This window comes from Paraburkholderia sp. J11-2 (genome assembly GCF_905220185.1).
Taxonomy (GTDB): Bacteria; Pseudomonadota; Gammaproteobacteria; order Burkholderiales; family Burkholderiaceae; genus Paraburkholderia.
The window spans coordinates 1-57476 of record NZ_CAJMYY010000018.1 but is presented as its reverse complement, the minus strand read 5'-3'; the positions used below and the strand labels follow the sequence as shown (position 1 = coordinate 57476).

Genomic DNA, 57476 nt, shown 5'->3' with positions numbered 1-57476 from the left:
CGATGCCCGAGAGCGAGAACAGCAGGAAAAAACTGCTGCCGACCAGCCCGAATTCGCGCGGGCTGAGATTCAGGTCGCGCATCATCGGTACGGCCGCCAGGCCAAACACCGCTTTGTCGGCGAAATTGATCACCATGAACAGGAACAGCATGGCGACGATCAGCCACGCGCGTATCGATCCGCCTGATGCCTTTGCATTCATTGTCGTCTCCGTGTCATCGTTTTATATGAGCACCATGGCTTCAATCGGCCATCGCCGCTTCTAGCGCCGCAAGCGCCGCGTTGGCATCCGCGATCAGCGTGGCCATTTGCGCGGCGACCGTTGTGGGCGCATCGATTGCAAAGACGCTTTGTCCCGTCGCCTCGTAGATCAGGTCCGCGCGGTCGTACTCGTGCATCGCGCTGAAGTCGCCGCCCGTGAGCGCCTGCTGCTGCGGCATGGGCAGCGGCGCGGGCGCGTCGCTCGCCTGCCACGCGTCGATCCAGGCGCTGCGCACGACGCGGCACGGCTTGCCGCTGTGCGCGCGCGTGACGAGCGTGTCGTCGCTCCTCGCTTCGATGAGACGTTGCAGCAGCGCGGGCGGCGTGTGGTTCTCTCGCGCGGCGAGCCATAGCGTGCCGAGCCACGCCCCTTGCGCGCCCATTGCGAGCGAGGCGGCCACCTGCGCGCCGGTGCCGATGCCGCCTGCCGCGAGCACGGGCCGCCCCGCCGCCACGGCGACGATTTGCGGCACGAGCGAGAAGGTGCCGATCGGGCCGGTGTGACCGCCCGCGTCCGCGCCCTGCGCGACGAGCGCATCCACACCGAGCGCGAGCGCCTTCTGCGCATGGCGCGGCGAGCCGACGAGCGAGATCGTATACTTGCCCGCGGCTTTCGCGCGCGAGATCAGGTCGGGCCGGATGCCGATCGCCGTCGCCACGGCGCACGCCTTCGAAGCGAGCACGGCTTCGATCTGCGCGTTGAAAAGCGCCTCGCTGCGCACCTGCGTCGTGAAGAAGCTCGGCCGTGTGGGAGCGTCGAGCCCGAAGCGCTCGCGCAATGCCGCGACGAATTCGATGTGCGCAGGTGGCAGCGCAGCGCGCACGTTGCCGATATCGGCATGTTCAGGCACACCGGCGGGCAGCATCAGGTCGATGCCGTACGGCTTGCCTGCGAGTCTTCTCTCGACCTGGGCGATGATCGGCGCAATGTCGTCCGGCATCTCGCGCGCGAGACCCAGCACGCCAAAGCCGCCGGCTTCGGCGAGCGCGACGATCACATCGGGCGAATGCGAGAAACCGAAGACCGGATAGCGCGCGCCGAGTGCGCGGCAAATGGCAGTGGGACCGAGTCGAACCATGAGGCGTCTCCCGTGGGGCTCGTTGCGCCGCGCTTATTCGGCGCTCTGATGCAGCTGGTGATGGCGTACGTCGTGCAACGGCGCGCGCAGCGTCTGCTTCGCAATGTTGATCTCGTGGATTTGCGACGTGCCCTCGTAGAGCCGGAACAGGCGCACATCGCGGTAGAGCCGCTCGACGGGGTTATCGGCGATATAACCCGCGCCACCATAAACCTGCACCGCGCGATCGGCCACGCGTCCGCACATTTCCGATGCAAACAGCTTGCACATGGAAGCCGCCATCGTCACGTCCTCGCCACGGTCCCGTGCGCGGGCCGTCTGAAGCACGAGTGCGCGCGCCGCGTGAATATCGGTGTTGCTTTGCGCGATGAGCTGCTGCACGAGCTGAAATTCGGCGATCGGCTTGCCGAACTGTTCGCGCGCCTTCGCATGCGCAAGCATCTCGTCGAGCAGGCGGATCGCCGGCCCCACGCACAGCCCCGCCAGATTGATGCGCTGCTTGTTGAGCGCCTTCATTGCGCTCTTGAAGCCGCGCCCGGGCTCGCCGCCAAGCACGGCCGACGCGCTCACGCGGCAGTTCTGCAAATGCACTTCGCCCACGGGAGAACCCCGCTGCCCCATCATGCGATAGCCCTCGGAGGTCGTCAGTCCCGGTGTACCGCGTTCGATCAGGAATGCAGATAAGCCGCCTGCGCCGGGATCGTCCGCATTCGTGCGTGCGAACACGGTGAACAGATCGGCGATCGGCGCATTCGTGATGTAGCGCTTGCTGCCATCGAGTACGTAGTCGTTGCCGTCGCGGCGCGCCGTGGTGGTGAGCGCGGTGGCGTCGGAGCCCGCGTCGGGCTCGGTCAGCGCGAAACAGCCCGTGATTTCCCCGCTCGCGAGGCGCGGCAGGTAGCGCCGCTTCTGCTCTACGGTGCCGTCCGCGATGAGCGCCTCAGAACCAATGCCGGTATTGCCGCCGAAGCGCGCGCGGAAGGTGGGCGCGGCCTGGGAAACCACCATGTTCACGCACGCGAGTTCTTCCGTCGTGAGGCCCGCGCCGCCATACGCTTCAGGAATGCTATGGCCAAAAAGACCCAGTTCGCGCATGCGCGCGACGAGCGCTTCGGGCAGTACGTCGGTACGGTCGATCTGCGCCTCGAGCGGAATGCACTCTTCCTGCACGAAGCCATAAAGCTGCGTGAGCAGGCGGTTCAGGCGTGCGGCGTCGCGAATCATCGTGTCTCCATCCAGTTTGAGTTGAGTTCGTTTCCGGTGCGGTATCAGGGCGGGCCCGCCGCCGCGCTCGCATCCGTCACCCCGCATGCGCGCTCGATGCGCAGCGCCGCTTCGAGCAAGAGCGGCGCGACCGTGCGCTCGATCCAGTCGTCGGCGAGACGGCGGCTCACGATCGTGCAATTGAGCGCGATGCGTTCGTCGTCGGGCGGTTGGCGCACCGGCACAGCGATCGCGTGGATATCGCGAATCCAGTCGCCGCGGCTCAGCGTGTAGCCGCGCGACGCGAAGGCAGCCTGGTCGGCTTCCCACTGCGGCTGGTCGGCCGCATAGCGTTCGGGGTCGTCGAGGCGCAGGCGGTTCAGCACAGCCTGGCGCTCCTTCGCGCTTTCGGCGATGAGGAGCGCGCGCCCGATCGAGGTGGCCAGGAGCGGCCGCGTGCTGCCGATGTCGGGTTGCGCGCTGTTGTCGCGGCCCGGGCGGCAGCTATCGACATACACCACGCTGAGGCGGTCGCGCATGCCGAGGTTCACAGAGCAGCGCGTTTCGCGCGCGAGCTTTTCCATGTAAGGCCGCGCGATCTGCCGAATCTGCATGGCAGCGAGCATCGGATAGCCCAGTGTCAGCACGCCAGCGCCGAGCCGATAGCGCTGGTATTTTTCGCTGCGGTTCAAGTAGCCGAGCAGCGTCAGCGTGTAAGTGAGCCGCGAGATGGTGGCCTTGGGCAGCCCTGTGCGGTCGGCCAGTTCGCGGTTGCCGAGCATCGGCTCGGCCGGCGTGAACGCGCGCAGCACTTGCAGGCCGCGCGCGAGGTTGATCGCGAACTGGCGATCGGTCGATTCGGCGTCGGGCGGCGCGGGTAAAAGCGGCTCGCCGGCGTGTGACATTTGCGCGCCGCCCTCGCCACGCATGTGAGCGGCGTCGAGCCGGCTCGCGCGGCGCCGCGCGCTGCTGGAGGGCGCGGCGCGGCTTTCGGTAACGGATGGCGTAGGCGATTGCATCTGCGGAGTCTGGCGGCGAGACGGTTTGGAATGTGACGAACTCATGGTCGATAAACGCCTTCCGGGGGTCAAGAAATTCAGCATAGTGTTTCGCTCTGCGGTACGCCAGTTGAACGGAACCGGCGCTCTCGCCTAGTGTTGCGGGCAGACCATTCCCACTCGGCACGAGGAGACACGATGCTCGCGAACAGCACTCTCGCCACCGCCACTGGCGCACCGGAAGGCACGCCACAAGGCCAACAGGGCCCTCTCGCCGGCGTGCGCATTCTCGACCTCTCAACCGTCGTGGCCGGTCCGTTCGGCGCCACGCTGTGCGCCGATCTCGGCGCCGATGTCACGAAAATCGAACTGCCCGACGGCAGCGACGCGCTGCGCAAGCTACAGCCCGTCAAGGACGATATTTCGCTCTACTGGAAAGTGACGAACCGCGGCAAGCGCGGCATCACGCTCGATGTGCGCAAGGCCGAGGGGCGCGCGCTGCTGCTGCGGCTCGCGGCACAGGCGGATGTGCTCGTCGAGAACTTCCGCGCGGGCAAACTGGAGGAATGGGGCCTCGACTTCGAGACGCTGCACGCGGCCAATCCGCGCCTGGTCGTGCTGCGCCTGACCGGCTTCGGCCAGACCGGGCCGTACCGTCAACGCGGCGGCTTCGCGCGCATCTTCGAAGCCATGAGCGGCCTCACGCAACTGACCGGCGAAACGAACGGCGCGCCGCTGCACATGAATTTCCCGATGGGCGACACGGTCGCGGGCCTCTTCGCCGCCTTTTCGATTGCCGCGGAGATGGTGCGCATGCGCTCGGACCCGGCGGCGCGCGGCGTGGAAATCGATCTCTCGGCCACTGAGGCGCTCTTTCGCATGCTGGAGCCGCTCGCCGTGGAGCGTGAACAGCTTGGCCTCGTGCGCGGCCACCATGGCAACCGCGCGACCTATACCGCGCCCTCGAACATGTATCGCAGCGCCGACGGTGAGAGGTTCTCGCTCGTGGCGTCGTCGCAACCGATCTTCCGGCGACTGTGCGCGGCGCTAGAGCTTCACGACGTGCCCGACGATGCGCGCTTCGTCGACAACGTGAACCGCGTCGCGCATGCGGCGGAACTCGACGCGCGTCTCGAGAAGGCATTCGCGGCACTTCCCTTCGCACTGCTCACCGACCGCCTGACCGAAGCAGGCGTGCCGCACACGAAGATCTACACCATCGACGACATCGCCGCTGACCCGCATTTCATCGCGCGCGAGACGATCATCCGCCTGCCTGACGCGGATCTCGGTTCGGTGCCGGCGCCGTGCGTGGTGCCGCGCGTGAAGGGTCGGCCTGCCGGCGTGCCGCGCAGCGGCCCGGCGCTCGGCGAGCACAACGAGGCGGTGTATGGCGCATTGGGGCTGAGCGCCGAAGCGCTCGCGCAACTGCGGCGCGCCAAGGTGATTTGAGTTGGCCTGAGCGGCGCCGGCGTTCAGCCGCGGCCGCCGGCCGTGGGAATCTGCGGCGGCGCGCCCTCGGGGCCCGCGGTCGGCGGCGGCGCGGGCCGCGGCTCGTGCGAAGCGTCGCGCGCCACGCCGCCGGCCGCGCGCGCGCCAGGCGCATGCGGATGATCGTGCGCCGCGTCGTGCGGCTCAACACGCGGCTCCTCGACATCGCCGCTGCGCGAGGACATGTGCACCTGCATCTGCGGCACCGGCATCTCGATGCCCGCTTCGTCCATGTGGCGCTTCAGGCGCGCATTGAACGCACGCGCCACGCTCCACTGCTGCAGCGGGCGCGTCTTGATCTGGCCTTTCACGACCATCCAGTTCGGGTCGAAGCGGTCGAGGCCCCACACCTCTACCGGCCCGAGAATCTCGCGGCGATAGCGGAAGTCGGCCACGAGTTCGGCGCCTGTCTCGCGAATCATGCGCGTGACCGTATCGAGATCGACCGAGAACGGCACCCGCACTTCGAATACCGCAAACGCGAAATCGCGCGAGAGGTTCTTCACGATCTTGATCTGCGAGAACGGAATGGCGTGGATCGCGCCCTGCCCGTCGCGCAGCCGCACGGTGCGGATCGACAGATGCTCGACCGTGCCCGCATGACCGTTGTCGATGTCGATCCAGTCGCCCACCGAGATCGTCTCCTCGATGATGATGAAGAGACCCGTGATGAGATCGGCCACGAGCGACTGCGCGCCGAAGCCGATGGCAAGCCCGATCACGCCCGCACCGGCGAGCAGCGGCGTCACGTTGATGCCGAGATTGGCCGCGGTCACGATGCCGGTGATGGTGAGAATCGTCACGAGCACGGCGTTGCGCACGAGCGGCAGCATGGTGCGCGCGCGCGTGCTGGGCGCGCGGCCCTTGGTGCGCGGGCCGGTCGGGTTGAGCGCTTCGAGAATCGCGGTATCGACCGTGATCCAGACGAGCCACGAGAGAAACACCGTCGACACGATCGCGAAAATGGCATGCGCGATGCCGCGCGCGGCCACGCTCGCCTCGATGATGGCGGCAAGCGAGATGTCCCAGAGGCGCGCGCACGACTCGAAATACGCGAACCAGATGAACACGACGAGCAGCGTGCCGGCGAAGCGCAGCAGGCGGCGCAGATACGGCGAGCGCCGCCGCACGCGCGCCGGGTTCGGGCGCGTAATGCGCAGCACGACGGCCGAGAGGAAGAAGGCGAGCACGAGCAGGAGCGCGGAGACCACGGAGATCTGCAGCACGTCGTCGCGGCTGCCGATGCCGCCGAACGTGGCGACGATCGAGGCGCCCGCGAGCAGCAGCATCGGCAGTTGCCAGAGCGAGGCGAGCACGTCCAGGACTTCGGTGAGCGCCTTGTGTCCGTGGCGCAGCGTATAGCTGCGGTTGCGGATCAGATGCGCGACCGGGCGCCGGAATGCGATAGCGAATACGACCGTCAGCGCCGCGGCCGCCATGTTCGCCGCGGTGCTCACGAGCGCGGCCAGGTTCACGCCCAACTGGCGCGCGACCTCGAAATTGGTCGCGGCGTCGCCGAGTGCGGCCAGCACGCCGATTGCGAAGAGCAGCCGCCGCGAGCGCGCGATCAGAACGCGCACGGCCGCGCGCCGGTGCCCCGAGCCAAACAGCGAAAACATGATCAGGCAGATCGACGAGAACACCGCGCCCGCGACGATCGCGTAGGCGATCACGAGGGCGAGCGTGCGCCCGAGCGCATCCGGCATCGAGCGCTCGACCACGAGCGCGCCGACGAACGCCACGATCCACGGCGCCGCGCGATGCACGACGAAAATCAGCAGATCGATGGTGCGCGGATCGGGCCGCAGGCCGGTATCCACATCGAAACGCCTAAGCAGGCGCCGCTCGATCCAGCGCAGCACGGCCGCGCATGCGCCCCATCCGGCGAGCATGGCGAACAGATCGAACACGACGCGGCCGAGGCTTTGCCCCGCTCCGCCCGAAGCGATGTCATACAGCTCGATGCCTGCTGCCCTGAAGCGCCCTGCCCAGTAGTGAAACGGACTGCGGCCGCGGCGCGCGTCCGCCTCCACCGAGGCCAGACCCGAGGCGATCGCGCCTAGCAGCCCCGAGGTCGCCGCCGCGCCCGAAGCAGGCGCGGGCGCCACGTTTTCCGACGCGCTGCGCAGTTTCTTGAGCTGGTTGAGGAGCGCGGTGCGCTGGCGCTCGTTGTCGAGCGTGGCGATGACGCTGTCGAGCGAGCGTGTGAACTCGGCCTGGCTTGCCGGTGAAGGCGCCGAAGCCGCTTCGGCTGCCGACGCGCCCGAAGCAGCGGCCGGCGCGCCGGTGATGATGCTCTTGAGCACGGGCAGCACAGGCGCCGCAGCCGCCTGGGCGGCGGCCCGCATCGGCATGGCCAGGCACGCCGCGAGGCACACGAGGAGCATCAGCGCGCGAAGGCAACCGCGCACGGATGGGCGCGGCGACGCGGTGCGCGAAAGTAGTGCACGATCCGCCGCACCGAAGCGCACGCGCGACGGCCCGGCGCCCGCGCCATCGCGTCCGATGCAGGGATTCATGGCGGAGGGTCAAAAACAGGACGTTCCAGTTTAGCCGCACTCCGCCTGACCGCGCCTCGCGCGTGCGTAACAGTTTGTCAGCGAGTTTGCCGGCGCGAAGGTCGCGCCGCTTCGCGCCTCAGTAGGCCACCGTTGCGATCTGACGAATGAAGCGGCCCTGCTCCAGCTCGTCGACGAAGGCGATTGCGTAATCCTCAGCCGAGATCCGGCTTTCACCCTTCGCATCGGCGATCAGCGTGCTGGCGCCCGTGCGGAACGCGCCCGTGCGCTCGCCGGGGGCGATGATGGCGGCCGGCGCGAAGAACGTCCAGTCGATGTCGCTCACCGTGCGGTAGTAGTCAAACGCCTCGCGGTGGGCGAGCGCGATCGCCTTGTAGGCGTCCGGGAAGCCTTCGGTATCGACAAGCTGCTTGCCCGGCGCCACTTCCAGCGAACCGGCGCCGCCCACCACCACGAGACGCTTGAGCCCCGCCGCGCGCACGCCGTCGACGAGAGCCCGGCTCGCGAGCAGCAGATCGCCGAGCTGCTCTTTGGGCGGCGCGTAGGCGCTTGCGACCACGTCATGGCCGCGCACGGCCGCGGCAACGCTCGCCGCGTCGAGCAGATCGGCCTTCGCAGCGTGAACGTTCGGCGCGGCTGCCACACGCTCGGGCTGACGCACCAGCGCGCTCACCTGGTGGCCGCGGCGCGCCGCTTCGGCGGCGATGCGCGAACCGACCATGCCCGTTGCGCCAAAGAGGGCGATTTTCAGCGTCTTGCTCATGAACTGACTCCTGTTTTCCGTATTTATGTAACTAACAAAGTTACATTTAAGGGGTGAAAAAACGGGGCAATGCCCCGCTGGTGAATCTGGCAGCGCGCCACGCGCTAAAGCCCGCTCATGCCCGCCGTGCTCGCGCGCGTTCGAGCTTGCGCTCGTTGCGCGTCATATCGTCGACGACGTCCGCCAGCGTGCGGGTGGCGAGCGACGCCTCCATGGCCCGCTGTGCGTCGTCGATCACGCCGCGCAGCGTCTGCTGGATATGGCGCCCGACAAGGCAAGCCGGGTTCGGCTCCTCGCGGTGCATGGCGAACAACTGCGCGTCGTCGACCGCATGGTAGACGTCGAGCAGCGTGATCGCCTGCGGCTCGCGTGCGAGCAGCGCGCCACCGCCCGCGCCCAGTTGCGACGCCGTGAGGCCCGCGCTGGCCAGCATCGACAGCAGCCTGCGAATGAGCGCGGGATTCGTGTTCACGCTGCCCGCGATGATTTCCGACGACAACGGCACGCCCTCTTGCTGCGCAAGCAGCGCGAGCACATGCACGGCGAAGGCGAAACGGCTACTCGTATTCACGGCGAACCTGCCACTGCTGAGCGGCGCGCGAACGCATTAAAGCCCGGTAGCGGACCGCGCGCACCAAAAAGTGTAACCATCATAATTACATTAATCCGTAGCGTCAACCGGACAGCCGCAGCGTGCACGGCTGCGGCCTTACTTCGCGGCATCCGATGCCTGCCCCGGCGCCGATGCGGCCTCGGCGGCGTTGCTCGCCCAGCGTTGCAACGAGTGCCCCGCATTCGTCAAGCCGGTGCCGGTGGTCGCGGCGGCCTGCCCGAGCAAGGCTTGCGCCGTGCTAGCCGCGCCGCGCAACTGGCCCTGTGCCGCGGAAGCCAGCTCGGCCGTGGATGCGCTCGCCTGCTGACCTTGCGACGCCGCCGAATCGAGCTTCTGCTGCGCCGCACCGAGTTGCTGGTTCACGTAGCTCGCGGCCTTGCCGAGCGCTTGCGCCGCCTGCTGCGCAGCCTGGTTCGCGGCGTCCTGCGCGGCCTGCTTCGCGGCGTCGGCGGACTGCTTGCTCAGATCGGGCGTGGAAGCGTCCTGCTTGTTACAGCCTGCAGCGAGCGCCGCGCACACGAGTAGGGAGGCAAGCGTCAGCCTTTGCGTCGAAACCTTCGAAAACATGGTCATCCTGAAAAATTCGCCGCATGAAGCGGCTTGCATAGATGAAAACGCGGCAATGATACGCCGTCGCGCCACACCGATTCTGACGAAATCAACGAAAAACCTGCGCGCTCGAAAACAGGCCGCGACACCGCGCTCGCGTCGGCGCTCAACACCGTCGAGCGCGCCTCGCGCGCGAGTGCCTCGAGCCGCGCCAGCAACGCCGTCGCGAGCCCGCGGCGCGACCACGCCGGCGCGACGTAGAGCATCTCGATATGATCGAGCGGAAAGAGCTGCCCGAACGCAACAGCCGCTCCGTCACACTGCGCCACCAGCGTTACGCCGCGCGCGAGGCGCGCGTCGAAGTCTGCAAGGTCGTCCGCCGTCGCGGCCCACGCCACGCGCTGCGCCGCGTCGTAGCGCGTGGCCGCAAGCGTGGTCACGGACGCGCGAAACAACGCGGCGAGCGCGGGCGCGTCGCGGCCCGGCGCGTAGCGCCGCCAGTCGATGGATGGCTGAAGGTGCCGCGCTTCGCCATGCTTTGCGAAATCGTCAAACATGATGGAGTAGACTGCCCTCGCGCACGATCTGTTCCACCGTCCACCTCTGGAGACAAACGATGGCCGTCAAGAAGATCCTGTTCCTCACCGGCGATTTTGCCGAAGACTATGAAACGATGGTGCCATTTCAGGCGCTGCAAGCGGTCGGGCACCGCGTCGACGCCGTGTGCCCCGGCAAGAAGGCCGGCGAGCGCATCAAGACCGCGATCCACGATTTCGAGGGTGACCAGACCTATACCGAAAAGCCGGGGCACCAGTTCGCGCTCAACGCGACCTTCGACGAAATCGACGCCGCCAGCTACGACGCCCTCGCCATCGCTGGGGGGCGTGCGCCCGAATACCTGCGCCTCGACCCGAAGGTGATCGAGATGGTGCGTCACTTCGCCCACTCGAACAAGCCGATCGCGGCGATCTGCCATGCGGCCCAGCTGCTCGCCGCGGCCGAGGTGATCCGCGGCAAGCGCATTTCCGCTTACCCGGCCTGCGCGCCCGAGGTGCGGCTCGCGGGCGGCGAGTATGCCGAGATCGCCATCGACAGCGCGGTGACGGACGCCCCCTTCGTCACCGCGCCGGCTTGGCCAGCCCATCCCGAATGGCTGCGCCAGTTCCTCGCGCTCCTCGGTACGCGCATCGAGCCTTGATCGAGCTTTGACCGAGCGCTGATCCGCTCGCGCGTCGCGCCCGCCTTTCACGAGGCGCGGCGCGCGCCGACCACCAATTCAGACTGGTCTGATTTCACCGCACCGTGCCGCTGGCCAGAATAACCGCCAGTTATTCTGGAGTACGGAGTGCGTGTCGTGGATCTGACGGACTGGCTAGTGATACTCGCGATCGCCCTGGCGGCGATCCTCTTTTTTTGCAGGCATGGCGGCCGCAAAGGCAGCCTGACCGACCGGGCGCGCCACGTGCACGGCACGCGTCTGCTCCTGCAAGGGGCGTTTGCGCTGTGGGCCGCGCTGCTCATGCTCGACCGCAGCTTCGTCTTGCCGCTCAGCGTGCCGTTCGGCATCGTCACGAATCCTCACACGATGCTGGCCACGGCGCTGGCGCTCGCGGGCGTGGGCGTCCTCTGGTCGTTTCGCGCGAGCCGCCTGCTCAAGCCACGCCGCATCTTCGGCACGTGCTGAGCGCATAGCGAGCGTCTACGGTGCCTAAGCGCCTGCCGGTGGTCGCTACGCCGCTCCGGGCGCCGTGCGCAATTCGTTTCGAATGCCGCCTTTCGCGTTAGCGCCACCCGCGTTATCGCTCGCGCCATAGCCTCCAACGCCACCCAGCGCCCCTTCCGAACGCTCGGCGCGTTCGAGTGCGCTGATGATCTGTTCGGCGTCGCCGGGCAAAGGCGGCGCGACGGCAAGCGCGTCGGGCAGCGTCAGATAAAACGTCGTACCCTCGCCTTCCGTCGACTCCACCCACACGCGCCCGCCATGCCGCTCCACCACGCGGCGCACGAGCGCGAGCCCAATGCCCTCGCCCGGCGCAACATTGCCGTGCATGCGCTGGAACGCCTGAAAGAGCCGCGGCAAGCCCACCTCGGGAATACCGAGCCCGTTGTCGCGCACATAAAAAATCTGCAGTGACTCGACGCCCGGCGGCGCATGCGCGGTGCCGATCTCGACGCGCCCGTCGCGCGCCGGATCGAGATAGTTGAGCGCATTGCCGATCAGGTTTGCGAACACCTGCTCCAGCGCCGTAGGGTCACCCCAGACATCGGGCAGTGTCTGCACGCTCACCTGCGCGCCGCGCGCGCGGATCGAGGCGTGCATCGCATCGACCACGCGCTGCACCAGCTCTTGCACGCTCACGCGCTGCCGGCGGTATTCCACGCGTCCCACGCGGGCGAGCCGCAGCAGCGCGTCGATGATGTGCGACGCGCGCAGCACGGCCGTTTGCAGATAGCGCAACGCCTCGCCGATGTCCTCGTCGATGGTCCGCTCGATGCGCGCGCGTGCCTGCGGTGCGAGCGACGACTTCGCGATGCGCTTGCGCAGGTCGTCGCACGCATGAATGAGCTCGCGCGAGAAGCCCTGCAGGTTCACGAGCGGCGCGCGCAGATCGTGCGACACGCCGTGGATGAACATCTCGTTTTCCTGAGTTTGCTGGCGCAGGTTTTCGTTGATGCGCGCAAGCTGGTCCGCGCGCCGCGCAAGGTCGGCCTGAAAGCCGAGGCGCAGCCGCTCGGCTTCGATCAGGCGCTGGCTGATCTGGTGCAGCGTGAGGTCGAGCTCGGCGATTTCGTCGCTGCCCGCCGTGAGCGGCGCAAGCGGCTCGTTCGCGGCCAGCCGGTTCGCGTTGTCGGAAAGCGCATCGAGCCGCCCGCGCACCCCGCGCGTAAAAACCCACACCGCAATTGCGACCAGCACGATCGAGCCGAGCACGGCCGTCAACACGAGCGTCTGCTGCTGGGCGCGTGCCGCTTCGGCGGCGGAAACGCGAAACACGTCGAGGCGGCGCTCCTCGGTCTGGAACGAGACGATCTGCGTGCGCACGCGGTCGAGCACGTCGGCGGCCATGAGCGCGCGAAAGCGCTCCGCGAGGTCGGCACGGCGGCCCGAGCGCAGGAGGTCCTGTACGCGGTCCGACCATTGGCGATAGTTCTGCACGGCGTGGCGAATCTGCACGGCGCGCTCGACCTGTGTGGGATTGTCGGAGGCGAGATCGACGAGCCGGTCGATGCGGCGATCCACCTCCATCCACATCGAAACGGGTGTCGCGTAATTCGTGTCGTTGGCCGCCACGGCGCCGCGCAGCTTCACCGACTCGACCAGGACCGGTTCGAGCACACGCGAAGCCTGCGCCAGCACGGCCTGGCTGTGCTGCCCCCAGCGCTCTGCCGCGGCGGCGTCGGCCTCGGCCTTCACGATGGCCGACAGCAAGCTCAGCTCGAATACGGCGGGAATCGCGATCAGCAGAAGCCCTTTGGTCGTAAGGCGCATTGCGTGGCGGGTACCGGGCGACCGGACGTGCGAGAGGTGGCAATCCGGCCATTATGTCGGCGTTTGCGCCCTATGTGCGTCCCAAGTGAGTCCCAAGAGCGTCGAAGTTTGCCCGGCCACGAAAACGTCAGATTATTTCGATTTGCCGACAATTCATTGATATAGAAAGGAAAATCGAATCAATCGCCCTATTCTGGCGCGCGCTTTCCCCACCTTTGCGCGCAGGCCCTGAGATTGTGCGAAACAAGCTGTATGTGCCCTGGATTCCAGCACCCAGTTCAATGCCCCCGGCGTGCATATTTTTCCCGCATCGGTGCACAGTCGCACCGGCTTGACGCCCATTACGACCGCGAATTCACCAGTTTGGCGCTGAAGCTGGCCCACATCTTGCTGTGTATGCGCCCATTTTGGGCAAACTGGGTACGTCAGATGGACAATCTCAAGACCGGCACCGACACGCTATTTCTGCTGCTAGGCGCCGCCATGGTGCTCGCCATGCACGCAGGGTTCGCGTTTCTCGAACTCGGCACCGTGCGCAAGAAGAATCAGGTCAATGCGCTCGTCAAAATCCTCGTCGATTTCTCGATTTCGACGATCGCCTACTTCTTCATCGGCTATACGCTCGCCTACGGCGTGCAGTTCTTCTCGCACGCCGACGTGCTCGCCGAGCACAACGGCTATGCGCTCGTGCGCTTCTTCTTCCTGCTCACCTTCGCGGCGGCGATTCCGGCGATCGTGTCGGGGGGCATCGCGGAGCGCTCGAAGTTCAATCCGCAACTGTTCGCGACCTTCGTGATCGTCGGCTTCCTCTACCCGTTTTTCGAGGGCATGGTGTGGAACAACCGCCTCGGTTTCGAAGATGCGATGACGCACGTGTTCGGCGTGCCGTTCCATGACTTCGCGGGCTCCGTGGTCGTCCACGCGTTCGGCGGCTGGATCGCGCTGCCGGCCGTGCTGCTGCTCGGGCCGCGCCACGGCCGCTATACGCGCGACGGCCGCATCGCCGCGCACCCGCCCTCGAACATTCCGTTTCTCGCGCTCGGCGCGTGGGTGCTCGCGGTGGGCTGGTTCGGCTTTAACGTGATGAGCGCGCAGACCATCGACAAGATCAGCGGTCTCGTCGCCGTCAACTCGCTCATGGCGATGGTGGGCGGCACGCTCGCCGCCTGGTTCGCGGGCCGCAACGATCCGGGCTTCACCTACAACGGGCCGCTCGCGGGGCTCGTGGCCGTGTGTGCGGGCTCGGACGTCATGCATCCGCTCGGCGCGCTCGTGACGGGCGCGGTGGCGGGCGCCCTGTTCGTCTATATGTTCACCTGCGTGCAGAACCGCTGGCGCATCGACGACGTGCTCGGCGTGTGGCCGCTGCACGGCCTGTGCGGCGCGTGGGGCGGCATCGCCGCGGGTATTTTCGGCCAGCGCTGGCTGGGCGGGCTCGGCGGCGTCTCGCTCGGCGCGCAGATCGTCGGCACGATTGCGGGCATCGTGATCGCCTTCCTCGGCGGCCTCGTGGTGTACGGGCTGCTTCGCAAGCTCGTTGGGCTGCGCATCGATCGCGAAGAGGAATTCAACGGCACCGACCTGTCGATCCACAAGATCACGGCCACGCCGGAGCGCGAAACGGTTTCCTGAACGCCGCGCGACACACCAACGCGAGCCTCGCGCGGGCGGCGCCCCGCCGCCCGCACGCCGTACGCCACACTCAAGCGAGTGTCAAAGCTGGCCCATGCCACCGGCGACGATCACTTCGGTGCCGATCATGAAGGCCGATTCGGCGGCGCTCAAATGCAGCACGGTCGAGGCAATCTCCTCCACGGTCGCGAAGCGCTTGAGCGGCACCAGCGCGCGGATCGATTCCTCAGCCGCCGCGAGCGCGGCGGCGTCCATGCCGAACTTGTTGTAGAGCGGCGTCTTCACGGGCCCGGGGCTCACCACGTTCACGCGAATGCCGCGCGGCAGCAGTTCGGCCGAGAGCGTCTTCGCAAACGAGATCAGCGCAGCCTTGCTCGCCGCATACACCGACGAGGTGGGCATGCCGATATGCGCGTTGATCGAACCGTTGAGCACGATGGCCGCGCCGTCGTTGAGCACCGGCAAGAGCGCCTGGATCTGGAAGTACGCGCCCTTCACGTTGGTGTCGAAGGTGACATCCCACAGCGCTTCGTCCACTTGCTCGAACGGCGCGAGCTTCGCCACGCCCGCATTGATGAACACCGCGTCGAGGCGCAGGCCCGCGTCGCGCACGGCGGCAGCCAGTTCGCGTGCGCCGGTGAGTGAGGCCGCGTCGTTGCGCCAGGCGTGGGCGTTCGGGCCGAGTGCGAGGCGCGCGGCTTCGAGCCCGGCTTCATCGCGGCCGGTGACGATGACATGCGCGCCTTCGGCGGCATAGGCAAGCGCTGCAGCGAGCCCGATGCCGCTGGTTCCGCCGGTGACGAGGACAGTTTTGTTGGCAAAGCGGTTCATGACGTTCTCCTTGAGAGGGATAGTCCCGATCTGAGACTGTGATGTCATCTTGCCGGCCGGCGCGGCGCCTGCCGTACGACAGTCCTGGCGCAAACGTTCGAAGGCATCGAACGTTCGCACCGGACGTGCGGCCGAACCTGCAGACGGCCGGCTTCAACCCGTGACCGCAACGCCCTCCACGAGGCGCTTTGCAAGACGCGGCTCGCGCAGCCGGTCGATCCACCATTGCAGCGCGCGCCCCACGTGTTCGCCGCGCCACGCCACGTACAGCACGTTCGGCTCGCGCGGGTTCGCCGTGGCCTTCTCGACGAGTTCGCCACGCTCGATCAGCTTCGCCGCGCGCTGCCGCGGCACCCAGCCCACGCCCAGGCCCTCGCGCTGCGCGAGGATCTTGGCGCGCATCGACGGCACCGCCAGCACCTCCTGCGCGCCGAACAGCCCGTAGCCGCGACCGGGCGCGTGCCGCGCCGAATCGCCGACCGCCACGCCGCGCTCGGCCAGCATACGCTCGCGCGTGAGCGGCCCCTTCTCGCGCGCGAGCCGGTGGCGCGGCGCCACCGCGAACACCCACTCCATCACACCCAGCTCGAACCAGTGCAGGCCGTCGATGGAGGGCGGCTCGTTGGTTGCGCCGACGACCAGATCGGCACGGCCGTCGCGCAGGGCCTCCCAGGTGCCGGAGAGCACTTCATGCGTGAACCGCAGCTTGACGCCGGACTGCAGCGCGTCGAAGTCGCGCACCACCGGCATCAACAGTTCGAATTCGAGAATCTCGTCGGTGACGATCCACAGGCGGTCCTCCCAGCCGTTTGCAACCTGCCTCACGCGCTGCGTCATGCGCGCGACGTCCTGCATCAGGCGGCTCGCCTCCTCGGCAAGCAGATGCCCGGCCGGCGTAAGCTGCAGGCGGTAGCGCCGGCGGTCGAAGAGCAGCGCGTCGAAGCGCGCTTCGAGTTGGCGCGCGGCGTGCGAAATCGTGGATGGCGCCTTGTTCAAACGCGCTGCCGCACGCGACAGGCTGCCGGTTTCGCGGATGGCGTCGAGCAACGCCAGTTCCTCTTCGGAGAGCATGTGCGGCTCCATCGAACGGGTGATCAGGCGATGGTACGGCAGAAACGGGGCGGGAGTGAGGTTGCGTGACGCCGTCCTGCGGGCAGACTGTCAAAGTCGCCTTGACGGTCTAAATTTGTCATTGTTTAGCGTCTTTGCCGGGCAGAGAATCGAACGCGCGTTCACAAACTATCGATCGTAGCCGCGCCACTCCGAAGGGAAACCAGTAGGCAAGCAAGCTGGATCATTCCATCGCGAGCACATCTTTCCAGTGAGGTATGAGGCCATGTCCGTGAAGTCTCCGTCACCCGAAACGCCGTTCGTCGATCTGACCGCCATGATTCGCCAACGGGCGGAGGAACGTGGTGAGCATGCGGCAATCGTCTGCGACGATGCAACGGTCACGTTCGCCGCACTCCAGGCACTGATCGAGCGCTGCGCCGCCGCGCTGCAGCGTGACGGACTGTCCCCCGAAGACGTCGTTGCCATTTGCGCATCGAGCTCCATCCCGTACGCCGCGGTATTCTTCGGCGCACTCAGAGCGGGACTCGCGGTCGCGCCGCTGTCTCCCTCCACGCATCCGGACAGCCTCGTCGCCATGCTGGAGAACTCGCGCGCGCAAATCCTCTTCGCCGACGACGCAGTTTGCCAGCAGTTGTCGAGCGTCGCGTTGCCGCCCGCGCTGCGCGTCGTCAAGATCGGCGCGGCCGGGCAATACGACGCCTGGCTGGCGCCCGTGGGGGCCATTCCCGCACACGTGGAGATTCAGCCGGAGTGGGCATTCAACATCATTTACTCCTCCGGCACGACAGGAGCGCCCAAGGGCATCGTCCAGTCGCACGCCATGCGCTACGCCTACACGCAGCGAAGCGTCGAGCGCGGATACGGCCCGGACGCGGTCACCTTGATTGCAACGCCCCTCTATTCGAACACCACGCTAGTGAGCTTCTTCCCGACGCTGGCGCTCGGCGGGACGGTCGTCCTCATGCCCAAATTCGACGCGCGGCAATATCTGGAGCTTGCCCAGCGCGAACAGGTCACGCACACCATGCTCGTGCCCGTGCAATACCAGCGCATCCTCGCCCATCCCGACTTCGATCGCTACGACCTATCGCGTTTCCGCGCGAAGTTCTGCACGAGTGCGCCGTTCCCGGCCGGGCTCAAGGCGGACGCCCTGCGCAGGTGGCCCGGCAAGCTCACCGAGTTCTATGGCATGACCGAAGGCGGCGCGTCATGCGAGCTGTGTGCGGACGAATTTCCCGACAAGCTGCACACGGTTGGCCGCCCGCTGAACGGTCATGAAATGCGCTTGATCGATGCCGACGGGCGCGAGGTCGCCGCCGGAGAAACGGGCGAAATCGTCGGGCGCTCTCCCGCGATGATGACCGGTTACTACCGGCAACCCGAAAAGACGGCGCAAGCCGAGTGGTACGACAGCGATGGCCGGCGCTTCATCCGCACCGGAGACGTCGGCCGTTTCGACGAAGACGGCTTCCTCGTTTTGATGGACCGCAAGAAGGACATGATCATCTCCGGCGGATTCAACCTCTATCCAAGCGATCTGGAACAGGTGCTCGACCGGCACCCCGACGTCGTCGAATCTGCCGTGGTCGGCGTGCCATCGCAACGCTGGGGCGAAACGCCGGTTGCGTTCGTCACCCTCCAGCGCGGCTCGACCTGGGAGGCCGAAGCGCTTACCGCCTGGGCCAACGAGCAGTTGGGGAAAATGCAACGACTCGCCGGCGTCGTGATTGTGGACGCGCTACCGCGCAGCCCGATTGGCAAGGTCCTCAAACGCGAATTGCGCGAGCGCTTTAGCGGCGAGGTCGCCTGATTGGCCGCGAATCGCCCGTTTTCAGCTGGGGACAGCCGGGGAAAATCGGGCGAAAAAAAAGCGCCACGTTTGCACGTGGCGCCTTGAAAAGTTCTAGCCATTCCGAGGGCCGTGCTAGAACCTGAGAGACGGTATTCGGCTCGCCGTGCCGTCAGAAAACGATGCGCAATTATGCGAATTGCATATCGCGAAGCACATTAAAACCCGCAGTTTTTGCGGGCTTGTGGCGCATTGCCGAAATCGGGTTCCATTTTTTACCTACATGCTGACTAAGTCAAGCAAAATCTCGCCAAAATACGCCAATCATCGAGCATCTGGCATCCATTACAATTGTCTGAGATTTTGCGCCCTATTTTAGGGAACACAGTGTTGATCGAACGCAAACCGGTGTGCCGCACTGCAAGCCCGCGTCGGCTTTGTGACGCCACGCGTGAAATCTGAAATCTGAAATCCCGTTTCGGAAAATTGTCCCGCCAATGACTTTCGCACCCGATTCGCGCCATGCCGACGAAACTCCGCGCGACAAAGACGGCGGCGCTGACGAAGTCACCGCGCTCGCGCGCGGTCTCGCCGTGCTGCGCTGCGTCGCGGCCGCCGACGCGCCGCTCAGCAACCGCGAACTGACCGAGCTGACCGGCATTCCCAAACCCACGCTTTCGCGGCTCACCGGCACGCTCGTCAGCACGGGCTTTCTCGCGCGGCTGCCCGACAGCGAACGCTTCGTCCTCACGTCGTCGGTGCTGGAGCTCTCCAACGGCTTCTTGCGCAACTCCGACATCCGCAGCCGCGCACGGCCTTTTCTCACGCGGCTTGCCGAGCGCACCGCGCTTTCGGTGCACCTCACCGTGCGCGACCGTCTGGACATGGTCGTGATCGACGCGATCCGCCCGCGCACCGCCGTGCTCGTCACGCGCCTCGAGGTCGGCTCGCGCATCGACATGGGCCGCACCGCCGTCGGGCGCGCCTACCTCGCCGCGCTCGATCCGCATGCGCGCGCCGAACTCACCGCCGCGTTGCAGACCTCGAGCGGCAACGACTGGGGCGTGCTCGGCAGCCGGCTCGACGCCGCGCTCGCCGAGACCGCCGCCCAAGGGTACGGACTCGCGATCGGCGAATGGTACGAAGGGCTCAACGCCATTGCCACGGCGTTCGCCGGTCCCAATGGCGAGATCTACGCCATCAACTGCGGCGGCGCTTCGCAGCAGTGCCCGCGCGAGTGGCTCGTCGCCCATGTCGCGCCGCTGCTGCGCGAATGCGTGGGACGCATCGCCGACGAGATTGGCGGCGCCCTGCGTCTGCCCCATTCAACCTGACAGCGCGCGCGCCCTCGCCTTACAAAAAGCGCACATCGCATGTAACGCTCGTAACGTCTCGAAAGAAACGGCACTGGACTGTAACGAAGCGGGCAACGTAGCATCATGCTTTTTGGCGGCAAGAGCCTGCTGTGCCGCCGCGCGTGCGCACCGCCAGCCAACCGCCAGCGAAGCCGCCCATACCCGTGAACTCGTGGCACGGCATTCGTGCCAGAGCGGGGCCAGCCCTGACATCCTGCTTGCGCACGACGTGCGCAGCATCGGAGCGCGTCCGCTACGCCGGCCGCGTGCGCTTTGTGTGCGCTGTTGCGTGCGCCTGGCGGCCGGCACCCCATAATCCGCTCAGCCCAGAGCCTTCGAGAACCCGTTACCGACCTGACCGATGGATCAACAAGAAAAGCGCCCGGATTCCCCCCGTAAAGACACGACGCCGCAGTCCCCCGCTCCGGTCGCCGCGAGGCGCGGCAAGGGCAAGTTCATCGCATTGGGTGTGGTCATCGTGATCGCCGGCATCGTGCTCGCACGCTGGCAACCGTGGAACAAGGCGCTCTCGGGCGGCGACGCAGCACCGGCGGCCGGCGCGCACATGCGTCACGGCGGCCCGGGCGCCATGGCCAACATGCCGCAGCCGGTGAGCGTGGCCACCGCGCAGGCCGGCGACATGCCCATCGTCATCACCGCGCTCGGCACGGTCACGCCGCTTGCCGACATCACGGTGCGCACACAACTATCCGGCACGCTGCAGAACGTGTACTTCCAGGAAGGCCAGATGGTGCAGAAGGGCGACGTGCTCGCGCAGATCGACCCGCGCCCCTACCAGATCTCGCTCGCCAACGCCGAAGGCCAGCTCGCCCGCGACCAGGCGCTGCTCGCCACCGCGCGCCTCGACCTCAAGCGCTACCAGACGCTGCTCTCGCAAGACTCGATCGCGAGCCAGCAGGTCGACACGCAGGCATCGCTCGTCAAGCAGTACGAGGGCACCGTCAAGTCCGATCAGGCCAACGTCGATACCTACAAGCTCGACCTCACCTACGCGCGCGTCACCGCGCCCGTGTCGGGCCGCGTCGGTCTGCGCCAGGTCGATCCGGGCAACTACGTGACGCCCAGCGACACCAACGGCATCGTCGTGCTCACGCAGATTGAGCCGATCAGCGTGATCTTCACGACTTCGGAGGACAACCTGCCGCCCATCATGAAGCAGTTGCGCGCGGGCACGAAGATGTCGGTCAAGGCGTACGACCGCAGCAACACCACGATGCTGGAAACCGGGTCGCTCCAGACCATCGACAACCAGATCGACACCACCACGGGCACCGTCAAGCTGCGCGCGAGCTTCGCGAACCACGAGCAAGGTCTCTTTCCGAACCAGTTCGTCAATGCGCGCCTGCTCGTCGATACGCTCCACGACGCCGTGATCGTGCCCACTTCGGCCGTGCTCAACGGCTCGCAGGGGCAATACGTCTATGTCGCGAAGCCCGACAACACAGTGACCGTGCGGCTCGTGAAGGTCGGCCCCGTCGACGCCGAACGCACGAGCATCGCTTCGGGCCTCGCTGTGGGCGAGCGCGTGGTGACCGACGGCTCCGACCGTCTGCGCGAAGGCGCGAAGATCACGATTCCGGCCGAGCACCCGCAGCACGCGAAGGGGGCATCGGGCGCTAAAGGCGCCTCGTGGGCCGGCGCGGCCTCGGGCGCGCGTCATGGCCACCGCCACGCCTCGCAGACGCAAGCCCAGTAAGCCAGCATGAATCCATCCCGCGCCTTTATCCTGCGGCCGGTCGGCACGGCGCTGCTCATGGCGGCGATCATGCTGGTCGGCCTCGTCGCGCTGCGCTTTCTGCCGCTGTCCGCGCTGCCCGAAGTCGATTACCCGACCATCCAGGTCCAGACCTTCTACCCGGGCGCGAGCCCGGACGTGATGACGTCCTCGGTCACCGCGCCGCTCGAGCGCCAGTTCGGGCAGATGCCGTCGCTGAACCAGATGTCGTCGCAAAGCTCGGCGGGCTCCTCGGTCATCACGCTGCAGTTCAGCCTCGATCTGCCGCTCGACGTGGCCGAGCAGGAAGTGCAGGCCGCCATCAACGCGGCCGGCAACCTGCTGCCCTCGGACCTGCCCGCGCCGCCGATCTACGCCAAGGTCAACCCCGCCGACGCGCCGATCCTCACGCTCGCCATCACCTCGAAAACGCTGCCGCTCACGCAGATCCAGGATCTCGCCGACACGCGCCTCGCGCAGAAAATCTCGCAGGTGGCAGGCGTGGGCCTCGTGAGCCTGTCGGGCGGCCAGCGCCCTGCGGTGCGCATCCAGGCGAACCCGCGCGCCCTCGCGGCCTACGGCCTGAATCTCGACGACCTGCGCACGAGCATTTCGAACCTGAACGTCAACACGCCGAAGGGCAACTTCGACGGCCCCACGCGCGCCTACACGATCAACGCGAACGACCAGCTGACCGACGCCGACGCCTACAAGGACGCGGTGATCGCCTATCGCAACGGCCGCCCCGTCATGCTCACCGATGTCGCGAACATCGTGCAGGGCGCGGAGAACACAAAGCTCGGCGCATGGGCGGACGGCACGCCCGCGATCATCCTGAACGTGCAGCGCCAGCCGGGCGCAAACGTGATCCAGGTGGTGGACAGCATCAAGGCGCTGCTGCCGCAGTTGCAGGAATCGCTGCCTTCCTCGCTCGACGTGCAGATCGTCACGGACCGCACGACCACGATCCGCGCCTCGGTGCGCGACGTGCAGTTCGAGCTGCTGATGTCGGTCGTGCTCGTCGTGCTCGTGATGTACCTTTTCCTCGCGAACATCTACGCCACGATTATTCCGAGCTTGTCCGTGCCGCTCTCGCTCATCGGCACGCTCGCGGTCATGTACCTGTGCGGCTTCTCGCTCGACAACCTCTCGCTCATGGCGCTCACCATCGCGACCGGCTTCGTGGTGGACGACGCCATCGTCATGATCGAGAACATCGCGCGCTACGTCGAGGCCGGAGAAACCCCGCTCGAAGCGGCGCTCAAGGGCTCGAAGCAGATCGGCTTCACCATCATCTCGCTGACGGTGTCGCTCATCGCCGTGCTGATCCCGCTGCTCTTCATGGGCGACGTGGTGGGCCGCCTCTTCCACGAGTTCGCCATCACGCTCGCGGTGACGATCGTGATCTCGGCCGTGGTCTCGCTCACGCTCGTGCCGATGATGTGCGCGAAGATGCTGCGCCACACGCCGCCGCCCGAAAGCCACCGCTTCGAGGCGCGCGTGCATGCGTTCTTCGACTATGTGATCGGCCGCTACGGCGTGGCGCTCGAATGGGTGCTCGCACGCCAGCGGCTCACGATGATCGTGTTCCTCATCACGCTCGTGCTCACCGGCATTCTTTACGTGGTCGTGCCCAAGGGCTTCTTCCCCGTGCAGGACACGGGCGTGATCCAGGCCATCACGCAGATGCCGCAATCGGTGTCCTATGCGTCGATGGCCGAACGCCAGCAGGCGCTCGCCGCGGAGATCCTCAAGAACGACAACGTCGAGAGCCTCACCTCGTTCATCGGCGTGGACGGCACCAACATCACGCTCAACAGCGGCCGCATGCTCATCAACCTGAAGCCGCGCGACGACCGCAGTGAAACGGCCAGCGAGATCATCCGCGACCTGCAAAAAAGCGTGGCCCACGTGCCGGGCGCGTCGCTCTACATGCAGCCGGTGCAGGACCTCAAGATCGACTCGACGGTGAGCCCGACGCAGTATCAGTTCATGCTCACCACGCCGAACATCCAGGACTTCACGACCTGGGTGCCGAAGCTCGTGCAGCGCTTGCAGCAACTGCCCGAACTCGCCGACGTGGCGACCGACCTGCAGGACCAGGGCAGTTCCGTGTTCATCGAGATCGACCGCGCGAGCGCCGCGCGCTACGGCATCACGCCCGCGACAGTGGACAACGCGCTCTACGACGCCTACGGCCAGCGCATCATCTCGACGATCTTCACGCAGTCGAACCAGTACCGCGTGATTCTCGAAGCCGACCCGGTGATGCAGCACTACACCGACGCTCTGAACTCGATCTACCTGCCCTCCTCGACCTCCACCACGGGCCAGGTGCCGCTCTCGGCCATCGCGAAGTTCCACGAGCGGCCCTCACCGCTGCTCGTCTCGCATCTTTCGCAGTTCCCGGCCACGACGGTCTCGTTCAACCTGGCGCCAGGCTCGTCGCTTGGCGCGGCGGTCAACGCGATCCAGCAGGCGGAAAAGGACATTGGCCTGCCGGGCTCGTTCCAGACGCGCTTCCAGGGCGCGGCGCTCGCGTTCCAGGCGTCGCTGTCCAACGAGCTGTTCCTGATCCTCGCGGCCATCGTCACGATGTACATCGTGCTCGGCGTGCTGTACGAGAGCTTCGTGCATCCCATCACGATTCTCTCCACGCTGCCGTCGGCGGGGATCGGCGCGCTGCTCGCGCTCATTCTGACCGGGCACGACCTCGACATCATCGGCATCATCGGCATCGTGCTCTTGATCGGCATCGTGAAGAAGAACGCCATCATGATGATCGACTTCGCACTCGAGGCCGAGCGCCACGAAGGCAAGCCGCCGCGCGAGGCGATCTACCAGGCGTGTCTGCTGCGCTTTCGCCCGATCATGATGACGACGATGGCGGCCCTGCTCGGCGCCGTGCCGCTGATCCTCGGCAACGGCGCGGGCAGCGAACTGCGCCGACCGCTCGGTATCGCGATTGCAGGCGGCCTGATCGTGAGCCAGGCGCTCACGCTGTTCACGACGCCCGTGATCTATCTCGCGTTCGACCGGATCGCGCAGCGCCTGCGCCAGCGCTTCGGCAGCGGCTCGCACGGCGCGCCCTCGTCTTCGACGGAGAACTGACGCGATGAATCTCTCGCGCCCGTTCATCTCGCGCCCCGTCGCGACCACGCTGCTCGCCGTCGGCGTTGCGCTCGCCGGCCTCTTCGCCTTCACGAAGCTGCCGGTCGCGCCCTTGCCGCAGGTGGACTTTCCCACCATCTCCGTGCAAGCCACCTTGCCGGGCGCGAGCCCCGAAACGGTGGCGACCAGCGTGGCTAGCCCGCTGGAGCGCCACCTGGGCTCGATCGCCGACGTCACGGAGATGACCTCGCAAAGCTCGGTGGGCAGCACGCGCATCACGCTGCAGTTCGGCCTGAACCGCGACATCGACGGCGCCGCGCGCGACGTGCAGGCGGCGATCAACGCCGCGCGCGCCGACCTGCCCACGAGCCTGCGGCAGAACCCGACCTACCACAAGGTCAACCCCGCCGACGCGCCGATCCTGATTCTCGCGCTCACCTCGCCCACGCTCACCGCGGGCCAGCTCTACGACTCGGCGGCCACGGTGCTGCAGCAATCGCTGTCGCAGGTGGACGGTGTGGGCGAAGTCGACGTGAGCGGTTCGGCGAATCCGGCCGTGCGCGTGGAGCTGGAGCCGCACGCCCTCTTTCACTACGGCATCGGCCTCGAAGACGTGCGCGCGGCGCTCGCCTCGGCCAACGCGAACAGTCCTAAGGGCGATATCGAATTCGGCCCGCAACGCTTTCAGCTCTACACCAACGACCAGGCGAGCAAGGCGAGCCAGTACAAGGACCTCGTGATCGCCTACCGCAACGGCGCGGGCGTGAAGCTCTCCGACGTGGGCGAAGTGGTCGATTCGGTGGAAGACCTGCGCAACATCGGTCTCGCCAACGGCAAGCGCTCGGTGCTCGTGATCCTCTACCGCCAGCCGGGCGCGAACATCATCGAGACCGTGGACCGCGTGGTCGCGATGCTGCCGCAACTCAAGGCGTCACTGCCCGCCGACGTCGAGGTGATCCCCACGTCGGACCGCTCCGTCACGATCCGCTCCTCGCTCAAGGACACCGAGCACACGCTCATCGTCGCCGTGGCGCTCGTCGTGATGGTGGTGTTCCTGTTCCTGCGCAACTGGCGTGCGACGCTGATTCCGAGCGTGGCCGTGCCCATCTCGATCATCGGCACCTTCGCGGCCATGTACCTGATGGGCTTTTCGCTCGACAACCTCTCGCTCATGGCGCTCACCATCGCGACGGGCTTCGTCGTGGACGACGCCATCGTCGTGCTCGAGAACATCTCGCGGCATATCGAGAACGGCGTACCGCGCATGAAGGCGGCGCTGCTCGGCGCGCGGGAGGTGGGCTTCACGGTGCTCTCGATCAGCGTGTCGCTCGTCGCCGTGTTCCTGCCTATTTTGCTGATGGGCGGCATTGTCGGGCGCCTGTTCCGCGAATTCGCGCTCACGCTCTCGCTCGCCATTGCGGTGTCGCTGGCCGTCTCGCTCACGCTCACGCCGATGATGTGCTCGCGCCTGCTCGAAGAAGCGCACGAGAAGAAGGAAGAAGGCCGCTTCGCGCAATGGCTCGAACGCGGCTTCCTGCGCATGCAGGGCGGCTACGAGCGCACGCTCGGCTGGGCGCTCGCGCATCCGTTCGTGATCCTGCTCACGCTCATCGCCACCATCGCGCTGAACGTCGCGCTCTACGTGGTCGTGCCCAAGGGCTTCTTCCCGCAGCAGGACACGGGGCGCCTGATCGGCGGCATCCAGGCCGACCAGGCCACCTCTTTCCAGGCGATGAAGGTGAAGTTCTCCGAGATGATGCGTATCGTGCAGGCGAACCCGGCGGTGGACTCGGTCGCGGGTTTCTCCGGCGGGCGCGCGACCAATTCGGGCTTCATGTTCGTCTCGCTCAAGCCCAAGAGCGAGCGCAAGCTTTCCGCCGATGAAGTCATCGCCCAGCTGCGCGGGCCGCTCTCGAACGTGGCGGGCGCGCGCACCTTCCTGCAAGCGGTGCAGGATATTCGCGTGGGCGGCCGGCAGTCGAACGCGCAGTACCAGTTCACGCTGCTCGCCGACAATACCGCCGACCTCTACAAGTGGGGGCCGAAGCTCACCGAGGCGCTGCAGGCGCGCCCCGAACTCGCCGACGTGAATTCGGACCAGCAGCAAGGCGGCCTCGAGTCGATGATCAACATCGACCGCGCCAGCGCCGCGCGGCTGAACATCACGCCCTCGCAGATCGACAACACGCTCTACGACGCATTCGGCCAGCGCCAGGTCTCGACGATCTACAACCCGCTGAACCAGTACCACGTGGTGATGGAAGTCGCGCCGCAGTACTGGCAGAGCCCGACCATGCTCAACGAGATCTGGGTGAGCACCTCGGGCGGCACGGCGAGCGGTGCGCAAAGCACGAATGCGACGGCGGGCACGGTGACCGGCCCGACCACCGCCTCGACGGGCGGCACATCCACCACCACGGCGTCGAGCGCCGCGACCATTGCCGCCGACTCCGCGCGCAACCTCGCGACCAACTCGCTCGCGGCGAGCGGCAAGTCGAGCGCGTCGTCGGGTGCGGCGGTGTCGACCTCGAAGGAAACCATGGTGCCGCTTTCGTCGATCGCCTCGTTCGGCCCCGGCACGACGCCGCTCTCGGTGAATCACCAGAGCCAGTTCGTGGCCTCGACGATCTCGTTCAACCTGCCGCCCGGCAAGTCGCTCTCCGACGCGACCGCCGCGATCTACGACACGATGGGTGCGATCGGCATGCCCGCGACGATACACGGCAGCTTCCAGGGCACGGCGCAGGCGTTCCAGCAGTCGCTCGACAACCAGCCGCTCCTGATTCTCGCGGCGCTCGCGGCCGTGTATATCGTGCTGGGCATTCTGTACGAGAGCTACATCCACCCGCTCACGATTCTTTCCACCCTGCCCTCGGCGGGCGTGGGCGCCCTGCTCGCGCTACTGCTCTTCAAGACGGAGTTCAGCATCATCGCGCTGATCGGCGTGATCCTGCTGATCGGCATCGTGAAGAAGAACGCCATCATGATGGTGGACTTCGCGATCGAGGCTTCGCGCCAGGGACTGAGTTCGCGCGATGCGATCCATCAGGCGTGCCTCTTGCGCTTCCGGCCGATCATGATGACGACCTGCGCGGCGCTGCTCGGTGCGCTGCCGCTTGCGTTCGGGCGCGGCGAAGGTGCGGAGTTGCGTGCGCCGCTCGGTATCTCGATCGTGGGCGGCCTGATCGTGAGCCAGATGCTCACGCTCTATACGACGCCGGTGGTGTACCTGTACATGGACCGGTTGCGCGTGTGGTGGGATGCGAAGCGCGGGCGCGGGGCGCCCTCGGCGCAGGTGGAATAAGCGCTGGCGTTAGCGTATTGAGAAACGGCTGAAGCCTGGCTTCAGCCGTTTTTTTATGCCCGTGCGCTGCGAGGCTGAGGCTGCCGCAACTGCACGGGCAAGCAACGCACGATCAGATGCAGCACCAGCGGAACGATGATTCCATCGTCGACGACACCGGCGAGCGGCAGCGCGATATTGAACGGGTCGAGCGCGTAGAGCGCGAGCAGCGCCGTGGCGGGCATGAGCCACACCGGGCGTTCTGGCTGGCGCAGCGCGTGCCACAGCACGCGTGCATCGCCCTTCACGACATTCCAAAGCAACGCGATACGTTTCATCTGCTTCCTCCTTGCGGCTGGTGCAACTTGTGCGGCCTGAGCGCTCGCCGCCTCAATGCTGCTCGTGGCCCGGTGCATCCGAGCGCGACGTTCTGATCACGAGCCCATCCGGCGCAAAATGGGCGTTGAACATGCCGTCCCCCGCCACGCCGCCTTCGGCCCAGTGCCAGCTCCACACTTCCTCGTGGCTCAGCGCGTATTTTGCTACCGTGGCCGGCTTGCCGAGCAGGCGGCGCACTTCGTCCTGCGTCATGCCCGGCACGACCTGAGCGATATTTTGCGCCGTAAGCGCCTGGGTCATCGCCACGAGTTTGCCGTTCGCGTCGAAGTCGAGCATCCACGTGGTGAGGCCGTTTGGCCCGCGCGGGTATTCCAGGCGCTGCGCGCCGTCGTCGTCTTCCCAGACCATTTCGGGCTTGCCCGCTTGCTGGCGTACGTCTTCGACGGTCGACACGCCAATACGCAGGCCGCCGAACGCCATCGAATCGGGTTTGATCGCGTTGACGGCGTCGGTGACCTTTTGCTGGTCGCACGCCGCGAGCAGCGTGGCGCTGACAGCGATCAAGGTCGCGGCAATCCAGGGTTTTCGTGACATATCCATCTAACCTTGCTGCTCAAAACTACCGGGAAGTGATTGGGACAACGCAGGCTGTGCAACGTTCGCCGCCGCGTCGCGCTGGGCGCCGCAGTGCATTGCCAACGCCGCCTCGCGCTCGGGTTGCGTGAGCATGCGCTTGACGAGAATGGCCTCCATGGCGTCCACCGCGCGTGGCGTGCGGAAAATTTCCTCGTCGGCAACGCCGCGCGAGCGCAATTCGCCGCCGAGCGGGCTGAACTGCATGGTGAGCCTGCTCAGGTCGAAACGCGCCTCTGTCCAGCCGAGATACCAGTGCCACTGCGTGTAGTACCGCCAACTGCGCTCGTTGAACGCGCGCACGTGCGTGGGATCCTGCCACGCGCCGTACGACAGGTCGTAGGGAACGAACACGCGCAGGGTGCCGCCCTCGCGAAGCAGTTCGAGGCAATGCGTCATGAAGCGCGTGAGAGCCGGGACATGTTCGAGCACGTCTATCGCCTCGATCTCGTCGAACTGCCCCACTTCGAGCCGGATCAAGCCATATCTGGGGCTGAAAAAGATCGACTTCAAGCCTGCCGGGTCCGCAAGATCGCCGAGGAGGTCAGGCTGCCATTTCGGGTCGATGTCGATATTCAGTCGCTCGGGGTCGTAAGACTTGCCGCTGCCAAGATTGATGCGGCGCGGCACCGGTAGCGAGAGCTTCGGCAGCAGCGCGGCGAGAATCGCGGCCTGATCGCGGCGGGCAAAAATCTCGAAGCCGCGCTGCTCGACCGCGTGGCGGCGCGCGTCGTCTTTTGCCAGCGCAACGCAGGTTTGCACCAGGTCATCGTAGGGAACCGCGACGACGGCTTCGCGCAGATCGTCTGCGATTTCGGTGTCCGGCTCGCACTCGCTCACCACCGCCTTGCGATTGGCAAGCAACCAGGAAGTGCGGACGACTTCGTGAATCTTGTCGTCGTAATAGTGGACGTTGAGCACAAGCTTGCTGCGCGCAATCCAGCGGTCGCGCTCTTCGCCGTAGACACCCTTCAAATGCTGCACGACGAGGCCCGACGCGCGCAGCGCCTCGAGAATCTTGTGCCTGCGCTCATTGAGCATGCCGTAGAACAGCACGTCGACGTCCTGCTCCGCCGCCGGAATGCAGGTGAGTTGCGGCACGTAGCCGGGCGTGAGCACATGTACATGCGCATTGCCCGTGAGTTCGCGAATGCGCTCGACATTCGAGGGCGAATAGTCGAGCACGGGATGACGCCGCAGCGTCTCGACATAGTGCGGGATCCTGGCAGGCCAGCCGGCGCGCATCTGCTCGAGATTGACGATGACGGTATTGGACGGCAGCACCGTGCCAGGCGCGAGCAGATGCGCGCCGAACACGAAGTTGACGCCACCGCCCGCGAGGAATTCGTTCTCGGCGGCGTCAACCTGCGTGCCGAGCGCCGCAAAAGCGGCCCTTAGCCCGAAGGCGTAGTCCTGGAAAGCGGCGCTGTGCGCGTAGCCCGCGGGCCGGGCCGTGACGATGCGCACACGCTCGAACATACGAGGGGGAACGGGAAGATTCTGCATCGGGATTGCCTCATCGGTGCGCCCGGATGGGACGCCACGAAGCGGCGATCTCGAAGTATCCAATGACGCAAGACCATGGTATTTGCGCCTCCCAGGCATTGGAATCGGATTTATCTCAAATCCTGACAGACCTGGCCTGTCACCCCCTACAGCTTCTGAGCCATCGCGAGCGTAAAAATACGCGCCCAGCGTTTCGCTTCACGCTCGCTTGGCATCGGCAGTTCCCAGAGCGGGCGCTGCGGGTCAACCACGCGCAGCGCCACGTGCCAGCCGTCGGCGCCGCGCGCCGGCTGCGCGCCTTGCAGGTCGGCAAAGATATACGCGCCATGCGCCCCGCCCTGCGTCAGCTCGCAAAAACGCTTGCCCGCGGCGAGGCGCGCTTCGCCCCATGCGCCCGCTACGCGGTGCGTCCAGTCGCCTTCGCCGCGCACGTTGGGCGCGATGTCGCGCATACGGCGCCACCACCAGGCGATGAGCGCGACAAACAGCGCCGCGGCGATCACGGCTGCCCCCACGGCAACTCCCAGGCCGAACTGCGCCGCAATGGCGTTGAAAGACCAGTACGCACCATAGACGAGCGCGGCGAAGGCAAACAGGACAACGATGATCGGCATGCGGATTTTCCAGGCGGTGGGGAGCCGTGCGAGGGCGAGGTGTCGGCGCGCCAATGCCGGCACGCCAGGACGAAACGCGGAGGGACGATCGGAACGGATCGCTGCGAGGCCCACGCGCGCGGCGGGCCCCGCTTTTTACTGCGGTTTGCGGCGACTACTGCTGCGGATGCTGCGCGGCCCACTCCTTCACGGCGCGCAGCGTGTTCGCGACATGCTGGTCCGGCGAGAGGCTCGTGTATTCGTAGATGATCTTGCCGTCCGGCGCGATCACATACGAAACGCGATTGGCCATCGATTCGTGCATCGGCATCGACGCGTCATACGACTTGATGATCTTCGAATCTTCGTCGGCGGCCACCGGGAACTTGCTGCGGCACTCGCTCACCGAGAACTTCGTGAGCGTGTCGATGTTGTCGTGCGAAACGCCGATCACGGTCGCGCCGTACTGCTTGTACTCATCGACCGCTTCGGCGAATTCGTGCGCTTCGATCGTGCAGCCCTTCGTGAACGCGGCCGGATAGAAGTACACCACCACCGGCCCCTTCTTCAACTCCGAAGCGAGCGAATAGGTGTAGGTCTTGCCACCCAGCGACGCCTGGGTCGTGAAGTCGGGCGCAGGGTCGCCCGGCTTGAGTGTTGCCTGTGCGGACAACGTAAAGAGCGCAAGCCCGGCGCAGACGAGCGCCGCGGCTCCCGCCGCAAAGAACCTCGGTTTCATGTCGAATGCCCTCGAGTTGAATCGCCACGCCGGCGCGCGTTTTGTGGGCGCTTTTGCCCATCACGCAATTCAGGCGCATGACGGCGCGCCCCCGGCGATGGCGATATTCAATCACACAATTGCGGCGCTCGCAGCGCGCACCGGCGCAAACCTTACAGCCTGTTTTCAACCCTCGGCGTAAGCCGTGAACCATGCGCCGGCCCACAGGTTCAGCTCACCGAGCAGCGGCGGCGTAAGCGCGGTGAACATGCCGCCCGCCTCGCGCGCGAGGCGCTGCGCGCCGTCGTGATCGCCGCGCTCGGCTGCGGTCGCGATGAGCAACAGGGTGCCGAGCTCGCCGCGATGACCGTCCACGGCCTCGACGATCTCGCGCGCAAGGCCCAGCCGATCGAGCGTGTTCTCGGGCGTCGAGCCCACCAGCACGTGCACGAGCGAGAAGATGCCGGTCATGAAGGCGGCATCGGCGAAGTCGGGGTCCTGCGGGTTCAGGCTGCGCGCGGCAAGCTCCATGAAGTGCGAGCGCGTACCGGCGAGTTGCACCAGCGGGTCCGAGCCCCAGGGCAGGTCGCGCCCGCTCGCGTAGAGCAGCAGTTGCGCCCAGCGCGCAATCTGGCGCGTGCCCGCCGCGAGCACCGCTTCGCGCAGCGACGAAATCGGCCGTCCGGGCGAATACGCGCTCGAATTGACGAGACGCAATAGTTGCACCACTACGCCCGGGTGGCTGCGCAGTTCGCGCTCGAGTTCGGCCGTGCCGACGTCGTTCGCCACGAGCGCGAGCAGGCGCACGAGCGCAAGGCGCGAAGCGCGCACGCGCGGCGCGCGCAGCACCTGCGGACGCGCAAAGAAGTAACCCTGGAAAAGCTCGAAGCCAAGCGACGAGGCCAGTTCGAAGTCCTCGCCGGTCTCGACCTTCTCGGCGATCAGCGTCTTGCCGTGCGCGGCGAGGTTCGCGACCAGTTCGGGCAGCGCCGCGCGCTCGGTCTGCATCAGGTCGACCTTGACGATGTCCGCGTAGGGCAACGCGCGCAGCAGGTTCTCCGTGATCTCGCTCACGTCGTCGAAGGCAATGCGGTAGCCCGCGCGGCGCAGTTGCGCGAGCCGCTCGAGAACCGCGGCGTCGAAGCGCACGTGTTCGAGCACCTCCAGCACGAAGCGGCCGGGCGGCAGCAGATGCACGATGTCGTCGAACAGCAGTTCGCGGCTGATGTTGACGTAGCCGTAGTGACGGCCGAGCACCGCGGGCACGCCGAGCTGGCCGATCGTACGCGTCATCACCTGGGCCGTGGCGAGCGCGTCGTCGTCGACATCCGCGCGGTTCTGCGCGCCGCCGCGAAACAGCAGCTCATAGGCATTGAGCGCGCCATTGCGATCGAGAATGGGCTGCCGGCCGAGATAGACGAACGGCTGGACGGCGCCCGAACCCGCGCCGGGCGCCGCCTGCGACTGCGGGCGAGACGGCGGCACCGACAACGCCTCAGGCGATGGCGCGGGCGCGGCGTCGGGCTGCGGGCCGGTGGATGACCCGGGCGTAAGGCCGGGTTGTGAAGCTGACGGCATAGACGGCGCGGAACCAGGGGTGCCCCTGTCCGCATCGTCTCGCACAGCCTCGCTTGCCCGCGCGGCAAACGCTGACGATGAATCGGACATGGCGGATGACTCGTACGGATGGAATAGCCGGTATTGGCCGCCGACGCGCCGGGCCGCCCCTGCGGCCGGCAAGACGGGCGCTTTACGCGCGCCGACCCATCGCGCATGGCGAATGGCGTCTCGACCGGCGCCACTTTAACCGAATCTGGACGCCGCCGCACCGCTCTGCCGTCACCTTTATGCGTTAGGTGTTTTTTCGGTCGCAGCGGCTAAAGATTTCTCGTCCGAGGTCGATAACTTGCTCTGATGGGCGGCTTCAGCCGGATACGGAAACCGGCAAGGACGCCACAGACAAACAAAGGGTTGCCAGCGACAGACATGGAAGCGAACAGGATCTCCGCGCCCCGCCAGGGCTGGTTGCGCACGGTCATCGACCGGCTCTATGCGCTTGCCGGCCTCAAGGGCATTGCCGGCGACCCGCCCATGCCTGGCGAAGCGAACGCGGCGCACGAAGCGCGCGCACAGCGCGCAGCGGAGCCGGCGCACAACGAAGGCGCCGCACCGCTCGTGCCGCCTTCGCTCCCCGCAGCCGCATCGAACTACGCCGACGCCGTTTCGCTCTCGTTCGAGAACACGGCAGCCGCCGTGGACTTCCTCGTGCACGTGGACTCGCGGCTCCACTTTCTCTACGTTTCCGACGCAAGCCTGCGCTTTGCGGGTTATCACCGCGAGTTCCTGCTCGGCGCGACGCTTGCCGACATCGTCACGCCCGAGCATCACGCGCGCCTCGAAGCGCTCTTCGCGCGCGCTGCGCACAGCGGCGCGGTCGAAAAAGACACGATCGATCTCGTCAAGGCGCTCACCTACCCGCTTCCCGTGGAGCTGCGCGTGCAGCGCGCCCAGTATGGCGAGACGACGGGCTTCGCCGTGGCAGGCTTCGACGTCTCCGGCTGGCAAGGCACCGAGGCCGCGCTGACCCACGCGCTCCACCACGATCCGCTCACCGGCCTGCCCAACCAGACCGCGCTCGCGCCCGCGTTGCAGCGCGCCCAGGCCGACGCGGACCATTTCGGCGTGCCGGTCGCGCTCCTGCTGCTCGACCTCGACGACTATCAGCGCGTGAACCGCGCGCTCGGCTACGACGCCGGCGACGAACTGCTGCGCGAGACCGCGCGGCGCCTGACCCACCTCGCGCTGCAAGGCGAAATGATCGCGCGCATCGGCAGCGACGAATTCGCCATTTTGATCACGCCGCAACGTCACGCCGCGCCCGACGAAGTGCGCGCCGCCGCCGAAGCGCTCGGCCGGCGCCTGCTCACCTCGATCCTGCAGCCGTACTCGTTTCGCAACCAGCCCGTGCACCTTTCGGCGAGCATCGGCATTGCGTTCCATCCGGACCAGCGGCCGGATGCGTCGGGCGCGAGCTATACGGATAACCGCACCGACAACAGCGCCGACGCCAGCGCCGACACCACGCCGCTCATCCGCCGCGCGGACCAGGCGCTCCAGCAGGCCAAGGCCATCGGCGGCAACACGCTCACGTTGCACGTACCCGTCGACGACCCCACCGACGCCATGCGCCTGAAGCTGGAGTCGGACCTCTACGACGGTGTTCGCAACGGCGAATTCTCGCTACACTTCCAGCCCATCACGAGCAGCGCGTCGCGCGGCGTGGTCGGCGTGGAGGCATTGATCCGCTGGCAACATCCATTGCACGGTCTCGTGCCGCCTTCAACATTTATTCCTCTTGCGGAATCCGTCGGCCTGATTAATTATCTCGGCAATTGGGTTTTGAAGGCTGCCTGTATGCAACTGACCCAATGGGACGAGCAAGGCATCGAGCTGCAGTACGTTGCAGTCAATGTCTCGCCCCAGCAGTTCCGCAATCCGCGTTTCAGGGAAAGTGTCGAGGAGGCGATCGAGCTCACCGGCGTCGATCCGCGCAGGCTCGTGTTCGAGATCACCGAAAGCCTGCTCATGCACGATCCGCAGCACGCGAAAACGCTGCTCGAAGAACTGACCTCGCTTGGCATTCGCTTCGCGGTGGACGACTTCGGCACGGGCTATTCGAGTCTTGCGTACCTGCAGCGCTTCCCGCTTTCGAAGCTGAAGATCGATCGAAGCTTCGTGGAGAACCTCATCACTTCGCGCAACGATCAGGCGATCGTGAACGCGGTGGTGGGGCTCGCGCGTACGCTCGATCTCGAGCTCGTGGCCGAGGGCGTGGAAACGGAGGCGCAGCGCGAGCTGCTGACGAACATGGGTTGCGAGCATATCCAGGGATGGCTCGTCTGCAAGGCGCTGCCTTCAGAAGAATTGCAGCAGCGCTTCGTTTCGGGTGCGTTGCACGTGCACGAGGTGCAATGATGCGGGCATCGCAAACAGCAGGGCTTTCGCGAAATTGACATGGTTCAGATGGTAAAGGCCGTCCTGCTAGACCGCTTGTGGGCCCGCATGAATGAACGCGGGGACTTCCCCTTGCTGTCGCAATCGCTGCGCACCACGGTCGCGGCGATGACGAACGACGACTACGATTTCAGCGCGCTCGTGAAGGTCGTGCTCTCGGATTTCGCGCTCACGCAGAAAGTGCTGCGGCTCGCGAATTCGGCCATGTACATGGCGTTCGGCGGCAACATCACGACCGTCACGCGCGCGCTGATGGTCCTCGGCATGGACGCGGTCGGCCATCTCGTCGTCGGCCTGAAGATCGTCGATCACTTTCACCACAGCGCCCCGCGCCGTATCGACGCCAAGCTCGAACTGAACCGCACCATGCTCTCCGGCTGCGTCGCGCGCAAGCTCACCGAGCACGGCGACCTGCGCGCAGGCGAAGAAGCCGTGGTCTGCACGCTCATGCGCCAGGTGGGCAAGCTGCTCGTGGTGTTTTATCTCGAACCCGAGTGGGACCAGATTCGCCGCGAAATCGACGAAGGCTCGAGCGACGACGAAGCGTGCCTCGCGGTGCTCGGCGTGACCTTCGAAGAACTCGGCCTCGAAGCCGCCTCGCGCTGGCGCCTGCCCGACACGATCCGTGCGGGCATGCGCCAGTACGACCCGGCCGACAAGGAGCCGCGCGACGTGCAATGGCTGCGCGCCATCACCAACTATTCGACCGAAGTCGCACGCGTGCTGACCACGGCGGGCCTCTCCGACGAAATGCGCGAGACGCACATCGCCGAGCTCGCGCAGCACTATGGCCGCGCGCTGTCGACCGACGCGGACGTGCTCGTGCAGATGAGCCTCGCGCTCGCGCGCGAGGAGGCTGAAGACGGCGTCATGCGCGAGATCGTCGAATTGCGCGCCAACGCCGACGCCATTGCACGCGAGGCGCTCGATCCCGAGGCGCGCATCGCAGCCGGTGTCGAGGACCTGCGCTCGCTCCCCGCCGATAGCCCGCTCAGCACCGCCCTCACGCTCGCGACCGAAACCGTACTCGCGGGGCTCGGTTTCGCACGCAGCGTGGTGTTCGTGCGCCAGGGCGCGAACAAGTTCGAGGCGCAGCACGGCTTTGGCGCACACATGGGCGACGTGCTGCCCAAGCTCTCGTTTTCCGCCGCGTTCCAGCCCGACGTGTTTCACCTCGCCATCGCGAACAAGGTGGGCATCTTTATCGAAAATGCGCGCGACGCGAAGATTCTCGCGCGCCTGCCCGGCTGGTATCGCTCGAGCTTCGACGACACGCGCGCGTTCGTCCTGCTGCCTGTGGGCGCGCCCGGCGTCGAGCCCGTTGCGTTGATGTACGGCGACTGGCTCATGAGCCAGGAGCCGCGCCGCATCTCACAGAAAGAGATGAGCGCGTTGAACGATCTCGCGCAGCAACTCGCGCGCTTTTTCACGCACGCTCCGCAGGCCGTTTGAGTTTGCACTGAGCGCGGCGCCGCATGCTCGCGCGGCACCGCCCTCCTCCTTCTTCAGTCCTCGATCCTCTCCAGCCCCTCGTCTTGCGCGTCGCGGCCGGACGTGCCCGCCCATTCCGCAGCGCTCAGCGAGATGGCCGCAGCAGTGGCCGCGTCGAGCGGCGCGAGTTCCGCGCACAGCGCGTCCACACGGGTCCAGTCCGCACGCTCGAGCGCCTCGGAAAGTTCGAGCAGCCGCCCGAGCGCGCCCTCGCGCTTCACGATCGCCGTGCGAATCGGCTTGGCCAGCGTGAGCACTTCGAGCGTGCTTTCGAGCGGACCGCCGAACACCGCCTCGACGAACGAGAACACGCCGACGAGAAACGCCGCGTCTTCTTCTTCGAGGTGCGCGTGGGCGAGCTGCGTCACGGCGATTTCCATGAAGCGCGCGCGCGTTGCCACGAGTTGCAGCAGCGGGTCGTCTTCTGCGGCGATCTTGCGGCCGTCCGCGTAGAGCAGCAATTGCGTCCAGCGCGCGATGGCGTTCGTGCCGGTCGCGTTGATCGCCTCGCGCAGCGTCGTCACCTTGCGCCCGATGTTCATGCTGCCCGAGTTGGCAAGCCGCATCAGATGCATCACGAGCACGGGGTTCAGTTTCAGCTCCGCTTCGAGCTGCGCGACGGTCGGTTCGGCCGCCAGCAGATGCAGCAGGTTCAGCAGCGCCTGGCGCGGCGCGCTCGAGCGGCGCGCGCCGCCGTGCGGCTTCGCGAAGAAGTAGCCCTGGAAGCGGTCGAAGCCAAGGTCGTGCGCGCGCTGGTAGTCTTCCTGGGTCTCGACGCCCATGGCCACCAGCAGCTTGCCCGCCGCCTTCATCACGCTCGCGAATTTCGGCAGCACCGTGGGCGCGATCTCGCGAATATCGATCTTGATGGCGTCCACGTACGGCAGCAGTTTCGCGAGCGACTCATCCGCCTTCGACACATGGTCGAGCGCGAAGCGGTAACGCCGACGGTGCAACTCGACGAGCCGCGCGATCAAATCCGCGTCTGCGCCGATGTTCACGGGCAACTCGAGCACGACGCGCTCGGGGCTCACGCGCTGCAAACTCTCGTGAAAAAGCGCGTCGCGCGTCATGTCGAGCCAGGCCGGATGGCCCGCGAGCGAGGCGCGCAAACCGGGCGCGGCAATGCTTTTCAGAAGCGCGGTGCTCGTGGCGAAAGGCTTGGGCGTCATGCCCGAGGCGAGGTCTTTGGCAGCCGCTTCGGCCTCTTGCTCGATCTCGGCGCTTTCGCGCCGGTCCACGAGGCGTGGCAGCGTCTCGAACGCGCATAAGAGGCCGTCGCGGTCGAGCATCGGCTGGCGTGCGAAATACACTTCGATGGGCGGGCCGGCGTATTCCGGCGACTGTGTGCTGCCTGCGACTCCTGACATCTGCGGCCGGTCTGCGGCGTTGAAGCTCATGGGTCCCCCGCGCGGCGCCGCGCGCATGGCGGCATCCTGGTCTTGTTTCTTGGCATGCCGCAACCGTTTGACCTCGCTGCGGACGCGGCACTTTCTTATCGCGATTTTATCCTGGCAAGTAAGACGCGGAAATGAAGTTCTTCTCGTTCGGAGGGATATTTTTGCGGGTTTTGCAGTGCAATAGCGATCGCCGGCCCAGGTTCGCCCTTCAAGGTCCGAACAACTTAATACGCAATCCGAAACAAAATCACGAAAAAAAACGACCGGCTGGATTGTCGTCCAGCCGGTCGGTCTATCGATACGGCTCGATTACTTGAGCACGACCTTCACGTCGAAGTACTTCGCGGCGATACGGTCGATCGTGCCGTCCGCCTTCAGGTCCTTGAGTGCGCCGTTCAGCGCGGCCTTGAGCGCCGGATCGTTCTTGCGCACGCCGTAGCCTACGCCCTCGCCAAGCAGCCTGGCGTCCACGACCTGCGGGCCCGCGAACGCGAATGCCGCGCCCTGCGGCTTGTTCAGGAAGCCCTTGGAGGCGGCTTCGGCGTCCAGAAACGAGGCGTCGAGGCGGCCCGAAACCAGGTCCGCGTAGATCTGGTCCTGCGTCGGGTACGGCACGACGTCCACGCCAGCGGGCGCCCACTTCGCCTTCGCGTAGGTTTCCTGGATCGTGCCCTGGAGCACGCCCACGTGCTTGCCCTTGAGCGACTCGGGCGTGGGCTGCAGCGCGCTGCCCTTCTTCGCGATCATCTGGTTCGGAATCGCGTAGATCGGGTCGGTGAAGTCGATGGCCTGGCGGCGCTGGTCCGTGATCGACATGTCGGAATTGATCGCGGCGAATTTACGCGCCTGCAGCGCCGGAATCAGGCCGTCGAACGAGTTTTCCACCCACACGCACTTTGCCTTGAGCTTCGCGCAGACGGCATTGCCGACGTCGATATCGAAGCCCTGCAGTTCGCCCGCGGGCGACTTCGATTCGAACGGCGCGTACGACGCCTCCACGCCAAAGCGGATTTCCTTGATATCGGCGGCGTGTGCGGCACCTGCCGCGCCTGCCGTCATGGCGGCTGCGCAGAATGCGAGCGATGCCAGCTTGTTCCAGTTCGTCTTCATCAGTGTCTCTTTCCAGTCAGATTGGGTGCGCCGGCTGTGCCCGTTCAGGCGGCTTCGTGGTTCGATTTGCCGCTAAAAGACGGCTTCCCGGCGCCGGCACAGGATCGCTGCGCCAATATCACGGCTCAATGACGCGCACCGCGTGTGGTGCGCCGCAGCAACCGCGAGGGCGCGATTGTACCGCGACGGCGCCTGCGCCCCGCCGCGCGGGCGGCACGCGGCGGGTGGCGCTTCCAACTGCGGCGCCACGCCGACGCGGCGCGTTCGAACATGCAAGTGGATGTCGTGGATGTGCAAGCGTGCGAAGGCGTGCGTTTGCGGCAAGCGCTCAGGCGAGCGCGGCGAGCGTCTCCCGAGTGGTATCGACGACGAGCAGGCCTGCGCGCAAGCCCGGCTTCACGCCCGGATTCGGAAACACGATGCGCTCTTCGTCGTGCTGCACCACGTAGCGGTATGCGCCGTCTTCGGCCAGCACCTCGCCACGCTGAAACGGGGTGAAGTTGGGCACGTCGGCGGCCACGTTGAGCTTGAGCGCGTCGCTCTGCTTCGTGATCTGGCCGATCACCGTGAAGATGCGCGGCATCTGCGCGCCTTTCGGCAACGACATTTCGCCTGCCACAAGCCGGCGCACAGCGGCGTCGGCACCGGCGAAGCGAGCGAGGTCGTTCTCACCGAAGGGACGCACCTTGCCGAGTTCGAGCGTACAGGCAAGCGCGCCGCACGTTTCGGCAGTAAACGACGACAACGTCGCGCCCTTCTCGGTGTGGATCAACACGGCCGCGATGCGCGCGTCGGCGAGCCATTCGAGCATCGCGCGCGCGGGCCGCTCGCCCGTGTGCGGCAACAGCGCGAACTGCTCGAACGCCGAGGCGCGGATCGCCGTATGCATGTCGAGATGCCAGCGCGCGAATGGCGCATCGGCGGCAACAGGGGCCTTCGCGAAGAAACGCTGCGCCGCCGCTTCGAGCGCCACGGCGCGCGGCGCCTCTCGGCTTGCCGGCACACGTGCGTGGCGGCCGCCGAACAGGCGGTTGAGATCGTCGTCGAGATAGCGCTCGCCAGCGCGCATTGCCGCTGCGTTGCCGAGCACCGCGAGCACACGGCAGGCCAGCGGCACGCGGCCCGCCGCGATGTCCGCCACGAGTTGCGAGAGCAGTTCGATCGGCGCGGTCTCGTCGCCGTGCACGCCCGCCGAAAGCAGCACGCTGCGCGTCGTCTCGTCGACGTGCGCCGGTTCCAGCTCCAGCACGCCCTCGTCGAGCCATTGCCAGCGCACGCCGTCCGCGCATTCGCCGCGCGCCGCCTCGGGCGTGGCCGGGCGCGTACCGGCCAGCGTGTACGCCAGAAAATCGGCGAGCGGGAGATCAGCGCTGGAAGTCATAGAGCGATCCGAGGCCGAGAATCTGCGTGAGTTCGTCGAGCGCCGTGCGCGACTCGACGAGCAGCGCCGGATCGGTGAGATCCTGCGGCGCGAGCCGGTCGCGATAGTGCCGCTCGATCCAGCCGTCGAGGCGCGTGAAGAGCGCGTCGTTCATCCAGACGCCCGGCGCCGTCGCCGCACGCTCTTCGTCGCTCAGGACCACGCGCAGACGCAGGCACGCCGGGCCGCCGCCGTTCTTCATGCTTTCGCGCAAATCGAACACGAGCACTTCGTCCACCGGTCCGCTGCTCGCGGCCAGTTCGTCGAGGTAGATCGCCACGTGCGGATTCTCGCGGCACTCCTGCGGCACGACGAGAATCTGCGTGCCGTCCGCCCGGCTCAGCAACTGGCTGTTAAAGAGGTAGGACGACACCGCGTCGGCCACGCTCACGCGCGCTTCGGGCACTTCGATCACGTGGAACGGCGCGTCGTGCGCCGCGAGCTTCGTGCGCAGTTCGTCGTACACCGCCTTCTGGTCGACGAACGCGCGCTCGTGGCAAAACAGCGTGCTGCGGTTGCCCACGGCGATCACGTCGTTGTGGAACACGCCCGCGTCGATCACATCGGGGTTCTGCTGGGCGAACACGGTGCCGGCGTCGGTCAGGCCGTGGCGCTGCGCAATGGCGCGGCTCGCCTCGAACGTCTGCCGCGCCGGGAAGCGTTTGGGCTCCGGCCCGCGACGGTATTCGCTGCGTCCGTACACGAAGAACTCCACGCCGCGCTCGCCGTATTGCGCGCTAAAGCGCGTATGGTTGGCCGCGCCTTCGTCGCCGAGCGCGGGCGTGCCGGGCAGCGCCTCGTGCACGACGAAGTGCGACGGGTCCGCGAACACCGTGGCGAGCGTTCGGCGCGTGGCCTCGTGCTCAATCGCGCGATGCAGCTTGCTGCACAGATTCGCGGGCGTGAAATGCACGCGCCGGTTGGGCGTATCCGCCGAAGGGCTCACCGTGGCCGCATTGGCGGTCCACATGGCCGAAGCGGAGCTTGCCGCCGCGAGGAGCTCGGGCGCGTCCTTCGCAGCGCGTGCGATTGCTTCGGCATCCTTACCGCCGAAACCCAGTTCGCGCAGCAAGCGCATGGAGGGCCGTTCCTGCGGCGGCAGCACGCCTTGCGCGAAGCCCAGGTCGGCGAGCCGCTTCATCTTGCGCAAGCCCTGCTGCGCCGCGGCGCGCGGGTTCGCCACGGACTTCTCGTTGTTCTGCGAGGCGACGTTGCCGAACGACAGCCCGGCGTAGTTGTGCGTGGGGCCGACGAGTCCGTCGAAGTTGGCTTCAAGGGTTGTCATCGTCGTTCCTTAGAAGTGAAGACCCGGCGAAACGCTCGCGGGCATCTGCAATTGCGCGCTTTCTACCGAGGCCATCGGGTAGGCGCAGTAGTCGGCGGCGTAATACGCGCTCGGCCGGTGGTTGCCCGAGCGGCCCGCGCCGCCGAACGGCGCGCCGCTCGACGCGCCGTTGGTCGGCCGGTTCCAGTTCACCACACCCGCGCGGATTTCGCGCGTGAAGCGCTGCCACAGCGCTTCGTCGTCGGCGAGCAGGCCCGCCGAGAGACCGTAGGCCGTATTGTTGGCCTGGGCGATCGCGTCGTCGAAACCTGCGTAGCGGGTGATCTGCGCGAGCGGCCCGAAGTGCTCCTCGTCGGGCAAATCGGCCACGCCGGTCACGTCGAGAATCGCCGGCGTCACGAAGCCGAGCGCCGGGTCGCGTTGCGTCATCGGCAGCAAGGCGCGTGCGCCGCGCTCGAGCAACTGCGCTTGCGCACTCATCAGTTTCGCGGCCGCGCGCGCCGAAATCACGGCGCCCATGAAGGGCTGCGGCTCGGCGTCGTACTCGCCCACCGTAATGCGCGAACTCACTTCGACGAAGCGCGCGAGGAAGCGCTCGCCGAATGCATCCGCGGGCACGAGAATGCGGCGCGCGCACGTGCAGCGCTGCCCCGCCGAAAGAAACGCCGACTGGATCGCGTGATGCACGGCTGCGTCGATATCCTCGACCGGTGCGACGACGAGCGGATTGTTGCCGCCCATCTCCAGCGCGAGCACGATCTCGGGCCGGCCGCCGAACTGACGATGCAGCAGCGTGCCGGTGTCGGAACTGCCCGTGAAGAAGAGCCCGTCGATCTGCTGGTGATTCGCCAGCGCAATGCCCGTGTCGCGCTCGCCCTGCACGAGATTGAGCACGCCCGCGGGCAAGCCGGCTTCGCGCCACAGCTCGACCGTTGCGCGCGCAACTTCCGGCGCGAGTTCCGAAGGCTTGAACACGACCGCGTTGCCCGCGATCAGCGCCGGCACGATATGACCGTTGGGCAGATGGCCCGGGAAGTTGTACGGACCGAACACGGCAACGACGCCATGCGGGCGATGACGCAGCACCGCCACGCCGTCGGCCATTTGTGCGCGTTTTTCACCGGTGCGCTCGCTGTAAGCGGTGATCGAAATCGCGACCTTCGCCGCCATCGACGCGGCTTCGGTGCGCGCCTCCCAAAGCGGCTTGCCCGTCTCGCGGCCAATGGCCTGAGCGAGCATTTCCTTCTTTTCGGTGACGAGCGCGGCGAAGCGCTTCACGATCTCGCAGCGCGCTTCGAGGGGCGTTTGCGACCATTCGGCAAATGCTCGGCGCGCGGCGCTGACGGCGCGATCGACATCTTGCGCGCTCGCGGCATTGCCGCTCCACACGGTCTCGCCGGTGCCGGGGTTGCGCGACGAAAACGCGGGGCCCGAGGCCGCGCACCATTGTCCATCGATATAAAGCTCGTTCATGGTCATCCTTGTGTCGACCAGCGCTAGCGCTTTAGCGCTTACGCGGGTCCCATGCAGGTTTATCGCTGTTGCTTCGCTGCGGGGCCGAGCACGCGCACCGGTTCACCCGCCGTGACATTCAGTGCCGCCGCTTCACTCGCGCTCAGTGTGAACACGCCGTCGTGCACGATGCCCGGCGCGAAGCCCACGCGAAAATCGCCCAGCGACGTATTCGAGACGAGCGAGCGCACGCCCTCTGGCGCATGCGCCTCGCCGATCTCGACCGGCACCACCACGCTGTCGCGCACCGTGCGCAGGTCGCCGATATGGCATTCGAGCACCGGGCCCGCGTCGAAGATATCGACGTGATTCTCGTAGCGCAGCCCTTCGGCTTCGAGCATGCGTCGCGCGGGAACCGTGTCGGCATGCGTGAGGCCGACGCACGCCTGCGCTTCCTCGGGCAGGAGTTCGACGTACACCGGGTATCTCGGCATCAACTCCGCGAGAAACGACTTGCGCCCGTGCGAACTGAGATAGTCGGCGGCGTTGAAATCGATCTGGTAGAAGTGCGAACCGACTGCACGCCAGAACGGCGACGTGCCTTGCGCGTCGAAATGGCCGCGCAATTCCGCGCACAGGCGCTCGGGAAAGCGCTCGCGAAACTGCGCGATGAACATGAAGCGCGAGCGCGAAAGCAGCCCGCCCACGCCACCCGTGCGATACCGCGGCGAAAGAAAGAGCGAACACACCTCGGCATAGCCCGTGAGATCGTGCGAGATATTGAGCGCGCGCATGCGCGTCCAGATGCCGAGTTCCTGGCTCGCGTGCACCACCGTGCTCACGCGGTAGTTGTAGAACGGCTGCTCCAGTCCCACGGCCGTTTCGATGCCGCACACACCGGCCACGTCGCCCGTTGCCGTGTCTTCCATCACGAAGAAGTAGCCGGCTTCGCGCAACTCGGCCTCGCCTGCGAGCGTGCGCCGTGCGCGCTCGATGCGCGCCTTGAGCGCTTCACGGTCCGGCTTGAAGGTGGTGAGGCCGGGCCCCGTTTCCTGGGCGAGCGCGACGAGCGCGTCCACGTCGCCCGTTTGCACGACGCGTACCACGATCATTGTGCGTCTCCCATGTATGCGTCCTCTGTTTGCGGGGTGGCGCGGTAAAGCGGCGCACAGCGCACCGGTTCGCCGTCCTGCACGCCGAGCGCGGCGCGCGCGGCGGCGTCGAGCGGCGCGAAGTGACGTTCACTCGTGCCTGCGCCCTTCTCGCGTTCGGGCAGCGTCGCGAGCACGCAACGGAACTCTCCCGCGCGTTGGCTCGCGACCAGATACGCCGCGCCCTCAGGATTCGATGCGAGCGCAACTTCGCGTACCGTGCGCGCCTCGCTTCCGGCGACCGAAGCCGTGCGATCTACCTGGGCGGTCAGCACCGGGCCCGCATCGAAAATATCGACGTAGCGGTCCGGCTCGTAGCCCTCTTCCAGATGGATTTCGTAAGCGAGCAACGCGCTCGGGTCGGGCTCGCCGAGCACGCGCTGCGCAGGCTCGGGCAGCAGCGGCACATAGAGCGGGTAAGCCGGCATCACTTCGGCGATGAACGTGCGGCTGCGTCCACCCGAGGCGAGCTCGATGTCCTTGAAATCGCGCCCGAAGAACTTGCGCCCCACCGCTTCCCAGAACGGTGACGCGCCGTTTTCGTCGGTCACGCCGAGCAGCAGCGTGAACACTTCGGGCGTGAAGCGCCGACGGTTCATCGCGATGTACATCATGCGTGCGCGCGACATGAGATGTGCGGCCGCGTCGCCGCGCAGCGTTGGCTCGATATAAAAGCCCGCGAGACGGCTCTTGCCCGTGAGTTCATGCGACATCGTCAGCGCATGAATCTTGCGGTTCACGTGCAGCTCACGCGACGCATGAATGAGCGCATCGTTGCGAAACGCGTAGAACGGCTCGGCGTAGCCGGCCGCCGCCACGATGCTCGACGTGCCGACGAGCCGCCCGGTGGCGGAATCTTCGAGCACGAACAGATAGAACTCCTCACCGGGGAAGTCCACGTCCGCGCGAAACGAATCTTCGGAAAGCGCGATGCGCGCTTCGAGCGCCGCGCGGTCGTGCGGCAGCGAATGCAGCACCGGCTGCGCGGTGCGCGCCATGTGGGCGATCGCATCGAGATCGGAAAGCCTGGCGGGGCGAACGAATAGCATCGTCGGTCCTATGTGCGCTGTGGTCCAGTTGGGCGCGCTGCGATCAGCGCGTGCCGTCGACGCCAATGACGTCGTTGCAGGCCTGCTCGAAGCGGGCGAAGCCTTCGTCGAGATCCGCTTCGGGAATGATGAGCGACGGCGCGAAGCGCAGCACGTCCGGCCCCGCAATCAGCATCATCACGCCGCGATTCGCCGCCGCCGCGTTGAAGTCCTTGGCGCGGCCGGCAAAGCGCGCGTTCAGCTCGGCGCCGATCAGAAGACCCTTGCCGCGCACTTCCTTGAACATGTCGAAGCGCTCGTTGATCTTCACGAGCTTGGCGCGAATCGCTTCGCCGCGTGCACGCACGCCTGCGAGCAGCGCAGGATCGCTCACCAGTTCGACTACCTTGCCCGCAATCGCGGCGCCCAGCGGATTGCCGCCGTAGGTCGTGCCATGCACGCCTACCTTGAAGTGCGCGGCGATCGCTTCGGTCGTGAGCATCGCGCCGATCGGAAAGCCGTTGCCGAGCGCCTTGGCCGTCGTGAGGATGTCGGGCGTGACGCCCGTATCCTCGTAGGCGTAGAAGTGCCCCGTGCGGCCCACGCCCGTTTGCACTTCGTCGAAAATCAGCAGCGCGCCGTGCGCGTCGCACGCTTCGCGCAGTGCGCGCAGGAATGCCGGATCGGCGGGAATCACGCCGCCCTCGCCCTGCACCGGCTCGACGATCACGGCGCAGGTCTGCGCGCCGATCGCGCGCTTCGCCGCTTCGATATCGTTGTATGGCAGATGCGTGATGCCGCCCGGCACGGGGCCAAAGCCTTCCGAATACTTGGGCTGGCCGCCCACGCTCACGGTGAAGAACGTGCGGCCATGGAACGACTGCGTGAACGAGACGATCTCGAACTTGTCAGCGCCGTGGCGATCGAAGGCCACGCGGCGCGCGAGCTTGAGCGCCGCCTCATTGGCTTCCGCGCCCGAGTTCGCGAAGAACGCGCGGTCGGCGAACGTCAGTGCTTCGAGTTGTTGTGCGAGGCGCAGCACCGGCTCATTGGTGTAGCCGTTGCCGATGTGCCAGAGCTTGCTGCCCTGCTCCTGCAGCACGCGCAGCAGTTCCGGGTGCGCGTGGCCGAGCGAAGTCACGGCGATACCGCACGCGAAGTCGATGTAATCGCGGCCCTCTGTGTCCCACACGCGCGAGCCTTCACCCCGGTCGGGCACGAACGGCGCTGGCGAGAAACACGGCACCATCACTTCGTCGAAGGTCTTGCGGCTCACAGTCTGGTCGTTCATGGCGATTCCTCTATTACGCAGTGCGTGTCGAATTCGGGGTCGATGTGCGTTGGGGCCGTGCCCTTTCGCTCAGTTAGTTCGTGCAGTGTAGGCAAGCTGCGCGCAAACGTCTTGCGCAGGCGCGACGCGTTTTTTCGTACGGAAGCTGCAAGGTCCGCGCACTGGCCGCGCCGCGGCCAGGTTTCACTCAACTTCCGGCGGCTCGACGAGCGCGCCCGCGCGCGGCTCGGCGGCGGCCCCGCCGTGCTGGCGCTCGATCCAGTTGCGGCGGTCCTCGCGCGGCGTGACGCCAAAGCGCTCGCGGTACGCATTCGAAAAATGCGCCGCCGAAGAAAACCCGCACGCAAGACTGATCTGCACCACCGACTTGCTCGTGCGCTGCAACTGCGAGCGCGCCTTGGCAAGGCGCAGGCCCAGGTAGTACTTGGAAGGCATCGCGCCGAGGTACTGGCGAAAGAGCCGCTCAAGTTGACGCCGCGAGACGCCCACGAGATTCGCGATCTCGTCGGTCGTGAGCGGGTCTTCGATGTTCGCTTCCATCAGCTTGAGCGCGTCGTTCAGGCGCGGATGGCGCTCGCCCGGTGCGGTCACGAACGGAATGCGCTGCCGCTCGTCGCCGCTGCGCAGCGTGCTTGCGCCCAGCGCGTCGGCAATGCGTTCGGCCAGTTCCGGGCCGTGGTCGCGGCCGATCATCGCGAGCATGAAGTCGAGCGTGGCCTGGCCACCCGCGCAAGTCGCGCGGTCGCGGTCGATTTCGTAGATGTGCTGCGTGACGATGGTGCGCTCGAACTGCTCCGCGAACTGCTGGAACGTCTCCCAGTTCGCGGCCACGCGGTAGCCCTGCAACTGCCCCGCCATCGCGAGCCACCAGATGCCGTGGTGAATGCCCGTGACGAGCGGCGTGCGCTGGCCCACGCGCGCGAGGCTCGCGAGAAACAGGCGGAAGTCGGCGAACTGCTGGTAGCGCTCGGTCACGACGATAAGCCAGTCGCACGACACCGCGTCGCCAAACGCGCAGTCGGCGGGCCATTGCGCGCCGCCCGCCAGCGGCACGGGGCGGCCGTTCCACGAGCACATTTGCCAGCGGTACAGCGCGCGGCCGTCGATTTCGTTGGCGAGATTGAGCGCATCGACGACCGGGCCCACGCCCGACATCGAAACGGGCGGGAGCGCGACGATCGCGACCTGGATGGTGCGCCCGGCGCGCGCGAGCGGCGCCTGGCCGCCGGGCGCGGCGGCAGGAACGGGAGCGGGATGGAGAACGGTGGGACGGACCATCGGCGAGACGGGGCGCGCGACTCAACGCGCCGCTTACTTGAGGCTGCCCGAGAGGAACTGGCGCAGGCGATCGCTCTTCGGCGCGCCGAGCACATCCGCGGGCGCGCCCTCTTCCTCCGTGCGCCCCTGGTGCAGGAACATCACATGATTCGAGACGTTGCGCGCAAAGCCCATTTCGTGCGTCACGACAATCATCGTGCGGCCTTCTTCGGCAAGCTTTTGCATGACCTTGAGCACTTCGCCCACGAGCTCGGGGTCGAGCGCCGAAGTCGGCTCGTCGAACAGCATCACGTCGGGATGCATGGCAAGCGCGCGCGCAATCGCCACGCGCTGTTGCTGGCCGCCCGAAAGATGCGAGGGATATTGCTTCTCCACGCGAGGCGCGAGACCCACCTTCTCCAGATACTCCCGCGCGCGCTCCTCGGCTTCCTTGCGCGGCACGCCCAGCACGTGCAACGGCGCTTCCATCACGTTCTCGAGCACGTTCATGTGCGACCACAGGTTGAAATGCTGGAACACCATTGCGAGCTTGGTGCGGATGCGTTGCAGTTGCTTGTGGTCGGCCACGTCCAGGTCGCCGTTGCGGCCCGCCTTCGTGCGCACGGCCTCGCCGTCCACGATGATCTCGCCGGCGTTCGGCTTCTCGAGGAAATTGATGCAGCGCAGGAACGTGCTCTTGCCCGAGCCGCTCGCGCCGATGATGCTGATCACGTCGCCCTTCTTCGCGTCGAGCGAGACGCCTTTGAGCACCTCGTTGTCGCCGTAGCGCTTGTGGATGTCGCGCGCGACGAGCTTGCTATCTGAGGATTGCGTCTGAGCCAAGATGGTCTCCAGTTTCCGAGGTTCCGGTGTTCCGGTGATTCAGCGGGTGCGCACGGCGAGATGGCCGAGCCAGCGTTTTTCGGCGCGGCGGAACGCGGCCACCAGCACGAACGATACCGCACAGTAGATCAGCGCCGCGAGGCCGAACGACTCGAACGAGCGGTAGGTGGCCGAGTTGGCGTCGCGCGCGACCTTGAGGATGTCGGGCACCGTCGCGGTGAAGGCCACCGTGGTCGCGTGCAGCATCAGGATCACTTCGTTACTGTACAGCGGCAGTGCGCGGCGCAGCGCCGAAGGCAGGATCACGCGCCAGTACATCGTGAACGGGCTCATGCCGTAGGCGCGCGCCGCTTCCACTTCGCCGTGTGAGGTGGCGCGAATCGCGCCCGCGAAAATCTCTGTCGTGTACGCGCAGGTGTTGAGCGCAAACGCGAGCACCGCACAGTTCAGGCCGCTGCGAAAGAACGCGTCGAGGAGCGGCTCCGCGCGAATGAACGCGAGACTGTACACGCCCGTGTAGATGAGCAGCAACTGCACATAAAGCGGCGTGCCGCGAAACACATAGGTGTAAAAGCGCACCGGCAGCGAAAGCCAGCGTTTGCTCGACACACGCGCCACGGCGAGCGGCACCGCGCACACGAAGCCGAAAGCCACGGATATCACGAGCAGCCAGAGCGTCATCGCGAGGCCGGACACATGCTCGCCGTCCCAGTAGAGGAACGCGCGGCCAAATTGCTGAATGATTTCGTTCATGGCGGGCGTTTTCCTCAGAGTTGCGCGTGACGCACGCCCACCGAATAGCGGCGTTCGAGCCAGATCAGCGCGAAGTTCGAGAGCGTGGTGATCGCGAGGTAGATGAGCGCCGCGATCACGAGGAAGAAGAACAGGTTGAAGGTGCTGCGGCCCGCGTCCTGGGCGGCCTTCACGACATCGGCGAGACCGATGATCGAGACGAGCGCCGTCGCCTTCACGAGCACCTGCCAGTTGTTGCCGATGCCGGGCAGCGCGAAACGCATCATCTGCGGAAAGAGGATGCGGGCGAACACACGCGCGCCGCTCATGCCGTAGGCGTGGCCCGCTTCGAGCTGGCCGCGCGGCACGGCGAGAAACGCGCCGCGGAAGGTCTCGGTGAAGTACGCGCCGTAGATGAAACCGAGCGTGACGACGCCGGCCAAGAACGGATCGATGTCGATCTGCGCCATGCCGAGCGCGTCGGTGGCCTCGTTCACGCCGATCTGGATGCTATAGAAGAGCAGCAGCATCAGCACGAGGTCGGGCACCGAGCGGATCAGCGTCGTGTAAGCGGTCGCCACGGCCGCGAGCGGCCGGTTGAACGAGAGCTTGGCCGCCGCGCCGGCAAGGCCTAGCAGGACAGCCACGCCGAGCGAGAGAAGCGAAAGCTCGATGGTCTGGATCGTGCCGGCGAGCAGCACCGGGCCAAAGCCGTAAAGGATCACGCGCGTCTCCGGATCAAGTCGTTTTGTCGTGTCGGGCGGCCTCGCGCGGCCTGTGAGCGCCGGCGAAACCGATGAACTGGCGCGGATCGTCTCAGTGCAAAATAGATTGCTCAAACTGGCACGGCGTGAATATTGCACTGCAGCATTGCGGTGCCGCGCATGGGCGCACGCGGATCGGGCCCGCGCAGCCGCGGGCCCGATGCTTTTGAAAGGTGAAAAAAAATGCCCCGGCACGCGGGGCGTGCGGGGCATTTACGCAAGTTTGGGGTCGCTTTTTCGATAGGTGCGCGGCGCGCGCCCAGCGGCCCTGCCGCGCTTACGCGGCGCGCGTATGCGTGCAGCGCGCGCTGAGCGCACGGGCGTTCGCGCCAATCAGCTTTTCGGCGAGCGCGCCAAAAAGCAGGCCGATCGTGGTCCAGAGAATCACCTGCATACCGATCGACGCCGTGCGGAACTTCCACAGCAGTACGGCCGGGAAGGCGGCGGGCACCTCGTTGACCGCCGGCAGCGCGAACTGGACCGCGCCGATCACGACGACGAACAGCACGAGCGCCACGATCGAAGCATTCCACCCGCCAAGGCGCGGCACGAAGACGGCGCGCACCTTGAGCGAGAACACCGACACGGCGATCGAGATCGCGACCATCAGGAAGAAGAGCCCGGTTCGATAGCCGATCGTCTCCGGGTCCCCGACCGAGGGCGGGTTCGCCGGGTACTTGATGCTCGGCACCATGTAGATCGCGACGAACGCCGCGAGCGCGAGCCAGGCCGAGAGCGCGCGCGGCGAAAGACGCCCTACGCGTCCGTTCGCATACGCGAAGACGAGCGCAAAGAGGCCGCCGATCGATGCGCCATAGACCATCACGCCCGTGAAGAGCCCGAGGCTCGCCTGGGTCTTGCGGCTCACGATTTCGGGTTCGGGGGCTTCACCCTTCGCGGCATCGAGCTTTTCTTCGAGGGAAATCGCCTGATCGACCTGGGGCTCGCCCACGATCTTCGCGAAGCCGAACGTGAGAAGTCCCGCGGCGATGCCTGCGAGCATGCCGCGTACCAGCAACTTGCCGACCATGTTCAGCTCCCGGTCAGTGGCAGGGAAAGCCGAGCAGGTGGCGGCCGTCGTGAACGAATTCGTGGACGTACATGCCCGGGACGATCGAGGTCGCGCCTTGCTCGGCGCCCACGAAGTACAGGGCCAGCAGCAGCATGAGGCCGCCGAAGATCGCCCAGGGCAGGATCTCCCGCAGCGCAATGGGTGCCGGCGCGGCCGGTGCGTGCTGCAGGGGGAATGCGGTGTCGGACATGCTGACTTCTCCTGGGGTAACGCGCCCCGCTAGTCGTTGAAAAAGTGGTTCACGACGCGCGGGTCTGACTCCCGTTGCTTCGATTCAATCGAAATTCAATCGACGGCAACCAGTTACAGTGGCGCGACCGCGCCGGACTTGCACCGGCTTCCGCGTGTCGTGGAGCCTGTATTCTACGCGCTACGACAACTGGCTGCGGACCGGATGTCAGCTACAGGGAAGTGATACGTAAGGAAAAGCATGCCGACGACAGTTTGGCTGATCAGTCATGCGGCGAATGCCGCACAGCGCTCGGGAACATTCCCGCAAGCGCCTGTAGCGGACGATGAAGCCGAAGAAGCGCTCGACGCCCGCGCACTCGCGGCGCTTGCTGCTTGGCGCGAGCGCTGGCACGCTCGCCTGGCCGGTGGCGAGCGCAATGGCGAGGCGCAACGCGCGGTGACGAGTCCCGCTGCGATCGCGCGAGCGTGCGCACACGCGGCCGGCTTCGCCGGGGCAACGCCAGTCGGCGCCCTCGCCGACACGGCCTTCGGCGCGTGGCAAGGCAAGCGCCTCGCGGATCTTGCCCATGAAGCGCCCGACGCCCTTGCCACCTGGACACGCGACCCCGCTTTCAGGCCGCCGGGCGGCGGCGAATCGTTCGACGATGTCCGCGAGCGCGTTAGCGCCTGGCTCGATGCGATCCCCAGCTCCGCTACCGACATGGTCGCCTTCACCCATGCAAGTGTGATGCGCGCGGCGATTCTTCACGCGCTGGGCGCGCCGTCGTCGGGTTTGCGCTCGATCGAAATCGCGCCGCTTTCCGTCGTAGCGCTACGCCGCAGCCAGCACGGCTGGGTGTGGCTCGCGGCAATGGGCTGAGACCAGACACCGCATTCCTTGATCTGTGTACGTGCGCCGCGAACATCGCGCGTATCAACGCGTTGACACATACGCACTCGAAGCCTAGCATCCGTGATGTATCAACCACGTAGATACACCACGATCAGGTATGGACATCAAACTCAATACCTTATTGGCCAAACAGCCAATTCAGTACGAGGACGAAATGGCGATACAAACCCTGAAGCGTTGGGGAAACAGCCTTGCGGTGCGCATTCCAGCCAGCCTTGCCAGCAAACTGTCGTTGGCGGAGGGGCAAGAAGTCGAGGTGGAAGTCGAAGATGGGTCGCTCACGGTTCGCCCGCATACGGCGATCCGGCGCTTCTCGCGCGAGCGCTATTTGCAGCAGTTGCGCGAGCGCAAGCTCGAGCCGCACCCGCTCATCGACTTCGGACAGCCGCAAGGGACCGAAATCGGCGGACCCGATGACCCCACGCGTTTCGACCCATGGTAAGGAACGCATGAAGAACGGCACACCAGACGCAGGCGACATCCTCTGGCTCAACGTCGGTCCAGGCGCAGGCAGTGAGCAGGAAGGCTATCGCCCTGTCCTCGTCCTGACCGACGCCGAGTTCAACGGACTCACAACCCGCTTCGTCGGCCTGCCGATTACCCGCACCGTTCACGGGTGGGAGTCGGAAATCCCGATCAGCGGCTTGGCCAGCCCCTGCGTCGCAATGGCCGACCAGGTCACGACGCTTTCGCTCGCGGGCAGAGTCTGGCGGCACAAGGGGGAATCGGCGAGCGCGGAGGAACTGGAGGCGGCGAAGTTCGCCGTCGCCGGCATTCTGGATCTGTAGCCGGCAATGCAGTAGCAGAAAGAAGCCGAAGCGCCCTAGTCCAGTCCCAACTGCGCCTTGATGGCCGGCATCATGTACTGCACGGCCGCGCGCCCTTCTTCAATGGCGGGGCCGGCGCGATGAAAGTCGAAAATCCCCATGCCGCCCAGGCGCGGCTGGATCAGCACGTCGGCGGGCTCGCCCGCCAGGCGGCTGCGCGTAATGCGCACCTGCATGATGTCGATACTCTGGGCTACCGAACTCAACACGGAAGGCACGCGCGTGCTAGGCGGCGGCGCCACGCGCACGTCCGGCCCGCCTGCCGCGCCGGGACCGGCCGGCTGCAGCCAGCGCGGGAAGCGCTTGCCGTTGCGGCGCAGAAGCGGTTCATGCGCCGCTTCAGCGCTTTCTGCGCCATTGGCGCCGTGATTCACCGCCCCTGCAGCCGATGCGGCCGTCGCTGCGTCGCTCGCCTCCACGGGCAACTCGCGCGGCATCGTGTCGATCGCGCCGCCCAGGTCGCGGCCGTTGAGAATGTCGTGATTCAGGTCGATGGCGATCACGGTGTCGGCACGCATCGCGCGCGCGGCGGACACCGGCACCGGGTTGCTCAGCCCGCCGTCGACGAGCCACACGCCGTCATGCCAGATCGGCGTGAAGATGCCGGGAATCGCAATCGACGCGCGCACGGCGTCCACCACGCCGCCTTCGCGCAGCCAGACCTCGCGCCCGGTGTCGAGTTCGGTGGCGACCGCCGTGAACGGCAACTTCAGGTCATCGATCGAGCGGCCATTGAACTGGTGCGCAAACAGGTCGATCACCTTGCGCCCGCCGAGCAGCCCGCCCGAAAAACGCAAGTCGAGCAGACGCACCACAGTCTGCCAGGTGAGCTTGCCCACCCAGTCTTCGAGCCAGTCGAGATCGCCGTTTGCGTATACGGCGCCAACCAGCGCGCCGATCGACGTGCCGCACACTACGTCGGGCTTGATGCCCGCTTCCTCGAGCGCGCGAATCGCGCCGATATGCGCCCAACCGCGCGCCGCGCCCCCGCCGAGCACGAGCCCCACACGCTTGGGCCGTCTCCGGTTCATCATGCGCGCCTCCTTGCGTGATCGTGAGTCAACTGGGTCAGCGCCCGCGGATCACGTCCGAGCGCGAGGTCGTCGTGACCCGCCCGTCCGGTCCGAAATGCACGTTGAAATACGCTTCGGGCGTCACGCCCCCTTCCAGCCACTTCCAGCTCCACACCGTCTCCTTCTTCAAGCGGTAGCCGGCCACCTGCCCCGGCTTGCCGAGCAGGCGCCGCACCTCGTCCTCGCTCATGCCAACGCGGATCTTCGCAAAGTTTTCCGCCGTCAGCGCCTGGGTAATGGCCACGAGCCGCCCGTTCGGGCCGATGTCGACCATCCAGGTCTTGAGGCCCTGCGGACCGCGCGGATACTCGAGGCGGCGCGAACCGTCGTCGAACACGCGCTCGGTTTCGGGCTGGCCCATCTGCTCGCGCACCTGCTCGAACGTGGAGACGCCAGGCGTGAGCCCCCTGAGCAGTAGCGCGTCGGGCTTGACCGAATCGATGAACGTCTTGAATCCCTGCCAGATGGAATGGAACATGGCGCCGAGCTGGTGATCGTTGCAGCCGGAAAGCATGAACGCCGCCATGGCGGCGCATGCGAGCGCGAGCGAACGCGTGGATGAAAACGTGGGCTTCATGTCCCTGATAACGCATCAACATGGGCTTGCGCCTACGCGTGCGCGAAGAACCCGCGCGCGCCGGCATGCCCACAATGTACCGTCAATGGACCTGATCGTGCCGTGAGCCCCGCTTCGAGCCCACCTGCGCGGAGACCTTCGTCACGGCAGGCAGCGCCTCCCCGGACTGCGGACCATGGCGCAATGCGCGACGCGCGCGAACGATTTCCGCGGCCTGCCACGTAATCAGCGCGAGCACGCCGAACACCACTTCGCGCATGCGCTTGACGAGCGCGAGCGAGAACGCCACTTCCTGGCTCACGCCAAAGAGTTGCGCGAGCAGCACCACGGCGACTTCCTGCACGCCGAGGCCGGCAGGCACCATGAAAGCGGCATGGCGCACGGCCTGCGTGATGGCTTCGATGGCGAGCGCATCGCCCACCGAGACCGGATGGCCGAGCAGCGCGAGCGCCCACCATGTCTCGAACGCCCCGAGCATATAGCCGGCGAGCTGCCAGAAGAAGGCGCGAAACATGAGGCCGGTGCGCGACATCAGCGCGTCGAGATCGGCGTCGAGCTGCTTGCCGTCGAGGCCGACCATGAGCGGATTGTCAGTGCCGAGCAGGCGCGCGGCCCAGCGTTCGATCGCATGAAATACGCCGCCGCGACGCAGCAGGAATACGGCAAGCACGGGCAACGGCGCCGAGAGCAGGAGCGCGAGTGCGATCGTGACGATGGTGCGCAGCGACCCGCCGTCGCCAGTGGCCGCGACGATCAGCACGACACCGAGCGCCGAGAACGCATATTGCACGGCGATCGTCACGAACACCTCGACAATCACCGAAGCCGTCACCTCGCTCGCATTGCGCACCTTCCAGCGCGCGAGGCGAATGCCGACGAGCTCGCCGCCAACCCCCACCACGGGCAGCAGCCGGTTCACGGCCTCGCGCACGGTCGCGGTCCACCAGAGGAAGCTGAGCGGCGCGCGCTTGTCGAGCAGGAGGCGCCACGCGTGCGCATCGAGCAGAAGCGGCAGCGCGTGGAATGGCACGAGCCACAGCAGCATGGGGCCAGCCGTGCCGATTACGCGCAGCACATCGTGCGCGCCGTTATGGACGACGAGACCGATCAGAATGGCGATGCCGACCGGCAGGCCAAGCCACTGCAGCCACTTCATGACGCTCGCACCTCGGAGCCGCGCGACGCGGCGGAACCTGAGCCCGAAGCCGCGCTGAAGAACACATCGGTAAAGCCGCCACGGCGCACGCCTGCTTGCGCGAGCGCTGCGGCCACGCGCGGCGAGATCAGCGCGCCGAATTCGTCGGCGTGGCGATAGGTGCGCATCGACGGCGTGATGGGCGCCTCGGCCGCTTCATCGGCGAGCGCCGGGTGGCAGTAGATCTCGCCTACACCTTGTGCGGGCAGATGCGCGAGCGCGTCGAGCACGGCGGCCTCGTCCATTGCGCCCGTCTTTGCGATGCCGACTACATAGTCGTTGTGGGCGATGCCCGCTCGAGCCAGGCGCGCGCGCACGAGCGCGAGCCAAGGCTTCAGTGCGAACGGCGCGCCCGCCTCGAGCGGCAGACGCATCGCGCGCAAACCATAGTCGCGGCCGATCTCGAGGATCAGCGCGAGCACCGTGGGATGCAAATGAAAATGCTTGTGCGTATTCACGTGATCGAGCGCGAGCCCGGTCGCCGCGAACGCTTCGAACTGCGCGCGTATTTCCTTCGCGAGCTGCCTGCGTACATGCGGCAGGAAGAAGAAGCGCACGCCGTCGCGAACCATGTTGTCGCCAAACCGCCCTTGCGCATCGACGAGCGCGGGGATCTGCGCGCGCGGCAGCATCGCCGCGCCGTCCGCCAGCACCAGATGCAGCCCCACGCGCAAACCCGGCGTGCGGCGCGCCCGCGCTACGGCATCGAGCGCGGCGGGCGCGGCCACCATCAGGCTCGCGCAGTCGAGCACGCCCTCGCGATGCGCACGCTCCACCGCCGCATTGACCCGCTCGTGCAGGCCAAAGTCGTCGGCGGTGAAGATCACCGCGCGAGCATCGCGGGA

General features: G+C 66.5%; 51 protein-coding genes and 1 riboswitch (1 of these 52 running past the window's edge). Of the genes, 15 read left to right on the top strand and 36 right to left on the bottom strand.

Translation table 11 applies throughout. The annotated features are described in order from the left end of the window. The 4 genes in view from U5A57_RS24410 to U5A57_RS24395 are tightly spaced (at most 44 nt apart) and all read right to left on the bottom strand, a layout consistent with a single transcriptional unit that may run on beyond the window. A protein-coding gene (locus tag U5A57_RS24410; protein WP_321914210.1) for an MFS transporter crosses the window boundary here: on the bottom strand, positions 1-202 show its 5' end (the start). It extends 1163 nt beyond the left edge of the window; only the first 202 of its 1365 coding nucleotides appear in the window; its start codon is at positions 200-202; its stop codon lies off the left edge, out of view. A 40-nt stretch (positions 203-242) separates the two neighbouring features. Continuing rightward, positions 243-1340, bottom strand: a complete 1098-nt coding sequence (locus U5A57_RS24405) for a nitronate monooxygenase (protein WP_321914209.1) — start codon at positions 1338-1340, stop codon at positions 243-245. Positions 1341-1373: 33 nt separating this feature from the next. Next, a complete protein-coding gene (locus U5A57_RS24400) occupies positions 1374-2564 on the bottom strand; it encodes an acyl-CoA dehydrogenase family protein (RefSeq protein WP_321914208.1) in 1191 nt (396 codons plus the stop codon). A gap of 44 nt (positions 2565-2608) precedes the next feature. Next, positions 2609-3448 carry an IclR family transcriptional regulator gene (locus U5A57_RS24395; RefSeq protein ID WP_321914319.1) on the bottom strand — a complete coding sequence of 280 codons (840 nt, stop codon included), beginning with the start codon at positions 3446-3448 and terminating at the stop codon, positions 2609-2611. 291 nt (positions 3449-3739) lie between these two features. Here U5A57_RS24395 and U5A57_RS24390 point away from each other — a divergent pair, with 291 nt between their 5' ends. After that, on the top strand, positions 3740-4993 hold the full coding sequence (locus tag U5A57_RS24390) for a CoA transferase (protein ID WP_321914207.1): 1254 nt from the start codon (positions 3740-3742) through the stop codon (positions 4991-4993). A 23-nt stretch (positions 4994-5016) separates the two neighbouring features. Here U5A57_RS24390 and U5A57_RS24385 read toward each other — a convergent pair whose 3' ends face one another. From U5A57_RS24385 to U5A57_RS24365, 5 genes are all read right to left on the bottom strand, one after another. Continuing rightward, the gene (locus tag U5A57_RS24385; RefSeq protein WP_415774655.1) at positions 5017-7551 is read right to left on the bottom strand and encodes a mechanosensitive ion channel domain-containing protein; all 2535 of its coding nucleotides are present in this window, start codon (positions 7549-7551) and stop codon (positions 5017-5019) included. 118 nt (positions 7552-7669) lie between these two features. Then, positions 7670-8314 (bottom strand): NAD(P)-dependent oxidoreductase, encoded by a 645-nt coding sequence (locus U5A57_RS24380; RefSeq protein ID WP_321914206.1) that lies wholly within the window; start codon positions 8312-8314, stop codon positions 7670-7672. A 115-nt stretch (positions 8315-8429) separates the two neighbouring features. Then, positions 8430-8885 (bottom strand): Rrf2 family transcriptional regulator, encoded by a 456-nt coding sequence (locus U5A57_RS24375; protein WP_321914205.1) that lies wholly within the window; start codon positions 8883-8885, stop codon positions 8430-8432. Positions 8886-9023: 138 nt separating this feature from the next. Then, on the bottom strand, positions 9024-9500 hold the full coding sequence (locus U5A57_RS24370; RefSeq protein WP_321914204.1) for a hypothetical protein: 477 nt from the start codon (positions 9498-9500) through the stop codon (positions 9024-9026). Next, positions 9497-10033, bottom strand: coding sequence for a GNAT family N-acetyltransferase (locus U5A57_RS24365; protein WP_321914203.1), 537 nt, complete (start codon positions 10031-10033; stop codon positions 9497-9499). The genes U5A57_RS24370 and U5A57_RS24365 overlap by 4 nt, the downstream gene beginning before the upstream one ends. Positions 10034-10092: 59 nt before the next feature. Here U5A57_RS24365 and U5A57_RS24360 point away from each other — a divergent pair, with 59 nt between their 5' ends. Both U5A57_RS24360 and U5A57_RS24355 read left to right on the top strand, forming a co-directional pair. Further along, entirely contained in the window at positions 10093-10674 is a 582-nt protein-coding gene (locus tag U5A57_RS24360; protein ID WP_321914202.1) for a DJ-1/PfpI family protein, read from the top strand. A gap of 156 nt (positions 10675-10830) precedes the next feature. Beyond that, positions 10831-11160, top strand: a complete 330-nt coding sequence (locus U5A57_RS24355) for a hypothetical protein (RefSeq protein ID WP_321914201.1) — start codon at positions 10831-10833, stop codon at positions 11158-11160. 45 nt (positions 11161-11205) lie between these two features. Here the strand turns inward: U5A57_RS24355 and U5A57_RS24350 are convergent, their stop codons facing one another. Next, entirely contained in the window at positions 11206-12966 is a 1761-nt protein-coding gene (locus tag U5A57_RS24350) for a sensor histidine kinase (protein ID WP_321914200.1), read from the bottom strand. 429 nt (positions 12967-13395) lie between these two features. Here U5A57_RS24350 and U5A57_RS24345 point away from each other — a divergent pair, with 429 nt between their 5' ends. Next, the gene (locus U5A57_RS24345; protein WP_321914199.1) at positions 13396-14598 is read left to right on the top strand and encodes an ammonium transporter; all 1203 of its coding nucleotides are present in this window, start codon (positions 13396-13398) and stop codon (positions 14596-14598) included. Between the two features lie 81 nt (positions 14599-14679). Here the strand turns inward: U5A57_RS24345 and U5A57_RS24340 are convergent, their stop codons facing one another. After that, entirely contained in the window at positions 14680-15429 is a 750-nt protein-coding gene (locus U5A57_RS24340) for an SDR family oxidoreductase (protein ID WP_321914198.1), read from the bottom strand. 153 nt (positions 15430-15582) lie between these two features. After that, positions 15583-16500, bottom strand: a complete 918-nt coding sequence (locus tag U5A57_RS24335) for a LysR family transcriptional regulator (RefSeq protein WP_321914197.1) — start codon at positions 16498-16500, stop codon at positions 15583-15585. Positions 16501-16765: 265 nt separating this feature from the next. Between U5A57_RS24335 and U5A57_RS24330 the strand changes: the two genes are divergently transcribed. From U5A57_RS24330 to U5A57_RS24310, 5 genes are all read left to right on the top strand, one after another. Continuing rightward, positions 16766-18313 (top strand): class I adenylate-forming enzyme family protein, encoded by a 1548-nt coding sequence (locus U5A57_RS24330; RefSeq protein ID WP_321914196.1) that lies wholly within the window; start codon positions 16766-16768, stop codon positions 18311-18313. Positions 18314-18789: 476 nt separating this feature from the next. Then, positions 18790-19626 carry an IclR family transcriptional regulator gene (locus U5A57_RS24325; RefSeq protein WP_321914195.1) on the top strand — a complete coding sequence of 279 codons (837 nt, stop codon included), beginning with the start codon at positions 18790-18792 and terminating at the stop codon, positions 19624-19626. A 382-nt stretch (positions 19627-20008) separates the two neighbouring features. Continuing rightward, positions 20009-21364, top strand: a complete 1356-nt coding sequence (locus U5A57_RS24320) for an MdtA/MuxA family multidrug efflux RND transporter periplasmic adaptor subunit (RefSeq protein ID WP_321914194.1) — start codon at positions 20009-20011, stop codon at positions 21362-21364. A gap of 6 nt (positions 21365-21370) precedes the next feature. Beyond that, complete coding sequence (locus U5A57_RS24315) at positions 21371-24493, top strand: MdtB/MuxB family multidrug efflux RND transporter permease subunit (RefSeq protein ID WP_321914193.1); 3123 nt, start codon at positions 21371-21373, stop codon at positions 24491-24493. A 4-nt stretch (positions 24494-24497) separates the two neighbouring features. Continuing rightward, positions 24498-27797: an efflux RND transporter permease subunit gene (locus tag U5A57_RS24310; RefSeq protein WP_321914192.1), complete on the top strand. Its 3300-nt coding sequence runs from the start codon at positions 24498-24500 to the stop codon at positions 27795-27797. Between the two features lie 53 nt (positions 27798-27850). On the opposite strand, the gene U5A57_RS24305 is transcribed toward U5A57_RS24310, so the two are convergent. From U5A57_RS24305 to U5A57_RS24285, 5 genes are all read right to left on the bottom strand, one after another. Beyond that, entirely contained in the window at positions 27851-28114 is a 264-nt protein-coding gene (locus U5A57_RS24305; RefSeq protein WP_321914191.1) for a hypothetical protein, read from the bottom strand. Positions 28115-28166: 52 nt separating this feature from the next. Then, positions 28167-28709, bottom strand: a complete 543-nt coding sequence (gene bamE, locus U5A57_RS24300) for an outer membrane protein assembly factor BamE domain-containing protein (RefSeq protein ID WP_321914190.1) — start codon at positions 28707-28709, stop codon at positions 28167-28169. Between the two features lie 6 nt (positions 28710-28715). Continuing rightward, a complete protein-coding gene (locus tag U5A57_RS24295; RefSeq protein WP_321914189.1) occupies positions 28716-30254 on the bottom strand; it encodes a hypothetical protein in 1539 nt (512 codons plus the stop codon). A gap of 146 nt (positions 30255-30400) precedes the next feature. After that, a complete protein-coding gene (locus U5A57_RS24290) occupies positions 30401-30868 on the bottom strand; it encodes a hypothetical protein (RefSeq protein ID WP_321914188.1) in 468 nt (155 codons plus the stop codon). 154 nt (positions 30869-31022) lie between these two features. Then, the gene (locus tag U5A57_RS24285; RefSeq protein ID WP_321914187.1) at positions 31023-31586 is read right to left on the bottom strand and encodes a peroxiredoxin; all 564 of its coding nucleotides are present in this window, start codon (positions 31584-31586) and stop codon (positions 31023-31025) included. Here U5A57_RS24285 and U5A57_RS24280 point away from each other — a divergent pair. Continuing rightward, on the top strand, positions 31585-31767 hold the full coding sequence (locus tag U5A57_RS24280) for a hypothetical protein (protein ID WP_321914186.1): 183 nt from the start codon (positions 31585-31587) through the stop codon (positions 31765-31767). The genes U5A57_RS24285 and U5A57_RS24280 overlap by 2 nt on opposite strands. On the opposite strand, the gene U5A57_RS24275 is transcribed toward U5A57_RS24280, so the two are convergent. Further along, a complete protein-coding gene (locus tag U5A57_RS24275; RefSeq protein ID WP_415774060.1) occupies positions 31752-33143 on the bottom strand; it encodes an EAL domain-containing protein in 1392 nt (463 codons plus the stop codon). The genes U5A57_RS24280 and U5A57_RS24275 overlap by 16 nt on opposite strands. A gap of 408 nt (positions 33144-33551) precedes the next feature. Here U5A57_RS24275 and U5A57_RS24270 point away from each other — a divergent pair, with 408 nt between their 5' ends. Together U5A57_RS24270 and U5A57_RS24265 are read left to right on the top strand one after the other, a co-directional pair. Next, a complete protein-coding gene (locus tag U5A57_RS24270) occupies positions 33552-35540 on the top strand; it encodes a GGDEF domain-containing protein (RefSeq protein WP_321914184.1) in 1989 nt (662 codons plus the stop codon). 48 nt (positions 35541-35588) lie between these two features. Then, entirely contained in the window at positions 35589-37031 is a 1443-nt protein-coding gene (locus tag U5A57_RS24265) for an HDOD domain-containing protein (RefSeq protein ID WP_321914317.1), read from the top strand. Between the two features lie 53 nt (positions 37032-37084). Here U5A57_RS24265 and U5A57_RS24260 read toward each other — a convergent pair whose 3' ends face one another. The 14 genes from U5A57_RS24260 to U5A57_RS24195 all read right to left on the bottom strand — a co-directional run bounded on the left by U5A57_RS24260 (position 37085) and on the right by U5A57_RS24195 (position 52065). After that, positions 37085-38470, bottom strand: coding sequence for an EAL and HDOD domain-containing protein (locus U5A57_RS24260; protein WP_321936781.1), 1386 nt, complete (start codon positions 38468-38470; stop codon positions 37085-37087). A 309-nt stretch (positions 38471-38779) separates the two neighbouring features. Beyond that, positions 38780-39580, bottom strand: a complete 801-nt coding sequence (locus tag U5A57_RS24255) for an ABC transporter substrate-binding protein (protein ID WP_321914182.1) — start codon at positions 39578-39580, stop codon at positions 38780-38782. Positions 39581-39908: 328 nt separating this feature from the next. Further along, complete coding sequence (gene astE / locus U5A57_RS24250) at positions 39909-40961, bottom strand: succinylglutamate desuccinylase (RefSeq protein WP_321914181.1); 1053 nt, start codon at positions 40959-40961, stop codon at positions 39909-39911. After that, positions 40945-42285, bottom strand: a complete 1341-nt coding sequence (astB, locus tag U5A57_RS24245) for an N-succinylarginine dihydrolase (protein ID WP_321914180.1) — start codon at positions 42283-42285, stop codon at positions 40945-40947. The genes astE and astB overlap by 17 nt, the downstream gene beginning before the upstream one ends. A 9-nt stretch (positions 42286-42294) precedes the next feature. Next, positions 42295-43758 (bottom strand): succinylglutamate-semialdehyde dehydrogenase, encoded by a 1464-nt coding sequence (astD, locus tag U5A57_RS24240; protein WP_321914179.1) that lies wholly within the window; start codon positions 43756-43758, stop codon positions 42295-42297. Between the two features lie 59 nt (positions 43759-43817). After that, positions 43818-44849: an arginine N-succinyltransferase gene (gene astA, locus U5A57_RS24235; protein ID WP_321914178.1), complete on the bottom strand. Its 1032-nt coding sequence runs from the start codon at positions 44847-44849 to the stop codon at positions 43818-43820. Continuing rightward, entirely contained in the window at positions 44846-45937 is a 1092-nt protein-coding gene (gene aruF / locus U5A57_RS24230; protein ID WP_321914177.1) for an arginine/ornithine succinyltransferase subunit alpha, read from the bottom strand. Before aruF ends, astA begins: the two co-directional genes overlap by 4 nt. Positions 45938-45980: 43 nt before the next feature. Beyond that, complete coding sequence (locus U5A57_RS24225; protein WP_321914176.1) at positions 45981-47207, bottom strand: aspartate aminotransferase family protein; 1227 nt, start codon at positions 47205-47207, stop codon at positions 45981-45983. A gap of 183 nt (positions 47208-47390) precedes the next feature. Next, positions 47391-48362, bottom strand: coding sequence for a GlxA family transcriptional regulator (locus U5A57_RS24220; RefSeq protein WP_321914316.1), 972 nt, complete (start codon positions 48360-48362; stop codon positions 47391-47393). Positions 48363-48518: 156 nt separating this feature from the next. Continuing rightward, positions 48519-49310, bottom strand: a complete 792-nt coding sequence (locus tag U5A57_RS24215) for an ABC transporter ATP-binding protein (RefSeq protein ID WP_415774657.1) — start codon at positions 49308-49310, stop codon at positions 48519-48521. Between the two features lie 36 nt (positions 49311-49346). After that, positions 49347-50060, bottom strand: a complete 714-nt coding sequence (locus U5A57_RS24210; RefSeq protein WP_321914174.1) for an ABC transporter permease — start codon at positions 50058-50060, stop codon at positions 49347-49349. Between the two features lie 14 nt (positions 50061-50074). After that, positions 50075-50764, bottom strand: a complete 690-nt coding sequence (locus tag U5A57_RS24205; RefSeq protein ID WP_321914173.1) for a histidine ABC transporter permease HisQ — start codon at positions 50762-50764, stop codon at positions 50075-50077. A gap of 316 nt (positions 50765-51080) precedes the next feature. Beyond that, positions 51081-51833 (bottom strand): CbtA family protein, encoded by a 753-nt coding sequence (locus tag U5A57_RS24200; RefSeq protein WP_321914172.1) that lies wholly within the window; start codon positions 51831-51833, stop codon positions 51081-51083. 13 nt (positions 51834-51846) lie between these two features. Then, positions 51847-52065: a CbtB domain-containing protein gene (locus U5A57_RS24195; protein ID WP_321914171.1), complete on the bottom strand. Its 219-nt coding sequence runs from the start codon at positions 52063-52065 to the stop codon at positions 51847-51849. Positions 52066-52104: 39 nt separating this feature from the next. Next, positions 52105-52261, bottom strand: a riboswitch (cobalamin riboswitch). Between the two features lie 44 nt (positions 52262-52305). On the opposite strand from U5A57_RS24195, the gene U5A57_RS24190 reads away from it, so the two are divergent. The 3 genes from U5A57_RS24190 (at position 52306) to U5A57_RS24180 (ending at position 53747) form a co-directional block, all read left to right on the top strand. Further along, on the top strand, positions 52306-52926 hold the full coding sequence (locus U5A57_RS24190) for a histidine phosphatase family protein (RefSeq protein ID WP_321914170.1): 621 nt from the start codon (positions 52306-52308) through the stop codon (positions 52924-52926). Positions 52927-53056: 130 nt separating this feature from the next. Beyond that, positions 53057-53401: an AbrB/MazE/SpoVT family DNA-binding domain-containing protein gene (locus tag U5A57_RS24185; RefSeq protein WP_321914168.1), complete on the top strand. Its 345-nt coding sequence runs from the start codon at positions 53057-53059 to the stop codon at positions 53399-53401. Positions 53402-53408: 7 nt separating this feature from the next. Further along, complete coding sequence (locus U5A57_RS24180) at positions 53409-53747, top strand: type II toxin-antitoxin system PemK/MazF family toxin (protein WP_321914167.1); 339 nt, start codon at positions 53409-53411, stop codon at positions 53745-53747. 35 nt (positions 53748-53782) lie between these two features. On the opposite strand, the gene U5A57_RS24175 is transcribed toward U5A57_RS24180, so the two are convergent. The 4 genes from U5A57_RS24175 to hpnK all read right to left on the bottom strand — a co-directional run. Continuing rightward, on the bottom strand, positions 53783-54820 hold the full coding sequence (locus U5A57_RS24175; protein WP_321914166.1) for a patatin-like phospholipase family protein: 1038 nt from the start codon (positions 54818-54820) through the stop codon (positions 53783-53785). 34 nt (positions 54821-54854) lie between these two features. After that, on the bottom strand, positions 54855-55436 hold the full coding sequence (locus tag U5A57_RS24170; protein WP_415765829.1) for a hypothetical protein: 582 nt from the start codon (positions 55434-55436) through the stop codon (positions 54855-54857). Between the two features lie 82 nt (positions 55437-55518). Further along, entirely contained in the window at positions 55519-56592 is a 1074-nt protein-coding gene (locus tag U5A57_RS24165) for a lysylphosphatidylglycerol synthase domain-containing protein (protein WP_321914165.1), read from the bottom strand. Next, the coding region (gene hpnK, locus U5A57_RS24160; protein WP_321914164.1) for a hopanoid biosynthesis-associated protein HpnK at positions 56589-57476 on the bottom strand (888 nt) is incomplete at its 5' end. The genes hpnK and U5A57_RS24165, both read right to left, overlap by 4 nt.

Bases quoted from the DNA above. Each gene is read 5' to 3' on its own strand.
- U5A57_RS24405 (WP_321914209.1), bottom strand. From the start codon at position 1,340: ATGGTTCGACTCGGTCCCACTGCCATTTGCCGCGCACTCGGCGCGCGC.
- U5A57_RS24400 (WP_321914208.1), bottom strand. From the start codon at position 2,564: ATGATTCGCGACGCCGCACGCCTGAACCGCCTGCTCACGCAGCTTTAT.
- U5A57_RS24395 (WP_321914319.1), bottom strand. From the start codon at position 3,448: ATGTCACACGCCGGCGAGCCGCTTTTACCCGCGCCGCCCGACGCCGAA.
- U5A57_RS24390 (WP_321914207.1), top strand. From the start codon at position 3,740: ATGCTCGCGAACAGCACTCTCGCCACCGCCACTGGCGCACCGGAAGGC.
- U5A57_RS24385 (WP_415774655.1), bottom strand. From the start codon at position 7,551: ATGAATCCCTGCATCGGACGCGATGGCGCGGGCGCCGGGCCGTCGCGC.
- U5A57_RS24380 (WP_321914206.1), bottom strand. From the start codon at position 8,314: ATGAGCAAGACGCTGAAAATCGCCCTCTTTGGCGCAACGGGCATGGTC.
- U5A57_RS24370 (WP_321914204.1), bottom strand. From the start codon at position 9,500: ATGACCATGTTTTCGAAGGTTTCGACGCAAAGGCTGACGCTTGCCTCC.
- U5A57_RS24365 (WP_321914203.1), bottom strand. From the start codon at position 10,033: ATGTTTGACGATTTCGCAAAGCATGGCGAAGCGCGGCACCTTCAGCCA.
- U5A57_RS24360 (WP_321914202.1), top strand. From the start codon at position 10,093: ATGGCCGTCAAGAAGATCCTGTTCCTCACCGGCGATTTTGCCGAAGAC.
- U5A57_RS24350 (WP_321914200.1), bottom strand. From the start codon at position 12,966: ATGCGCCTTACGACCAAAGGGCTTCTGCTGATCGCGATTCCCGCCGTA.
- U5A57_RS24345 (WP_321914199.1), top strand. From the start codon at position 13,396: ATGGACAATCTCAAGACCGGCACCGACACGCTATTTCTGCTGCTAGGC.
- U5A57_RS24340 (WP_321914198.1), bottom strand. From the start codon at position 15,429: ATGAACCGCTTTGCCAACAAAACTGTCCTCGTCACCGGCGGAACCAGC.
- U5A57_RS24335 (WP_321914197.1), bottom strand. From the start codon at position 16,500: ATGCTCTCCGAAGAGGAACTGGCGTTGCTCGACGCCATCCGCGAAACC.
- U5A57_RS24330 (WP_321914196.1), top strand. From the start codon at position 16,766: ATGTCCGTGAAGTCTCCGTCACCCGAAACGCCGTTCGTCGATCTGACC.
- U5A57_RS24325 (WP_321914195.1), top strand. From the start codon at position 18,790: ATGACTTTCGCACCCGATTCGCGCCATGCCGACGAAACTCCGCGCGAC.
- U5A57_RS24320 (WP_321914194.1), top strand. From the start codon at position 20,009: ATGGATCAACAAGAAAAGCGCCCGGATTCCCCCCGTAAAGACACGACG.
- U5A57_RS24315 (WP_321914193.1), top strand. From the start codon at position 21,371: ATGAATCCATCCCGCGCCTTTATCCTGCGGCCGGTCGGCACGGCGCTG.
- U5A57_RS24310 (WP_321914192.1), top strand. From the start codon at position 24,498: ATGAATCTCTCGCGCCCGTTCATCTCGCGCCCCGTCGCGACCACGCTG.
- U5A57_RS24305 (WP_321914191.1), bottom strand. From the start codon at position 28,114: ATGAAACGTATCGCGTTGCTTTGGAATGTCGTGAAGGGCGATGCACGC.
- bamE (WP_321914190.1), bottom strand. From the start codon at position 28,709: ATGTCACGAAAACCCTGGATTGCCGCGACCTTGATCGCTGTCAGCGCC.
- U5A57_RS24295 (WP_321914189.1), bottom strand. From the start codon at position 30,254: ATGCAGAATCTTCCCGTTCCCCCTCGTATGTTCGAGCGTGTGCGCATC.
- U5A57_RS24290 (WP_321914188.1), bottom strand. From the start codon at position 30,868: ATGCCGATCATCGTTGTCCTGTTTGCCTTCGCCGCGCTCGTCTATGGT.
- U5A57_RS24280 (WP_321914186.1), top strand. From the start codon at position 31,585: ATGTCGAATGCCCTCGAGTTGAATCGCCACGCCGGCGCGCGTTTTGTG.
- U5A57_RS24285 (WP_321914187.1), bottom strand. From the start codon at position 31,586: ATGAAACCGAGGTTCTTTGCGGCGGGAGCCGCGGCGCTCGTCTGCGCC.
- U5A57_RS24275 (WP_415774060.1), bottom strand. From the start codon at position 33,143: ATGCCGTCAGCTTCACAACCCGGCCTTACGCCCGGGTCATCCACCGGC.
- U5A57_RS24270 (WP_321914184.1), top strand. From the start codon at position 33,552: ATGGAAGCGAACAGGATCTCCGCGCCCCGCCAGGGCTGGTTGCGCACG.
- U5A57_RS24265 (WP_321914317.1), top strand. From the start codon at position 35,589: ATGGTAAAGGCCGTCCTGCTAGACCGCTTGTGGGCCCGCATGAATGAA.
- U5A57_RS24260 (WP_321936781.1), bottom strand. From the start codon at position 38,470: ATGAGCTTCAACGCCGCAGACCGGCCGCAGATGTCAGGAGTCGCAGGC.
- U5A57_RS24255 (WP_321914182.1), bottom strand. From the start codon at position 39,580: ATGAAGACGAACTGGAACAAGCTGGCATCGCTCGCATTCTGCGCAGCC.
- astE (WP_321914181.1), bottom strand. From the start codon at position 40,961: ATGACTTCCAGCGCTGATCTCCCGCTCGCCGATTTTCTGGCGTACACG.
- astB (WP_321914180.1), bottom strand. From the start codon at position 42,285: ATGACAACCCTTGAAGCCAACTTCGACGGACTCGTCGGCCCCACGCAC.
- astD (WP_321914179.1), bottom strand. From the start codon at position 43,758: ATGAACGAGCTTTATATCGATGGACAATGGTGCGCGGCCTCGGGCCCC.
- astA (WP_321914178.1), bottom strand. From the start codon at position 44,849: ATGATCGTGGTACGCGTCGTGCAAACGGGCGACGTGGACGCGCTCGTC.
- aruF (WP_321914177.1), bottom strand. From the start codon at position 45,937: ATGCTATTCGTTCGCCCCGCCAGGCTTTCCGATCTCGATGCGATCGCC.
- U5A57_RS24225 (WP_321914176.1), bottom strand. From the start codon at position 47,207: ATGAACGACCAGACTGTGAGCCGCAAGACCTTCGACGAAGTGATGGTG.
- U5A57_RS24220 (WP_321914316.1), bottom strand. From the start codon at position 48,362: ATGTCGGGCGTGGGCCCGGTCGTCGATGCGCTCAATCTCGCCAACGAA.
- U5A57_RS24210 (WP_321914174.1), bottom strand. From the start codon at position 50,060: ATGAACGAAATCATTCAGCAATTTGGCCGCGCGTTCCTCTACTGGGAC.
- U5A57_RS24200 (WP_321914172.1), bottom strand. From the start codon at position 51,833: ATGGTCGGCAAGTTGCTGGTACGCGGCATGCTCGCAGGCATCGCCGCG.
- U5A57_RS24195 (WP_321914171.1), bottom strand. From the start codon at position 52,065: ATGTCCGACACCGCATTCCCCCTGCAGCACGCACCGGCCGCGCCGGCA.
- U5A57_RS24190 (WP_321914170.1), top strand. From the start codon at position 52,306: ATGCCGACGACAGTTTGGCTGATCAGTCATGCGGCGAATGCCGCACAG.
- U5A57_RS24185 (WP_321914168.1), top strand. From the start codon at position 53,057: ATGGACATCAAACTCAATACCTTATTGGCCAAACAGCCAATTCAGTAC.
- U5A57_RS24180 (WP_321914167.1), top strand. From the start codon at position 53,409: ATGAAGAACGGCACACCAGACGCAGGCGACATCCTCTGGCTCAACGTC.
- U5A57_RS24175 (WP_321914166.1), bottom strand. From the start codon at position 54,820: ATGATGAACCGGAGACGGCCCAAGCGTGTGGGGCTCGTGCTCGGCGGG.
- U5A57_RS24170 (WP_415765829.1), bottom strand. From the start codon at position 55,436: ATGAAGCCCACGTTTTCATCCACGCGTTCGCTCGCGCTCGCATGCGCC.
- U5A57_RS24165 (WP_321914165.1), bottom strand. From the start codon at position 56,592: ATGAAGTGGCTGCAGTGGCTTGGCCTGCCGGTCGGCATCGCCATTCTG.